The 55,266-nt window shown below is 72.5% G+C and carries 53 protein-coding genes, 1 tRNA gene and 1 pseudogene (2 of these 55 cut by a window edge); 30 read left to right on the forward strand and 25 right to left on the reverse strand.

The genetic code is table 11. The annotated features are described in order from the left end of the window. Positions 1-236: 236 nt before the first annotated feature. From KUM03_RS14105 to hmgA, 3 genes are read right to left on the reverse strand one after another with little or no spacing between them, the layout of a single operon-like run. Complete coding sequence (locus tag KUM03_RS14105; protein WP_217248095.1) at positions 237-1,436, reverse strand: type ISP restriction/modification enzyme; 1,200 nt, start codon at positions 1,434-1,436, stop codon at positions 237-239. Positions 1,437-1,458: 22 nt separating this feature from the next. Then, the gene (locus KUM03_RS14110; RefSeq protein ID WP_217248097.1) at positions 1,459-2,208 is read right to left on the reverse strand and encodes a GntR family transcriptional regulator; all 750 of its coding nucleotides are present in this window, start codon (positions 2,206-2,208) and stop codon (positions 1,459-1,461) included. A 26-nt stretch (positions 2,209-2,234) separates the two neighbouring features. Next, a complete protein-coding gene (hmgA, locus tag KUM03_RS14115) occupies positions 2,235-3,551 on the reverse strand; it encodes a homogentisate 1,2-dioxygenase (RefSeq protein ID WP_217248099.1) in 1,317 nt (438 codons plus the stop codon). Between the two features lie 202 nt (positions 3,552-3,753). Here hmgA and KUM03_RS14120 point away from each other — a divergent pair, with 202 nt between their 5' ends. The 10 genes from KUM03_RS14120 (at position 3,754) to KUM03_RS14165 (ending at position 16,218) form a co-directional block, all read left to right on the forward strand. Beyond that, positions 3,754-4,335: a hypothetical protein gene (locus KUM03_RS14120; RefSeq protein ID WP_217248100.1), complete on the forward strand. Its 582-nt coding sequence runs from the start codon at positions 3,754-3,756 to the stop codon at positions 4,333-4,335. 76 nt (positions 4,336-4,411) lie between these two features. After that, on the forward strand, positions 4,412-5,029 hold the full coding sequence (locus KUM03_RS14125; RefSeq protein WP_217248102.1) for a TetR/AcrR family transcriptional regulator: 618 nt from the start codon (positions 4,412-4,414) through the stop codon (positions 5,027-5,029). Positions 5,030-5,152: 123 nt separating this feature from the next. Further along, the gene (locus KUM03_RS14130; protein ID WP_217248110.1) at positions 5,153-7,396 is read left to right on the forward strand and encodes a molybdopterin oxidoreductase family protein; all 2,244 of its coding nucleotides are present in this window, start codon (positions 5,153-5,155) and stop codon (positions 7,394-7,396) included. Positions 7,397-7,519: 123 nt separating this feature from the next. Next, positions 7,520-8,962 carry a CitMHS family transporter gene (locus tag KUM03_RS14135; protein WP_217248113.1) on the forward strand — a complete coding sequence of 481 codons (1,443 nt, stop codon included), beginning with the start codon at positions 7,520-7,522 and terminating at the stop codon, positions 8,960-8,962. Between the two features lie 92 nt (positions 8,963-9,054). After that, positions 9,055-10,299 carry an MFS transporter gene (locus KUM03_RS14140; protein ID WP_217248115.1) on the forward strand — a complete coding sequence of 415 codons (1,245 nt, stop codon included), beginning with the start codon at positions 9,055-9,057 and terminating at the stop codon, positions 10,297-10,299. Further along, a complete protein-coding gene (locus KUM03_RS14145; RefSeq protein ID WP_217248117.1) occupies positions 10,296-10,487 on the forward strand; it encodes a hypothetical protein in 192 nt (63 codons plus the stop codon). Before KUM03_RS14140 ends, KUM03_RS14145 begins: the two co-directional genes overlap by 4 nt. Positions 10,488-10,691: 204 nt before the next feature. After that, the gene (locus tag KUM03_RS14150) at positions 10,692-12,038 is read left to right on the forward strand and encodes an ABC transporter ATP-binding protein (RefSeq protein WP_217248119.1); all 1,347 of its coding nucleotides are present in this window, start codon (positions 10,692-10,694) and stop codon (positions 12,036-12,038) included. A 124-nt stretch (positions 12,039-12,162) separates the two neighbouring features. Further along, entirely contained in the window at positions 12,163-13,551 is a 1,389-nt protein-coding gene (locus tag KUM03_RS14155) for an aldehyde dehydrogenase family protein (protein ID WP_217248122.1), read from the forward strand. A 20-nt stretch (positions 13,552-13,571) separates the two neighbouring features. After that, positions 13,572-14,669, forward strand: a complete 1,098-nt coding sequence (locus KUM03_RS14160; protein WP_217248125.1) for a Zn-dependent alcohol dehydrogenase — start codon at positions 13,572-13,574, stop codon at positions 14,667-14,669. A 223-nt stretch (positions 14,670-14,892) separates the two neighbouring features. Then, complete coding sequence (locus tag KUM03_RS14165) at positions 14,893-16,218, forward strand: MFS transporter (protein WP_217248133.1); 1,326 nt, start codon at positions 14,893-14,895, stop codon at positions 16,216-16,218. Here KUM03_RS14165 and KUM03_RS14170 read toward each other — a convergent pair. From KUM03_RS14170 to KUM03_RS14180, 3 genes and pseudogenes are all read right to left on the reverse strand, one after another. Beyond that, positions 16,210-17,189 (reverse strand): annotated as a pseudogene (locus KUM03_RS14170) (DMT family transporter). The gene KUM03_RS14165 and the pseudogene KUM03_RS14170 sit on opposite strands and share 9 nt — an antisense overlap. A gap of 68 nt (positions 17,190-17,257) precedes the next feature. Next, positions 17,258-17,965 (reverse strand): helix-turn-helix transcriptional regulator, encoded by a 708-nt coding sequence (locus KUM03_RS14175; RefSeq protein ID WP_217248142.1) that lies wholly within the window; start codon positions 17,963-17,965, stop codon positions 17,258-17,260. 47 nt (positions 17,966-18,012) lie between these two features. After that, a complete protein-coding gene (locus KUM03_RS14180; protein ID WP_217248144.1) occupies positions 18,013-18,654 on the reverse strand; it encodes a TetR/AcrR family transcriptional regulator in 642 nt (213 codons plus the stop codon). Positions 18,655-18,766: 112 nt separating this feature from the next. Between KUM03_RS14180 and KUM03_RS14185 the strand changes: the two genes are divergently transcribed. From KUM03_RS14185 to KUM03_RS14195, 3 genes are all read left to right on the forward strand, one after another. Beyond that, complete coding sequence (locus tag KUM03_RS14185) at positions 18,767-19,918, forward strand: acyl-CoA dehydrogenase family protein (protein WP_217248146.1); 1,152 nt, start codon at positions 18,767-18,769, stop codon at positions 19,916-19,918. An 83-nt stretch (positions 19,919-20,001) separates the two neighbouring features. After that, positions 20,002-20,292 carry a YiaA/YiaB family inner membrane protein gene (locus KUM03_RS14190; RefSeq protein ID WP_073730989.1) on the forward strand — a complete coding sequence of 97 codons (291 nt, stop codon included), beginning with the start codon at positions 20,002-20,004 and terminating at the stop codon, positions 20,290-20,292. Between the two features lie 87 nt (positions 20,293-20,379). Further along, complete coding sequence (locus KUM03_RS14195; RefSeq protein WP_217248149.1) at positions 20,380-21,027, forward strand: TetR/AcrR family transcriptional regulator; 648 nt, start codon at positions 20,380-20,382, stop codon at positions 21,025-21,027. Between the two features lies 1 nt (position 21,028). Here KUM03_RS14195 and KUM03_RS14200 read toward each other — a convergent pair whose 3' ends face one another. Next, a complete protein-coding gene (locus tag KUM03_RS14200; protein ID WP_217248151.1) occupies positions 21,029-21,490 on the reverse strand; it encodes a MaoC family dehydratase in 462 nt (153 codons plus the stop codon). 143 nt (positions 21,491-21,633) lie between these two features. Between KUM03_RS14200 and soxR the strand changes: the two genes are divergently transcribed. After that, on the forward strand, positions 21,634-22,155 hold the full coding sequence (soxR, locus tag KUM03_RS14205; RefSeq protein ID WP_217248153.1) for a redox-sensitive transcriptional activator SoxR: 522 nt from the start codon (positions 21,634-21,636) through the stop codon (positions 22,153-22,155). Positions 22,156-22,241: 86 nt separating this feature from the next. Here the strand turns inward: soxR and KUM03_RS14210 are convergent, their stop codons facing one another. Next, positions 22,242-22,844, reverse strand: coding sequence for a hypothetical protein (locus KUM03_RS14210; RefSeq protein WP_073730985.1), 603 nt, complete (start codon positions 22,842-22,844; stop codon positions 22,242-22,244). Between the two features lie 221 nt (positions 22,845-23,065). Between KUM03_RS14210 and KUM03_RS14215 the strand changes: the two genes are divergently transcribed. Next, positions 23,066-25,873 (forward strand): penicillin acylase family protein, encoded by a 2,808-nt coding sequence (locus KUM03_RS14215; RefSeq protein ID WP_217248155.1) that lies wholly within the window; start codon positions 23,066-23,068, stop codon positions 25,871-25,873. Positions 25,874-25,889: 16 nt separating this feature from the next. Here KUM03_RS14215 and KUM03_RS14220 read toward each other — a convergent pair whose 3' ends face one another. Then, complete coding sequence (locus KUM03_RS14220; RefSeq protein WP_217248157.1) at positions 25,890-27,155, reverse strand: exo-beta-N-acetylmuramidase NamZ domain-containing protein; 1,266 nt, start codon at positions 27,153-27,155, stop codon at positions 25,890-25,892. A 175-nt stretch (positions 27,156-27,330) separates the two neighbouring features. Between KUM03_RS14220 and KUM03_RS14225 the strand changes: the two genes are divergently transcribed. From KUM03_RS14225 to KUM03_RS14235, 3 genes are read left to right on the forward strand one after another with little or no spacing between them, the layout of a single operon-like run. Next, positions 27,331-28,101, forward strand: a complete 771-nt coding sequence (locus tag KUM03_RS14225; RefSeq protein WP_217248159.1) for an SDR family oxidoreductase — start codon at positions 27,331-27,333, stop codon at positions 28,099-28,101. After that, positions 28,098-29,789 carry a class I adenylate-forming enzyme family protein gene (locus KUM03_RS14230; RefSeq protein ID WP_217248161.1) on the forward strand — a complete coding sequence of 564 codons (1,692 nt, stop codon included), beginning with the start codon at positions 28,098-28,100 and terminating at the stop codon, positions 29,787-29,789. Before KUM03_RS14225 ends, KUM03_RS14230 begins: the two co-directional genes overlap by 4 nt. Positions 29,790-29,811: 22 nt before the next feature. Continuing rightward, on the forward strand, positions 29,812-30,405 hold the full coding sequence (locus KUM03_RS14235; RefSeq protein WP_217248162.1) for a TetR/AcrR family transcriptional regulator: 594 nt from the start codon (positions 29,812-29,814) through the stop codon (positions 30,403-30,405). 252 nt (positions 30,406-30,657) lie between these two features. Here KUM03_RS14235 and KUM03_RS14240 read toward each other — a convergent pair whose 3' ends face one another. The 7 genes from KUM03_RS14240 to KUM03_RS14270 form a co-directional block, all read right to left on the reverse strand. After that, positions 30,658-31,872: an acyl-CoA dehydrogenase gene (locus KUM03_RS14240; RefSeq protein WP_217248164.1), complete on the reverse strand. Its 1,215-nt coding sequence runs from the start codon at positions 31,870-31,872 to the stop codon at positions 30,658-30,660. Positions 31,873-31,879: 7 nt separating this feature from the next. Next, the gene (locus KUM03_RS14245; protein WP_217248166.1) at positions 31,880-32,905 is read right to left on the reverse strand and encodes a phosphotransferase family protein; all 1,026 of its coding nucleotides are present in this window, start codon (positions 32,903-32,905) and stop codon (positions 31,880-31,882) included. 123 nt (positions 32,906-33,028) lie between these two features. After that, positions 33,029-33,325, reverse strand: a complete 297-nt coding sequence (locus KUM03_RS14250; protein ID WP_217248168.1) for a hypothetical protein — start codon at positions 33,323-33,325, stop codon at positions 33,029-33,031. Positions 33,326-33,415: 90 nt separating this feature from the next. After that, on the reverse strand, positions 33,416-33,727 hold the full coding sequence (locus KUM03_RS14255; protein ID WP_217248169.1) for a DUF202 domain-containing protein: 312 nt from the start codon (positions 33,725-33,727) through the stop codon (positions 33,416-33,418). A 2-nt stretch (positions 33,728-33,729) separates the two neighbouring features. Next, positions 33,730-34,122: a DUF202 domain-containing protein gene (locus KUM03_RS14260; protein WP_217248172.1), complete on the reverse strand. Its 393-nt coding sequence runs from the start codon at positions 34,120-34,122 to the stop codon at positions 33,730-33,732. Positions 34,123-34,635: 513 nt separating this feature from the next. Further along, complete coding sequence (locus KUM03_RS14265; RefSeq protein ID WP_217248174.1) at positions 34,636-35,148, reverse strand: NUDIX hydrolase; 513 nt, start codon at positions 35,146-35,148, stop codon at positions 34,636-34,638. 26 nt (positions 35,149-35,174) lie between these two features. Continuing rightward, positions 35,175-36,068 (reverse strand): DMT family transporter, encoded by an 894-nt coding sequence (locus KUM03_RS14270; RefSeq protein WP_217248176.1) that lies wholly within the window; start codon positions 36,066-36,068, stop codon positions 35,175-35,177. Between the two features lie 255 nt (positions 36,069-36,323). Here KUM03_RS14270 and KUM03_RS14275 point away from each other — a divergent pair, with 255 nt between their 5' ends. Both KUM03_RS14275 and KUM03_RS14280 read left to right on the forward strand, forming a co-directional pair. Beyond that, the gene (locus KUM03_RS14275) at positions 36,324-37,274 is read left to right on the forward strand and encodes a hypothetical protein (RefSeq protein WP_217248178.1); all 951 of its coding nucleotides are present in this window, start codon (positions 36,324-36,326) and stop codon (positions 37,272-37,274) included. A gap of 35 nt (positions 37,275-37,309) precedes the next feature. Next, positions 37,310-38,857, forward strand: a complete 1,548-nt coding sequence (locus tag KUM03_RS14280) for an APC family permease (protein ID WP_217248180.1) — start codon at positions 37,310-37,312, stop codon at positions 38,855-38,857. Between the two features lie 193 nt (positions 38,858-39,050). On the opposite strand, the gene KUM03_RS14285 is transcribed toward KUM03_RS14280, so the two are convergent. The 3 genes from KUM03_RS14285 to KUM03_RS14295 all read right to left on the reverse strand — a co-directional run bounded on the left by KUM03_RS14285 (position 39,051) and on the right by KUM03_RS14295 (position 41,835). Further along, positions 39,051-39,812 carry an SDR family oxidoreductase gene (locus KUM03_RS14285; RefSeq protein WP_217248188.1) on the reverse strand — a complete coding sequence of 254 codons (762 nt, stop codon included), beginning with the start codon at positions 39,810-39,812 and terminating at the stop codon, positions 39,051-39,053. 10 nt (positions 39,813-39,822) lie between these two features. Further along, on the reverse strand, positions 39,823-41,220 hold the full coding sequence (locus KUM03_RS14290) for a GntP family permease (protein WP_217248195.1): 1,398 nt from the start codon (positions 41,218-41,220) through the stop codon (positions 39,823-39,825). Positions 41,221-41,307: 87 nt separating this feature from the next. Beyond that, positions 41,308-41,835 (reverse strand): gluconokinase, encoded by a 528-nt coding sequence (locus tag KUM03_RS14295; protein ID WP_217248209.1) that lies wholly within the window; start codon positions 41,833-41,835, stop codon positions 41,308-41,310. A gap of 137 nt (positions 41,836-41,972) precedes the next feature. Between KUM03_RS14295 and KUM03_RS14300 the strand changes: the two genes are divergently transcribed. After that, entirely contained in the window at positions 41,973-42,674 is a 702-nt protein-coding gene (locus KUM03_RS14300) for a FadR/GntR family transcriptional regulator (protein WP_217248218.1), read from the forward strand. 30 nt (positions 42,675-42,704) lie between these two features. Here KUM03_RS14300 and KUM03_RS14305 read toward each other — a convergent pair whose 3' ends face one another. After that, entirely contained in the window at positions 42,705-43,079 is a 375-nt protein-coding gene (locus KUM03_RS14305; RefSeq protein ID WP_217248220.1) for a YchJ family protein, read from the reverse strand. Between the two features lie 70 nt (positions 43,080-43,149). After that, positions 43,150-43,237, reverse strand: a tRNA-Leu gene (locus KUM03_RS14310). 173 nt (positions 43,238-43,410) lie between these two features. On the opposite strand from KUM03_RS14310, the gene KUM03_RS14315 reads away from it, so the two are divergent. From KUM03_RS14315 to KUM03_RS14325, 3 genes are all read left to right on the forward strand, one after another. Beyond that, positions 43,411-44,736, forward strand: coding sequence for a M20/M25/M40 family metallo-hydrolase (locus tag KUM03_RS14315; RefSeq protein WP_217248228.1), 1,326 nt, complete (start codon positions 43,411-43,413; stop codon positions 44,734-44,736). Between the two features lie 156 nt (positions 44,737-44,892). Continuing rightward, positions 44,893-45,126: a chaplin ChpH gene (chpH, locus tag KUM03_RS14320; protein WP_055416097.1), complete on the forward strand. Its 234-nt coding sequence runs from the start codon at positions 44,893-44,895 to the stop codon at positions 45,124-45,126. A 168-nt stretch (positions 45,127-45,294) separates the two neighbouring features. Then, on the forward strand, positions 45,295-46,077 hold the full coding sequence (locus tag KUM03_RS14325) for a chaplin (protein WP_217248231.1): 783 nt from the start codon (positions 45,295-45,297) through the stop codon (positions 46,075-46,077). Between the two features lie 114 nt (positions 46,078-46,191). On the opposite strand, the gene KUM03_RS14330 is transcribed toward KUM03_RS14325, so the two are convergent. Then, complete coding sequence (locus tag KUM03_RS14330) at positions 46,192-46,380, reverse strand: DUF5703 family protein (RefSeq protein ID WP_003989151.1); 189 nt, start codon at positions 46,378-46,380, stop codon at positions 46,192-46,194. Between the two features lie 47 nt (positions 46,381-46,427). On the opposite strand from KUM03_RS14330, the gene KUM03_RS14335 reads away from it, so the two are divergent. Then, positions 46,428-47,159 carry a hypothetical protein gene (locus KUM03_RS14335; RefSeq protein ID WP_217248233.1) on the forward strand — a complete coding sequence of 244 codons (732 nt, stop codon included), beginning with the start codon at positions 46,428-46,430 and terminating at the stop codon, positions 47,157-47,159. Between the two features lie 81 nt (positions 47,160-47,240). On the opposite strand, the gene KUM03_RS14340 is transcribed toward KUM03_RS14335, so the two are convergent. After that, positions 47,241-49,682, reverse strand: a complete 2,442-nt coding sequence (locus KUM03_RS14340) for a helix-hairpin-helix domain-containing protein (RefSeq protein ID WP_217248235.1) — start codon at positions 49,680-49,682, stop codon at positions 47,241-47,243. After that, complete coding sequence (locus KUM03_RS14345; RefSeq protein ID WP_217248237.1) at positions 49,679-50,665, reverse strand: aldo/keto reductase; 987 nt, start codon at positions 50,663-50,665, stop codon at positions 49,679-49,681. The genes KUM03_RS14340 and KUM03_RS14345 overlap by 4 nt, the downstream gene beginning before the upstream one ends. 112 nt (positions 50,666-50,777) lie before the next feature. Here KUM03_RS14345 and KUM03_RS14350 point away from each other — a divergent pair, with 112 nt between their 5' ends. Both KUM03_RS14350 and KUM03_RS14355 read left to right on the forward strand, forming a co-directional pair. Continuing rightward, positions 50,778-51,833 carry an LLM class F420-dependent oxidoreductase gene (locus tag KUM03_RS14350; RefSeq protein ID WP_217248245.1) on the forward strand — a complete coding sequence of 352 codons (1,056 nt, stop codon included), beginning with the start codon at positions 50,778-50,780 and terminating at the stop codon, positions 51,831-51,833. A 236-nt stretch (positions 51,834-52,069) separates the two neighbouring features. Further along, positions 52,070-52,858 (forward strand): ferritin-like domain-containing protein, encoded by a 789-nt coding sequence (locus KUM03_RS14355; protein WP_217248246.1) that lies wholly within the window; start codon positions 52,070-52,072, stop codon positions 52,856-52,858. A gap of 15 nt (positions 52,859-52,873) precedes the next feature. On the opposite strand, the gene corA is transcribed toward KUM03_RS14355, so the two are convergent. Then, positions 52,874-53,869: a magnesium/cobalt transporter CorA gene (corA, locus tag KUM03_RS14360; protein WP_217248279.1), complete on the reverse strand. Its 996-nt coding sequence runs from the start codon at positions 53,867-53,869 to the stop codon at positions 52,874-52,876. A 61-nt stretch (positions 53,870-53,930) separates the two neighbouring features. Between corA and KUM03_RS14365 the strand changes: the two genes are divergently transcribed. Then, a complete protein-coding gene (locus tag KUM03_RS14365) occupies positions 53,931-54,617 on the forward strand; it encodes a histidine phosphatase family protein (RefSeq protein ID WP_217248248.1) in 687 nt (228 codons plus the stop codon). An 84-nt stretch (positions 54,618-54,701) separates the two neighbouring features. Beyond that, positions 54,702-55,266, forward strand: partial view of a DUF3090 domain-containing protein gene (locus KUM03_RS14370; RefSeq protein ID WP_217248250.1) — the 5' portion only. It continues 26 nt past the right edge of the window; only the first 565 of its 591 coding nucleotides appear in the window; its start codon is at positions 54,702-54,704; its stop codon lies off the right edge, out of view. Beyond that, positions 55,256-55,266: the 5' end (the start) of an SCO1664 family protein gene (locus KUM03_RS14375; protein ID WP_217248253.1), read on the forward strand. The gene runs 820 nt beyond the window's last position; the window shows 11 of its 831 coding nt (coding positions 1-11); its start codon is at positions 55,256-55,258; its stop codon lies beyond the right edge, outside the window. Before KUM03_RS14370 ends, KUM03_RS14375 begins: the two co-directional genes overlap by 37 nt.

Consider the following 55,266-nt stretch of genomic DNA (forward strand, 5'->3'; position numbering starts at 1 on the left):
CGCCCGAGGGGCGGAGAGTGGGGGCCGCCCGCGTGCTGGTGGGCTCGGAGGTCAGGGGAGTGCCGGGGGCGGGGGCCTCCGAGCGCCGGGGCGGGGGACGCCCGAGGGGCGGAGAGTGGGGGCCGCCCGCGTGCTGGCGGGCCCGGGTGCCAGCCGGAGTGGCGGGGGCTGGGCGTGAGACCGCCGGAGGGCCGGGGTGCCCGAGCGTCAGGGGCGCCGCAGGGACGTCCGGTGGTCTACAGCAGCGCCAACTGGCCCTCCGGCCCCTCCTCCTGCCCGTCCAGCACGGACGCGGGCCTACGGGCAGCCGCGGGTACCGGCAGGACGCCCGCCTCGCGCAGCTCGGACGCGGTGATGCGGGCCGTCACCTCCAGCTCCCCGCACCGTGGGCGCACCTCGGCGAGCAGCGCGAGGACCGTGACCAGTTCCAGCAGCTCCGACGTCCAGGTCTGCGGCCAGGCCGCCGGGCGGACCGCCTCCAGCGTGCCCGGCTCGCCCTCCGCGGTGCGAGCCGCGAACCACTGCTCCAGCACCCGGACCCCGCCCGCCTCGAAGTCCCAGGCGCCGGGCGGCACGGGGGAGACGCGACCCTCGTCCAGGTACAGGGCCTCCTCGTCCCGGTCGTAGCGCAGCGTCAACGGGCGCGCGGGCAGCGGGGCGCGGACGTACGGGCGGCGGCCGCCGGGCAGCTTGGGGCGTTCGCCGTCGCGGCGCATCAGCCACAGGGCGCGCCGGCCCAGCTCCACGCCGCGCTCCCACAGCGCCGGGTCCGCGGTGAGCGGAACGCGGGAGTCTGCCCGTACCGTCGCCACCGCCCACGCCAGGACGTCCGGCGGCTCGGGGCGCCGGCCGAGGCGGGCGCCCAGGTGGTCGAGGAGGCCGGGCGCCAGGTTCGGCTCCGCACCGCCGGGGCGGCGGTACAGCGGGCGGACGCGGGCGGGGCCGAACAGCGGCAGCCGGGAGGTCGCGAGGAGCGGAGGGGGTCCTGGGGTCTCGGGGGTGCCGGAGGTGCCGGACGAGGTGCCTGGGGCGCCGGTGGCCGCCACGACGAACACCTGCCGTTCGTCCGCCACCCGCCACAGCTCCGGACGGGCCGCGTCGATCAGCCGCTGGTCCGGGATCAGCCACTGCTCGTCGAAGGGCGCGCGCAGCACCCGGACCGGTTCCGGACACGGCCCCGAGGCGCGCAGCAGCTTCTCCGTGCCGCCGGACGTGCCCGGCAGCCGCCCGACCGCCGTGTGCAGCGTGCGGGAGCGCGTCGGTTCGAACAGGGCCTCGCGGTCGGGGCCCTCGGCCTTCACCAGGGCCTCCCAGCGGGCCTTCAGGGATGCCGCGTCGGGGGCCGCCGGCCACCCCCGGCCGAGCCGCGGCGGTGCGACGGACCACGGCATGAGGTCCGCCAGCGGCGGGGCGTCGTCGTGCGTCACGCTGGGCATCGTACGACGGGGCACCACACGCTCACGTGGCGTCCAGGGTGACCGTGAAGGAGAAGCGGTCGCCCCGGTAGTGGATGACCGCCACGTCCAGCACCCGGCCCGCCGTGTCGTACGTGATGCCGGTGTAGTGCAGGATCGGGCTGAGCAGCGGCACTTCGAGCAGCCGAGCCGTCTCCGGGTCGGCGAGCCGGGCCTGAACAGTGTCCGTGATCCGGCTGATGTCCATGCCCAGCACGTCCCGCAGCACCTTGGTCATCGGCCGGCGGACCAGGTCGTCGGGGTCGATGCGGGCGGCCAGTTCGGGACGGACGTAGTTGCGGGCGTGGTTGGTGGGCTCGCCGGTCTGCTCGTCGCAGCGCAGCCGGTGGTACGTCCCCACCTGCGGCAACTCCGGGAAGTGCTCGGCGATTTCGGGCGGCACGGGCCCGGTGCCGTGGTCCAGCAGCTCGGCCTTCATGCCGGACTGCTGGGCCACGATCGCGTCCACCGAGCCCAGCAGCCGCACCGGTGCGCCCCGCCTGACGTCCGGCTCGATGAACGTGCCGCGCCGCCGGTGGCGGGTGATCAGCCCCTCGTCCTCCAGCTCCTTCAGCGCCTGCCGCATGGTCAGCACGCTCACCCCGTAGTGTCCGGCCAGCTGCTCCTCCGTGGGCAGCCGCAGCGGGTCCCGGGGCGAGCGGCCCAGTATCGACGCGCGCAGCGACTGCGACACCTGGTACCAGAGCGGCAGCTTGCGGTTCAGGACGATGGAGTCCGGGGCGAAGGAGGTCACGGGCCATCCGTACCGGTAGTGAATCCTCAGTGCAAGGGGCGGAAGTGACGCTCCAGGCCCTGCCAGACGTCGTCGTAGCCCTGCTGCAGGTGCTCGGCGCGGGCCGCCTGGGGCGTGAGCGTCACCGGCCAGCGCGTCTCGAACATGAACGCCAGTCCGTCGTCGATCCGCTGCGGCTTCAGCTCGGCGGCGCTCGCCCGGTCGAAGGTCTCCCGGTCCGGGCCGTGCGCCGACATCATGTTGTGCAGCGAGCCGCCGCCCGGCACGAAGCCCTCCGCCTTGGCGTCGTAGGCCCCTTCGATCAGGCCCATGTACTCGCTCATCACGTTCCGGTGGAAGTACGGCGGTCGGAAGGTGTCCTCGCCCACCAGCCAGCGCGGCGCGAACACCACGAAGTCGACGCCCGCGAGGCCCGGGGTGTCGGAGGGGGAGGTGAGCACCGTGAAGATCGACGGGTCCGGGTGGTCGTACGAGATGGTGCCGATGACGTTGAAACGGCGCAGGTCGTAGACGTACGGCACGTGGTTGCCGTGCCAGGCGACCACGTCGAGCGGGGAGTGGTCGTACGTGGCCGTCCAGAGGTTGCCGCAGAACTTGTTGACCACCTCCACCGGGCCCTCGACGTCCTCGTACGCGGCGACCGGCGCCATGAAGTCCCGGGCGTTGGCGAGCCCGTTGGCGCCGATCGGGCCGAGGTCGGGGAGCTGGAAGGGGGCGCCGTAGTTCTCGCAGACGTAGCCGCGGGCGTCGGCGTCGAGCAGCTCCACGCGGAAGCGGACCCCGCGCGGGACCAGCGCCACGTGACCGGGCTCGGCGTGCAGCAGCCCGAACTCGGTGCGCAGCAGCAGGCCGCCGCGCTCCGGCACGATCAGCAGCTCGCCGTCGGCGTCGCTGAAGACCCGCTCCATGGACGACGTGGCGTGGTAGAGGTGCACGGCCATGCCGGTGCGCTGCGTCGCGTCGCCGTTGCCGCCCAGCGTCCACAGGCCCGCGAGGAAGTCGGTGCCGGCCTCGGGCTCGGGCAGCGGGTTCCACCGCAGCCGGTTCGGGTCCGGCACCGCCTGGGTGAAGGGGGCGGTGCGGATCGGGCCGTTGCCCGTGCGGGTGAACGCCGGGTGGGCGGCCGACGGGCGGATCCGGTACAGCCACGAGCGGCGGTTGTGCGCCCTCGGCTCGGTGAACGCCGTGCCGCTCAGCTGCTCCGCGTACAGGCCCAGCGGGGCCCGCTGCGGCGAGTTCCGGCCTTCGGGCAGCGCGCCCGGAACCGCCTCCGAGCTGTGCTCGTTGCCGAAGCCGGACAGGTAGGCCAGCCCCTCCGCGGTCTTCCGCGCGTCCCCACTCATCGATCGCTCCCTCGCAACCCGTGTCCCACCCGATTCCTATGGGACACCGTAGGATTGCGGTTTCCCGGGCGCAAGAGGTCGTACGGGCTTCCCGGCGCACACTCGTCCCCATGCCTGTCATACCTGTCCCTCCGCAGGATGATGACCGGAACCAGACCTCCGGGCGATCCGCACGGTCGGACCGGTGTTCTAGTCTCTCGTTATGTCGTGGACGCGGAGAGTGCTCGCCGTGCTCGCGGTCTGTGTCCTGCTGCTGACCGGATCCGTGGGCTGCGGCTCCAGTGACGCCGGCGAACCGGAGGCCGGTGATTCGGCCACACCGGTGGGCAGGCTGCTCGACGCCACCGACGAGGAGGGCCGGAGCTACCGCGAGGTGGACGCCGAGCACGCGCCGGAGGTCGGCATCGAGGTGCAACCGGCCGGCGACGACAGCTGGGACGTACGGCTGACCGTGCGCGACTTCAGATTCTCGCCGGCGGGCACGGAGAGCAGAGCGGTGCCCGGCCGCGGCCTCGCCCACCTCTTCCTCGACGGTGATCTCATCGCGCGCCTGCGCGGCCCGGACCACCGCCTCGACGCGGACCTCGTGCCACGCGGCACGCACCAGCTCACGGTCCGTCTCTACGCCGACGACGGCACCGTCTGGGCCGTCGACGGCAAACCCGTCGAGAGCACGGCGGACGTCACGGCGTCGGACGCGGAGCCGACCGAGGCGACGCGGCCGGAGGAGATACCGGAGGGCGCGGGGAGCCGGACGCCGTCCGACCCCGCGGCGGCCCGATGAGTACGGACACCGCTCCCTTCCGTACCGGAGGTCGTACCGGAGGTCGCAGTTCACCCGAGCGCGGCGGGAGGGCATCATGAGCACCGTGTACCGAGCGACCCCGCTCCGCCGTGCCCCCGTGCAGCGGCGCAGCGCCGAACGGCTGACCAGGATCCTCGACGCCTGCGCCGACCTCCTCGACGAGGTCGGCTACGACGCGCTGAGCACCCGGGCCGTGGCGCTGCGCGCGGACGTCCCCATCGGCTCGGTGTACCGCTTCTTCGGCAACAAGCGGCAGATGGCCGACGCGCTGGCCCAGCGCAACCTGGAGCGCTACGCGGAGCGCGTCACCGAACGGCTGACGGAGTCGGCCGACGGCGGCTGGCGCGGGGCGCTGGACGCGGTGCTCGACGAGTACCTGGCGATGAAGCGGACCGCGCCCGGCTTCTCCCTGATCGACTTCGGCAACCAGATCCCGGTGGGCGACCGCCACGCCGTCCCCAACCACCGCGTCGCCGACCGGCTCACCGAGCTGCTCTCCGGCTACGTCGGCCGCCGCCCCGACGACGATCTGCGACGCGCCTTCCTGGTCGCCGTGGAGACCGCCGACACCCTCGTGCAGCTCGCCTTCCGGGTCGCGCCGGACGGGGACGAGAAGATCATCGCGGAGGCCAGGGAGCTGCTCCGGGCGTATCTGGGGCGGGTTCTGGACTGACGGTCCGCCGTCCACGACCGTTCAGCTGTTCACGCGGTGGTCGGCCCAAGGTCTCCCCAGCATGCCTACCGGTCGGTATGCTCGCGCCGAGAGGTCAACGCCGCCGCCCTCCCGGGAGGACCCGTGTCCCGCACCGCCCTGCGTATCTGCCCCCTGTGCGAGGCCACCTGCGGCCTGGCCCTCACCATCGACGGCACCACCGTCACCGCCGCCCGCGGCGACCGCGACGACGTCTTCAGCCGAGGGTTCATCTGCCCCAAGGGCGCATCCTTCGGGGCCGTCGACTCCGACCCCGACCGGCTGCGCACGCCCCTGGTGCGCAGGGACGGCGAACTGCGCGAGGCCACCTGGGAGGAGGCGTTCGACGCGGTCGCCGCCGGTGTCCGGCCCGTCGTCGAGCGGTACGGACCGCACTCCGTCGGCGTGGTCCTCGGCAACCCCAACGTGCACACCATGGCCGGAGCCCTCTACCCGAACCTCCTGCTCGGCGCCCTCGGCACCCGCAGCCTGTTCACCGCGTCCACGCTGGACCAGATGCCGAAGCACGTCTCCAGCGGGCTGCTCTTCGGCGACGCGAACGCCATCCCGGTCCCCGACCTCGACCGCACCGACCACCTGCTCCTCATCGGCGCCAACCCGCTGGAGTCCAACGGCAGCCTGTGCACCGCACCGGACTTCCCCGGCCGGCTCAAGGCGCTCAGGGCCCGCGGCGGCACCCTCACCGTCATCGACCCGCGCCGCACGCGCACCGCGAAGCTCGCCGACCGGCACGTGGCGATCCGCCCCGGCACCGACGCGCTGCTGCTGGCCGCGATGGTCCACGTCCTGTACGAGGAGGGCCTGGTCGACCTCGGCGCGCTGGCCCCGCACGTCGAGGGAGCCGGCGAAGTCGAGGACGCCCTGCGCGACTTCACCCCCGAGTCCGTCGCCGCCGCCTGCGACGTGGACGCCGGCGTGACCCGCGCCCTCGCCCGCGAACTCGCCGCCGCCCCCACCGCCGCCGTCTACGGCCGCATCGGCAGCTGCACCGTCCCGCACGGCACCCTCGCCAGCTGGCTCGTGGACGTCCTCAACGTCCTCACCGGGAACCTCGACCGCCCCGGCGGCGCCCTCTTCCCGCAGGCGGCCACCGACCGGACACCCCGCCCCGCCGGACCCGGCCGCGGCTTCGCGCTCGGCCGCTGGCACTCCCGGGTGAGCGCTCACCCCGAGGCCAAGGGCGAGCTTCCGCTGTCCGCCCTCGCCGAGGAGATCGACACCGCCACCGACGAGGGCGAGCCGGTCCGCGCGCTGCTCACCGTGGCCGCCAACCCCGTCCTGTCCGCACCCGACGGCGACCGCCTCGACAAGGCGCTGGCCTCGCTCGACTTCATGGTGAGCGTCGACCCGTACCTGAACGAGACCTCGCGCCACGCCCACGTCGTCCTACCGCCACCCCCGCCGGCGCAGAGCCCGCACCACGACTTCGCCTTCAACACCCTGGCCGTGCGCAACCAGGTCCGCTACACCCGCCCCGCCGTCCCGCTGGAGCCGGGCCGGATGGCCGAGACCGAGATCCTGGCCCGCCTCACCCTGGCCGTCACCGGCGGGCACGGCACCGACCCGGCCACCGTCGACACCATGGTCGTCCGGCAGACCCTCGACAAGGCCGTACGGGACCCGCACTCACCCGTCCACGGCCGCGACCCCGGCGAGCTGGCGGGCCGCCTCACCGGCGCGAACGGCCCCGAGCGGCGCCTCGACCTGATGCTGCGCCTCGGCCCGTACGGAGACGGCTTCGGCGCCCGCCAGGACGGGCTGACCCTGGACCGGCTGCTCGCCCACCCCCACGGCGTCGACCTCGGCCCGCTGCGCCCGCGCCTCCCGCAGCCGCTGAAGACTCGCAGCGGCAAGGTGGAGCTGCTGCCGGGACCGATCGCCGCCGACCTGCCGCGCCTCAGGCGGGCCCTGGCCGAGCGCCCCGCCGGGCTCGTCCTCGTCGGCCGCCGCCACCTGAGGTCCAACAACAGCTGGATGCACAACGTCCCCGCCCTCACCGGCGGCTCCAACCGCTGCACCCTGCACCTGCATCCCGACGACGCCGAACGCCTCGGCGTGGGCGACGGTCAGCCCGTGCGCGTCAAGGGCGCCGGGGGAGAGGTGACCGCCCTCGCCGAGGTCACCGACACCGTCCGGCCCGGCGTGGTGAGCCTGCCGCACGGCTGGGGCCACGACCGCCCCGGCACCCGCCTCACCCACGCCGCGACCGACCCCGGCGTCAACGTCAACCAGCTCCTCGACGGCAGCCGGCTCGACCCGCTCTCCGGCAACGCGGTCCTCAACGGCGTACCCGTAACGCTCACACCGCTGACCGACGCAAAGCTGTGACCTGGAGTTTTGCGCTTATTGCTCGCATGTCAACGTCTTGTTAACGCGGCTTCACGGCACCTAACGTCGCTCGCACCGCCTGCCCCGGTGGAATGTTCAAGGGCGAACGTTAGGTACTCACACATGCTGACCATCCTCGGCTTCGCCATGATCGCGACCTTCCTGGTCCTGATCATGATGAAGAAGATGTCGCCGATCGCGGCGCTCGTGCTGATCCCCGCGCTGTTCTGCGTGTTCGTCGGCAAGGGCGCCCACCTCGGCGACTACGTCATCGACGGCGTGTCCAGCCTCGCCCCCACCGCGGCGATGCTCATGTTCGCGATCGTCTACTTCGGGGTGATGATCGACGTCGGGCTCTTCGACCCGATCGTCCGGGCCATCCTGAGGTTCTGCAAGGCCGACCCGATGCGCATCGTCGTCGGGACCGCCCTGCTCGCCGCCATCGTCTCGCTGGACGGCGACGGCTCCACCACCTTCATGATCACGGTCTCGGCGATGTACCCGCTGTACAAGCGGCTGAAGATGAGCCTGGTCGTGATGACCGGTGTCGCCGCGATGGCCAACGGCGTGATGAACACCCTGCCGTGGGGCGGCCCCACCGCCCGCGCCGCCACCGCGCTGAAGGTCGACGCGACCGACATCTTCGTCCCGATGATCCCGGCCCTCGCCGTCGGTCTGCTCGCGGTCGTCGTCCTGGCGTACGTGCTCGGTCTGCGCGAGCGCAGGCGGCTGGGCACGCTGACGTTGGACGAGGCGCTGGTGCGAGAGCCGGAGAGCGAGACGGTGCTGGTCGGGGCGGGCTCGGGCGCGAAGTCCGGGGCCAAGTCCGGGGCCGGTGCGGGTACGGGGGCGGGTGCCGCGGCCTCCGGCCACGACGGCTCCGGTGGGGACGCCGCCGCCCCGGACGCCGACTCGGACGACGACTTCCAGGGCCTCGACCCCAACCGCGCCACCCTGCGCCCCAAGCTGTACTGGTTCAACGCGCTGCTCACAGTGGCGCTGCTCACCGCCATGATCATGGAGCTGCTGCCGATCCCGGTGCTGTTCCTGATCGGCGCCGCGCTCGCGCTCACCGTCAACTTCCCGCACATCCCCGACCAGAAGGCCCGGATCGCGGCCCACGCCGACAACGTCCTCAACGTCTCCGGCATGGTCTTCGCCGCCGCCGTCTTCACCGGCGTCCTCACCGGCACCGGCATGGTCGACCACATGGCCAACTGGCTCGTGGACACCATCCCCGACGGCATGGGCCCGCACATGGGCCTGGTCACCGGCCTGCTCAGCCTGCCGCTGACGTACTTCATGTCGAACGACGGCTTCTACTTCGGCATCCTCCCGGTGCTCGCCGAGGCCGGTCAGGCGCACGGCGTGTCGACGATCGAGATCGCCCGCGCCTCGATCGTCGGCCAGCCGCTGCACATGTCCAGCCCGCTCGTCCCGGCCGTCTACGTCCTGGTCGGCATGGCCAAGGTCGAGTTCGGCGACCACACCAAGTTCGTCGTGAAGTGGGCGGTCCTGACGAGCCTGGTCATTCTCGCGGCGGGCATCCTGTTCGGCATCATCTGATCATTCGTCATCATCCGATGATCGGCCCGATTCCCCGGACGGCTCCGTGACGGAGCCGTCCGGGGAACCGGCGGTTCGGAAAGGAAACAATCATGGCGCCCGGTGGGAACCGCGGCTGGCTGCTCCGCCTCGTCATCGCCTTCGGCTTCGCGCAGGGGGCGGTGTCGATGGCCCGGCCCGCCGTCTCCTACCGGGCCCTCGCGCTGGGCGCCGACGAGCGCGCGGTCGGCGTCATCGCCGGTGTATACGCGCTGCTGCCCCTGTTCGCCGCCGTCCCGCTCGGCCGCCGCACCGACCACGGTCGCTGCGCGCCGCTGCTGCCCGTCGGCGTGGTCCTCATCGCGGGCGGCTGCGCGCTGAGCGGCGTCGCCGGCTCCCTGTGGGCGATGGCCCTGTGGAGCGGCGTGATGGGCCTCGGCCACCTGTGCTTCGTGATCGGCGCCCAGTCGCTGGTCGCCCGCCAGTCCGCGCCGCACGAACAGGACCGCAACTTCGGCCACTTCACCATCGGCGCCTCGCTCGGCCAGCTGGTCGGCCCCATCGCTGCGGGCGGGCTGATCGGCGGCCACGACATGGCGGGCAGCAGCGCGCTGGCCCTGGTGGTGGCGGGCGCGGGCGCGGCGGTCGCGTTCACGTCGCTGTGGCGCATAGAGCACCCGGGGGCCGCCAAGTCCCGTACGGAAGCGGGCGCGCGCGTGCCCGTGGGGAGCATCCTGCGCGCCCGGGGCGTACCCGCGGGCATCCTGATCAGCCTGTCCGTGCTGTCCGCCACCGACATCCTCACCGCCTACCTGCCGGTGGTCGGCGAGCACCGGGGCATCTCCCCGGCCGTGATCGGCGTCCTGCTCAGCCTCCGTGCGGCGGCCACCATCGCCTGCCGGCTGGTGCTGACGCCCCTGCTGCGGCTGCTGGGCCGCACGGCGCTGCTCACCGTCACCTGTCTGCTGGCCGCCCTGCTGTGCGCGGGCGTCGCGCTGCCGGTGCCGGTGTGGGCACTCGCGCTGATGCTGGTCGTCCTCGGCTTCTGCCTCGGCGTCGGCCAGCCGCTGTCCATGACGACTGTCGTCCAGGCGGCCCCCGACGACGCCCGCTCCACCGCCCTCGCCCTGCGCCTGACCGGAAACCGCCTCGGCCAGGTCGCCGCGCCCGCCGCGGCCGGCCTCATCGCGGGCGTCGCGGGCGTCGCCGCGCCGTTCGTGATGCTCGGCGCGCTGCTGCTCCTGTCCTCGGGCGTCGCCCTGCGCTCCCCGTCCGGCGAGCCGGCCGCCGACGGTGACGTCCGGCGGCGGACTGGCAAGATGACACGAACCGCGTCGGAAAGCAGGGAGCGAACATGATCCTGGTCCTCTTGTCCGCAGTACTCCTCCTGGCCGTGGGCGGCTGCGTCTGCGTGGTGTGGGCGGCCCGGGGCGGCCCCCGCTGGACGCGGGCGGTGGCCAAGGGGACGCTCCTGGCGGGCGAACTGGTGCGCGCGCCGGGCCGCGGCGGGAACGGCCGGAGCAACGGCCGCGACTCGGACGACTGAGGCGCCGCCGCACCCTGAAGCCGCGCCCTGAACACGATCGTCCGCTTTCTCACCAGATGGACACCCGCACCGAGATTGGGTCCGGCGTCTTCCCCCGGCCGCGCACATTCCGTTAACTTCCGTGACTCACACGCCCCGTACGACCCGCACGAGGGCGTCCGACCGCGGAGCACCAGCGCTCAGTGAGCCCCCGGGGGACCTCTCATGACACGCGCCATCTCCCTGCACGACGTGAGCAAGACCTACGCGCGAGGCGTCCGCGTGGTGGACCGGCTGTCGCTGGACATCGCGCCCGGCGAGTTCCTCGTCCTGCTCGGCCCGTCCGGCTGCGGCAAGTCCACCGTGCTGCGCATGATCGCCGGTCTGGAGGAGATCACCGAGGGCAGGCTGCTGCTGGACGGCGCCTACGCCAACGACCTGCTCCCCTCCGAGCGGAGCATGGCGATGGTCTTCCAGAACTTCGCCCTCTACCCCAACATGACGACCCGCGGGAACATCGGCTTCCCGTTGCGCGTCGAGGACCCGCAGGCCGACCACGGCCCGCGCGTGGACGCCACCGCCCGGATGCTGGGCATCGAGGACCTCCTCGACCGCTTCCCCGCCGAACTCTCCGGCGGGGAGCGCCAACGCGTCGCCATGGGCCGCGCCATCTCCCGCCGCCCCACCGCCTTCCTGATGGACGAGCCCCTGTCCAACCTCGACGCCAAGCTCCGCAACCACCTGCGCGCCGAGATCACCAAGCTGACCCGCGAGTTGGGCGTCACCACCGTCTACGTCACCCACGACCAGTCCGAGGCGATGTCCCTCGGCGACCGCGTCGCCGTCCTGCGCGGAGGCGTGCTGCAACAGGTGGACAGCCCCCGCGCGGTGTACGCGCTGCCGCGCAACGTCTTCGTCGCCGCCTTCATCGGCACCCCGCGCATCAACCTGCTGCGCGGCCTGGTTCGGGCCCCGCTGGACGGCGCGATGACCATCAGCCTCGGCAAGCAGTACCTGCGCCTGCCCGAGCCGCTCTCCCTGGACCACCAGTTGCTCCGGGTCCAGCAGGGCCGCGAGGTCATCGTCGGCCTGCGCTCGGAGGCCGTGCGGATCGCCAAGCCCTCCTCCGCCCGCCCCGGCGAGGTGCTGCTCACCGGCCTGGTGGAGCACGTCGAGTTCCAGGGCCACGAGGTCCTCGTCCACTTCGACACCGGTTCGCACCCGGCCGTCGTCCCCGACCTGGAGGCCCCCCGCCCCGCCGCCCGCCCGGCCCGGCGCCGCCGTAGCGACGGCACGGTCCTGGAGCGGCTGAAGGAACGGGCCGGTGCCCTGCGCGCCGGACCGGTCGTCGTCATGGACGAGCCCCTGTCGGACCCCGGCGCCGAACCCGCGGTCGCCGCCCCGGACGGCCGCCTCCCCGGCGACCTGATCGTCCGCACCACCCCCGACATCGACCTGCGCCACGGCATGCAGGTCCCCCTCCTGGTCGACCTCGCCCACCTGTTCGTCTTCGACCAGCACGGCGACCGGATCTGCCCCGCCCCGGCGCGGCTGCCCGACCTGGAGGAGTGACACCGCCGGGATTCCGGCCCTCCGGGAAGGTGACCCGCGCCACCATGACGGCCGCCCCTGGTGCCGTAAAACTATCGGCGCTAGTTTGGGGCTCGGACGACGAGGCCCGCCCGGAAGGAACCCGATGAAGGCACACGACGGCATGTACATCGACGGCGCCTGGCGAGACGCCGACGGACGGGACACGATCGACGTCGTGAACCCGGCCGACGGGCAGGTCATCGGCCAGGTCCCGGCCGGCACCGCCCTGGACGTCGACACCGCCGTACGGGCCGCGCGCGCCGCCCTGCCGGGCTGGGCCGCCACCCCGCCCGCCGAGCGCGCCGCACGTCTGTCCGCGCTGCGGGACGTGCTGGTGGCCCGCAAGGACGAGATCGCCGGGACCGTCACCGCCGAGCTGGGCTCGCCGCTGAAGTTCTCGCAGGCCGTGCACGCCGCCGCCCCCATCGCGGTGGCCGGTTCCTACGCCGAGCTGGCGGCGACGTACGCCTTCGAGGAGAAGGTCGGCAACTCCGTCGTCCACCACGAGCCGATCGGCGTCGTCGGCGCCATCACGCCCTGGAACTACCCCCTCCACCAGATCGTCGCCAAGGTCGCCCCGGCGCTCGCGGCCGGCTGCACGATCGTGCTGAAGCCCGCCGAGGACACCCCGCTCACCGCCCAGCTCTTCGCCGAGGCGGTGCACGAGGCCGGCGTCCCCGCCGGCGTCTTCAACCTGGTGACCGGCCTCGGCCCGGTCGCCGGGCAGGCCCTCGCCGAGCACCCGGGCATCGACCTGGTCTCCTTCACCGGCTCCACCGCCGTGGGCCGCCGGATCGGCGCCACCGCGGGCGCCGCGGTCAAGCGGGTCGCCCTGGAACTCGGCGGCAAGTCCGCCAACGTGATCCTCCCCAGCGCCGACCTCGCCAAGGCCGTGAACGTCGGCGTCGCCAACGTCATGTCCAACTCCGGCCAGACGTGCAGCGCCTGGACCCGGATGCTGGTCCACCGCGACCAGTACGACCAGGCCGTGGAGCTGGCCGCCGAGGCCGCCGCCAAGTACGCCGACCGGATCGGCCCCCTGGTCAACGCCAAGCAGCAGGAACGCGTGCGCGGCTACATCGAGAAGGGCGTCGCCGAGGGCGCGCGCCTGGTGGCCGGCGGCCCCGAAGCACCGCGCGAGGAGGGCTGCTTCGTCAGCCCGACGGTCTTCGCCGACGTGACCGAGGACATGACCATCGCCCAGGAGGAGATCTTCGGCCCCGTCCTGTCGATCCTCCGCTACGACGACGAGGACGACGCCCTGCGCATCGCCAACGGCACGGTCTACGGCCTCGCCGGCGCCGTCTGGGCCGGGGACGAGGCCGAGGCGGTCGCCTTCGCCCGCCGCATGGACACCGGTCAGGTCGACATCAACGGCGGCCGCTTCAACCCGCTGGCCCCCTTCGGCGGCTACAAGCAGTCCGGCGTGGGCCGCGAGCTGGGCCTGCACGGCCTGACCGAGTACCTCCAGACCAAGTCCCTCCAGTTCTAGCCACGGGAGCACTCCACGTCATGGCCGTCCGTACCGCTGTCCGTGCCGCCGTCGTCCCCGCCGTGGGCGCCCCCCTGGAGGTCACCGGGATAGAGCTGCCCGATCCCGGCCCGGGGCAGATCCGGGTGAAGCTCGCCGCCGCCGGCGTCTGCCACTCCGACCTGTCCCTCTCCAACGGCACCATGCGCGTCCCGCTGCCCGCCGTCCTCGGTCACGAGGGCGCCGGCACGGTCCTCTCCGTCGGCGAGGGCGTCACCCACGTCGCCCCCGGCGACGACGTCGTCCTCAACTGGGCCCCGTCCTGCGGTGCCTGCCACGCCTGCTCCCTCGGCGAGGTCTGGCTCTGCGCGAACGCCCTGACCGGCGCCGCGAACGCGCACGCCCGCCGCGCCGACGACGGCACCGACCTGCACCCCGGGCTCAACGTCGCCGCGTTCGCCGAGGAGACCGTGGTGGACGCCGGGTGCGTGCTGCCCTGCCCCGACGGCATCCCGCTCACCGACGCCGCGCTGCTCGGCTGCGCCGTCCTCACCGGCTACGGCGCCGTCCACCACTCGGCGAAGGTCCGCGAGGGCGAGACGGTCGCCGTGTTCGGCGTCGGGGGAGTGGGCCTCGCCACCCTCCAGTCGGCCCGGATCGCGGGCGCCTCGAAGATCGTCGCCGTCGACGTGTCCCCGGAGAAGGAGGAGCTGGCCCGCGCCGCCGGCGCCACCGACTACCTCGTCGCCTCCGACACCACCGCCCGCGAGATCCGCGCCCTCACCGGCAAGCAGGGCGTCGACGTCGCCGTCGAGTGCGTCGGCCGCGCGGTCACCATCCGCACCGCCTGGGAATCCACCCGGCGCGGCGGACGCACCACGGTCGTCGGTATCGGCGGCAAGGACCAGCAGGTCACCTTCAACGCCCTGGAGATCTTCCACTGGGGCCGCACCCTCTCCGGCTGCGTCTACGGCAACGCCGACCCCGCCCGCGACCTCCCGGTGCTGGCCGAGCACGTCCGCGCCGGCCGCCTGGACCTCGGCGCCCTGGTGACCGAACGCATCGCCCTGGACGGCATCCCGGCCGCCTTCGAGAACATGCTGGCGGGCAAGGGCGGGCGGGCGCTGGTGGTGTTCTGACACCGATGGTCTTCCAGCCGCCCGCGTCGGGAGCACGCGGGACACGGAGGGTGCCGGGACCGCCCCGGCACCCCCTGCCCCCGTGCCTGCGCACCGCCGCCCCCGACGGTCGCCCTTCGATAAACATCCCGCACGACCGTTGACCACATACCGTCCGGTCAGTACGTTCCCGGGAACGTCCCACACGTCCCCGACGTCCCCCGTACCACCGGAGCGTGCACGTATGGACACCCCTCCCTCCGCTCAGCCCCTCCCCACCACCGCCCCGCCCGCGGCCCCCAACCGCCGCCGAGTCGCCACCGCCGCCGCCCTCGCGTCGGCCGTCGAGTGGTACGACTACTTCGTCTTCGGCATCGCCGCCGCCCTCGTCCTCGGCGACCTGTACTTCCCGGCGGGCAGCCCCACCGCCGGGGTCCTGGCCGCCTTCGCCACCTTCGCCGTCGGCTTCCTCGCCCGGCCGATCGGCGGCGTCGTCGCCGGTCAGCTCGGCGACAAGAGGGGCCGCAAGCCGATGCTGGTCCTCGCGCTCACCCTCATGGGCGTGGCCACCACGGGCATCGGCCTGCTGCCCACCTACGAGACCATCGGCGTCGCCGCCCCGATCCTGCTGGTCCTGCTCCGCATCGTGCAGGGCGTCGCCGTCGGCGCCCAGTGGGGCGGCGCGATGCTGCTGGCCACCGAGTACGCCCCCGAGGGCAAGCGCGGCATCTACGGCAGCGTCGTCCAGCTCGGTGTCCCCATCGGCGTGGTCACCGCCAACACCGTCTTCCTGCTGGCCGGGGCGTTCACCTCCGAGTCGGCCTTCGAGGCCTGGGGCTGGCGGGTGCCGTTCGTGGTCGGCCTGCTCGTCCTCGGTCTCGCCTGGTACATCCACACCCGCGTCGAGGAGACCCCCGAATTCCGGGCGGCCGAACGGGCGCTGGCCGAGAAGGAGCGGGGCGAGCAGTCCTCGCCCCTGCGCACGATCATGCGCGAGCACCTGGGCACCGTGCTGCTGGCCGGCGGCTCCTTCGCCGTGAACACCGCGACGTTCTACATCCTCATCACCGGCGTCCTCGACTACACCACCCGCGAACTGGACATGGAGCACGGCGCGGTGCTCGCCGTCTCGCTCTGCGTCAGCCTCACCCAGCTGGTGCTGATCCCGGCCGCCGCCGCCCTGTCCGACAAGTTCGGCCGCATCCGGGTCTACACCGCCGGCGCGGTCGGCATCGCCGTGTGGGCGGTCCCGCTGTTTCTGCTCATCGACACCGGCTCGCTGGTGTGGCTGGCGGTCGGCACCTTCGTCGCCAGCTGCTTCCTCAGCATCATGTACGGCCCCCAGGCCGCCCTGTTCGCCGAGCTGTTCACGCCGGAGATGCGCTACACCGGCGCCTCGCTCGGCTACCAGATCGCGGCCGTCGGCGGGGGCGGGCTCGCACCCTTCGTCATGGTGCTGCTCCTGGAGGTGACGGGCACCTCGATGGCCGTCTCCGGCTACATCATCGCCCTCTCGGTGATCGCCCTGGTGTCCATCAAGGTGCTGGCCGGCCGGGCGCGTTCACGCTGACCGCGAGGCGTTCTCGGGCCGCGACTCCAGGGCTTCGGCCGAGGTCGCGGCCCGCGTCCGCTTCCGGGAGCGCGACACGGCCACGCCCGCCAGGCACAGCGCGCCGCCGGCCAGGGTGAGCGGCCCCGGCACCTCGTCGAGGGCCAGCCACGACATCAGGACCACGAGTGCGGGTACGGCGTACGTGGTCGCGCCCATGCGGCCGGCGGTCGTACGGGCCAGGGCGTACGCCCACGTCGTGAATGCCAGCGCGGTCGGGAACACGCCCAGGTAGACCATGTTCAGCGTCGCGGAGAGCGGCGCGTCGGCCGCCTCCGACACCAGCTGCCCGGTGAACGGCAGGCAGAGCACCGCGCCGACCAGGCATCCGTACGTCGTCACCTGGAGCGCGCTCGCGTGGCCCAGCGCGGGCTTCTGGGCCACCACCCCGCCCGCGTACGCCACGGCGGCCAGCAGGCACAGCACCACCCCGAACAGCGAGGAACCGCCCTCGCCGGACATCGACAGCCCCACGGTCACCGCACCGGCGAACGACACCGCCATCCCCGCCAGCAGCCTCGGCGGCAGCGCGTCCCCGAGCAGCCGGGCGCCGAGCAGGGCGATGAGGATCGGTCCGACGTTCACCACGAGGGCGGCCGTACCGGCGTCCACCTGCTGCTCGCCCCAGTTCAGGACCACCATGTAGAAGCCGAACCACAGCAGGCCCGATATCGCGATCCCGCGCCAGGCGGGGCGCGGCGGCAGCCCCTCCCTGCGCAGCAGACAGATCACGCCGAGCGTCGGGACACCCGACAGCAGCCGTCCGAGCGCCAGCGCGCCCGGCGAGTAGGCCTCGCCGGCGATGGGGGTCCCCCCATGCCCTTGAGGCTATGGGGGAGGATCGAGACGAAGGCGGAGGCCCACAGGACGACGGTGACCGCGGCCGCGCAGGCGGCGAGGAGGTCCGGACGGCGGGACGGGGTGCTGCTCATCATGCTCCCGAGGCTAGGAAGGAAGGGCGGAGGCGACCGGCGGATTCCGGACGCGGGACGCGCGCGGCTCAGCGCAGCGCCACCGGATCGATGCCCAGCAACCCGGACAGCGCCTCCTCGCCCGCCGGCGTCACCTTCACCGCCCGCTCGGAGCCGATGCGCACGCACCAGCCCGAGTCCAGGGCGTGCCGGCACAGGGCCGCGCCCGCGACGCCCGCGAGGTGGGGGCGGCGTTCGGTCCAGTCGAGGCAGGCCCGGGCCAGCGGACGTCGGCCGGTGCGCCGCAGGGCGATCCCGGCGGTCTCGAACCAGCCGAGCCCGGCGTCCGTGAGCGCGAAGCCGGTGTCCTGGCGCAGCAGCCCGAGCCCGGTCAGCGCGTCGGTGACCGCGATCCCGAGCCGCCCGGCGAGATGGTCGTAGCAGGTGCGGCCCCGGGCCATCGCCGACCCGGCGCTCGACGCCCGCAGGGTGCGCGGACGCCGCGCCTCGGGCGCCACCTGCGCGGCCAGGTCCTCCACCAGCTGCGCGACCCGCTCGTCGGCCAGCCGCACGTACCGGTGCCGCCCCTGCCGCTCCTCGGCCAGCAGCCCGCCCGCGACGAGCTTGCCCAGATGCTCGCTCAGCGTGGAGGCGGCCACCCCGGCGTGCCGGGCCAGCTCACCGGCGGTCCACGCCCGCCCGTCGAGCAGGGCCAGCAGGCACGCGGCCCTGGTCTCGTCGGCGATAAGCCCGGCCAGCCGCGCGAGTCCCGGTGCTCCGGCGTCCTTCTCGGTCATGCGTTCCAGAATGAGGGACGCACGGTTCGGCAGGCGCCGAAGTGTGCTCAGGCGCCCCGCGCGACCTGTGCGTACTGCTGCGCCAGCCCGTCCAGCAGCGCTGTCAGCCCGGTCTCGAAGGCCCGCTCGTCGATCTTCTCCTGCTGCTCGGCCAGGAGGTGGGCCTTTCCGAGGTGCGGATAGTCGGCCGGGTCGTAGGCGCTCGCGTCGTCCGGGAAGCCCCGGGCGAAGGAGCCGAGCGCGGACCCCATGACGAAGTACCGCATCAGCGCGCCGATGGAGGTGGCCTGGGCCGGCGGCCAGCCCGCCCGGACCATCGCGCCGTAGACGGCGTCCGCGAGGTGCAGCGCGGCCGGCCGGCGACCGGGGCCGTGGGCCAGGACCGGGACGATGTTCGGGTGGTCGCGCAGGGCCGCCCGGTAGGAGACGGCCCAGTCGTGCAGCGCGGTCCGCCAGTCCCGGCCGTCCTCGAACATCGACAGGTCGACCTGGGCGCTCACCGAGTCGGCGACGGCCTCCAGGATCTCGTCCTTGGTGCGGAAGTGGTTGTAGAGCGAGGGGCCGCTGACCCCCAGCTCCGCCGCGAGCCGGCGGGTGGAGACGGCCGCGAGGCCCTCCGCGTCCACCAGCGCGCGGGCCGTCTCGACGATCCGGTCGGTGCTGAGCAGGGGCTTGCGCGGTCGGGCCATGGCGCACATAGTAGGGCTGCGAGCAGAAACTAGCAGTGCTAATTTAAATGTACGGCTTTCAAGAACGACGCAAGCCACGACGCAAGCTTTCTTTCCTGTGGGGTGACTCGGCATGAACCTGGAGCTCAGCGAGGAGCAGACCGCCGTACGGCGGCTCGCCCGGGACTTCGTGGAGCGCGAGATCGCCCCCAACGTCGTCGCCTGGGACCGGGCCGAGGAGGTCGACCGGGCGATCGTGAAGAAGCTCGGCGAGGTCGGCTTCCTCGGGCTGACCGTCGACGAGGAGTACGGCGGCTCCGGCGGCGACCACCTCGCCTACTGCCTGGTCACGGAGGAGCTGGGCCGGGGCGACAGCTCCGTGCGCGGGATCGTCTCCGTCTCCCTCGGCCTGGTCGCCAAGACCATCGCCGCCTGGGGCGACGAGGAGCAGAAGCGGCGCTGGCTGCCGGGTCTCACCTCCGGCGAGTACGTCGGCTGCTTCGGCCTGACCGAGCCCGGCACGGGGTCGGACGCGGGGAACCTCTCCACCCGCGCGGTGCGCGACGGCGACGACTACGTCGTCAACGGCACCAAGATGTTCATCACCAACGGCACCTGGGCCGACGTGGTGCTGCTCTTCGCCCGCTCCACCGACGCCCCCGGTCACAAGGGCGTCTCCGCCTTCCTGGTGCCCACCGACACGCCCGGCCTGACCCGCCGCACCATCCACGGCAAGCTCGGGCTGCGCGGCCAGACCACCGCCGAACTCGTCCTGGAGGACGTCCGCGTCCCCGCCTCCGCGATGCTCGCCCCCGAGGGCAAGGGCTTCTCGGTGGCCATGTCGGCCCTCGCCAAGGGGCGGATGTCGGTCGCGGCGGGCTGCGTCGGCATAGCCCAGGCCGCCCTGGACGCGGCCGTGCGGTACGCGGGCGAGCGCGAGCAGTTCGGGAAGACCATCGCCCACCACCAGCTCGTCCAGGAGCTGATCAGCGACATCGCCCTCGACGTGGACGCGGCCCGGCTGCTGACCTGGCGGGTCGCCGACCTGATCGACCGCGGACAGCCCTTCACCGTCGAGTCCTCCAAGGCCAAGCTCTTCGCCTCGGAGGCCGCCGTCCGCGCCGCCAACAACGCCCTCCAGGTCTTCGGCGGGTACGGTTACATCGACGAGTACCCGGCCGGCAAGCTGCTGCGCGACGCACGCGTGATGACCCTGTACGAGGGCACCAGCCAGATCCAGAAGCTGGTCATCGGACGGGCGCTGACCGGGGTCTCGGCCTTCTGAGCGTCTGGTGGGAACTTCCTGAGTACGAGAACTGAGTACGTCGGCGGATGTGGCCCGGACCACATCCGCCGATCCTTTTCCCCATGAGTGACACACCGGTCAAGCAGCAGAACACGGCGGCCTTCTACGGCCAGGCCGTGGCCTCGTTCGCGGTCGCGATGATCGCCACCGCCGTCGGCATCTACAACCTCCAGGCCGACGCCTGGGTGCGCGCCTTCCTCGCCATAGCCGTTCTCTACCTGGTCACCTCGGCCTTCACGCTGGCCAAGATCATCCGTGACCGCCAGGAAGCCGTCCAGATCGTCAGCCGGGTCGACCAGGCGAGACTGGACAAGCTCCTCGCCGAGCACGACCCCTTCGAGAAGCTGAGCTGACCTCCCAGCCGTACGCTGCCGCACTAAGCGACCGCTCATACTCGGCGGTATGGTGGTGCTCCTGTCACCGAGAGGGGCGAACAAGCGATGAGTACGGCGGCCGAGACGACGGGCGGCGACATCGAGCCGTGGGAAGAGGTCACCCCGGACGCGGCCCGGCGGCTCCTGGTCGCCGCGGTGGAGGCCTTCGCCGAGCGCGGGTACCACGCGACCACGACCCGCGACATCGCCGGGCGGGCCGGCATGAGCCCGGCCGCGCTCTACATCCACTACAAGACCAAGGAAGAACTGCTCCACCGCATCAGCAGGATCGGTCACGACCGGGCGGTCGCCATCCTGCGGACCGCGGCCCAGGGCGAGGGCGGCGCCACCGAGCGGCTCGCCGACGCCGTGAGCTCCTTCGTGCGCTGGCACGCCGGGCGGCGCACGACCGCGCGGGTGGTGCAGTACGAACTGGACGCGCTCGGCCCCGAGGCCCGCGACGAGATCCTCGCCCTGCGCCGGCAGTGCGACGCCGCGGTGCGCGGCATCATCGAGGACGGCGTGGCGACGGGCGAGTTCGACGTGCCGGACGTCAAGGGCACCACGCTGGCCGTGCTGTCGCTCTGCATCGACGTCGCCCGCTGGTTCAACGTGAACGGTCCGCGCACGCCCGACGAGGTCGGCGCGCTCTACGCCGACCTCGTACTGCGCATGGTGGGCGCCGAACCGTCCGGCGCCGCTCAGGGGCGGTAGCTCAGAGGTAGTACCGGGAGACGGACTCGGCGACGCACACCGGCTTGTCGCCGCCCTCGCGCTCCACGGTGAAGGCGACGGCCACCTGGATGCCGCCCTTGACGTCCTCGACCCCGGTGATCGTCGCCGTGGCGCGCAGGCGCGAGCCGACGGGGACGGGGGAGGGGAAACGGACCTTGTTGGTGCCGTAGTTGACGCCCATCTTCACGCCCTCGACGCTGATCAGCTGCGGCCCGAAGAGCGGGAGCAGGGACAGCGTCAGGTAGCCGTGCGCGATGGTGGTGCCGAACGGCCCGGTGGCGGCCTTCTCCGGGTCCACGTGGATCCACTGGTGGTCGCCGGTCGCCTCGGCGAACAGGTCGATCCGCTTCTGGTCGACGTCCAGCCAGTCGGTGTACCCCAGCTGCTCGCCGACCGCCGCCTTCACCTCGTCGGCGGATGTGAAGATCCTCGGCTCTGCCATGTCCCGGCCTCTCTGCTCGCTCGACCTGTGTGCGCGACGCGTGTGCGCGACTCTAAGCGACTGCTTAGCATGGTCGTCCGCGCAGCGACTGTCAACGGACCGGAGTCGTCCAGGCGGGTGACCGGGTCGGTAGGGTCTGAGGAGTGCCTCAGATTCCCGAGAAGATCCACGAGCTCACGGTCGGCCAGCTCGCCGCGCGCAGCGGCGCCGCCGTCTCCGCCCTGCACTTCTACGAGTCCAAGGGCCTGATCACCAGTCGCCGCACCTCCGGCAACCAGCGCCGCTTCAGCCGTGACGCGCTGCGCCGGGTCGCCTTCGTGCGCGCGGCCCAGCGCGTGGGCATCCCGCTTGCCACGATCCGCGAGGCGCTCGCCGAACTGCCGGAGGAGCGCACGCCCACCGAGGAGGACTGGGCCCGGCTCTCCGCGTCCTGGCGCTCCGAACTGGACGAACGCATCAAGCAGCTGAACCGCCTGCGCGACCACCTCACCGACTGCATCGGCTGCGGCTGCCTGTCCCTCGACACCTGCGTCCTGTCCAACCCCGACGACGTCTTCGGTGAACGCCTCACCGGTTCCCGGCTGCTGGTGGAGCGCCGCGACACCGCCGCGGCCCCCAAGTCCGCGAGCCGCGCCCCGGAACGGGAGACGGAGTGCTGCGACTGACGGCGCGGTGACGGGGCCGTGACGTCCGTACGGCCACGGACGCGTCCCGTCGGGGGTGCGGCATCCCCAGCGCACCCCCGGGCCGGCTACGCCGACATCAGCAACCGTCCCCGCCGGGCGTCCGCCAGCGCGTCGGGGGTGAGGACGGGCCGCGGAACGAGGATTCCGCAGTCCGTGCAGACGGGGCCCGTGGAGGGCTCGTGGTCGAGGTCGTACTTCCAGACGAGGCGCTCCCCGTCGCAGACCGGGCACACCGAGCCCGGTTCACGCTCCAGCGCGGAGATCAGCCCGCGCAGCACCTCCGCCAGCGGTCCGTCGGGGTGGACCCGGGGGTCGTCGCACCAGGCGACCCCGAAACCGCCCCAGGTCAGCCGGTGCCAGTCGTCCACGCTGCCCGGCCTGCGCAGCCCGTCGTGCTTCTCCTTCCTGCGCCGCTCGGCGAACTCGACCTCGTAGGCCAGCCACACCGACCGCGCCTCCTCCAGCTCCTCCAGTGCGGCCACGAGCCGCGCTGGGTCCGGGGAGCGGTCCTCCGGGCCGAACCCGGCCCGCGAGCACAGATGGTCCCAGGTCGCCCTGTGCCCGTAAGGGGCGAACCGTTCAAGGCACTTGCGCAGCGAGTAGCGCCGTAGCGCCAGGTCGCACCGTGGATCTCGGACCTGTCTCGCGAGACTCCGGAAACCGGCCATCGCCCTGCACCTCCGTCACACCTGCACCTGTACTTCGGTCACTTCGGCGTCGTCCAGCGGACGTCGCCGAATAGACGTATCGACAGGCGATTCGGCTCCATCCGTTTTCCGATGCCCCTCATAAGCCGATCCACCCGCTCCAAAAAGTGACGCATGTTCATCTTCCAACTCGGGGATACCGGCGGTAACGTCCGGCCAACCCCCAGTCGGGAGGAGCTGCCATGCCACGGCGCACCCCACGCAACGCCCTCGACAGACTGAGAACTCCCCGCGGCTTCCACGGGTTCCTGAAGGGCGCGTCCGTATGCGCCCTCGTTGCCGGCCTTTTGTCACCGCTTTCCCCGGCGATGGCCGCCGACGCGGAAACCCCGGCCGCAGCCGCCGCACCCGCGGCGGCGAACGACCACTGCGGCGGCCAGTGTTCGGACATCCTGCCGCCCGGCCAGAACGGCAACGCCACCCTCGCCCAGATCCTCCTCAACCAGGCGTTCGGCACCCAGCCCGCGCACGCCGAGGACCAGCTCGGGCCCTACGCGAACCTCGCCACCGGCTACACCGGCCTGACCAACGACAAGATCAACACCTTCTTCAACGACGCCTCCTTCGGTGTCCCCGAGGGCCAGGTCGCCTCCACCGTCCGACCTGCCGGACGCGACGACGTGACCATCGTCCGCGACAAGAAGACCGGTGTGCCGCACATCACCGGCACCACCCGCTACGGCACCGAGTTCGGCGCCGGCTACGCCGCCGCCCAGGACCGGCTGTGGCTGATGGACCTCTTCCGGCACGTCGGACGCGGCCAGTTGACCCCCTTCGCCGGCGGCGCCCCCGCCAACCAGGGCCTGGAGCAGCAGTTCTGGCGCACCGCCCCGTACACCGAGGCCGACCTGGAGGCGCAGATCGAGAGCGCCGCCGCCAAGGCCGGGGAGCGCGGCAAGCTGGCCCTGGCCGACGTGGACGCCTACCTCGCCGGCATCAACGCCTACATCGACGCCTCCGACAAGGGCCGTTACTTCCCCGGCGAGTACGTGCTGACCGGCCACAAGAACCCCATCACCAACGCCGGCACCATCGAGCACTTCGAGCGCGCCGACCTGATCGCACTCGCGTCCGTCATCGGCTCCCTCTTCGGCGCCGGAGGCGGCGGCGAGGTCACCAACGCGCTCTCGCTGCTCGCCGCCCAGGAGAAGTACGGCGTCGAAGAGGGCACCGAGGTCTGGGAGTCCTTCCGCCAGCGCAACGACCCCGAGGCGGTCCTCACCCAGCAGGACGGCAGCTTCCTGTACCTGACGCCGCCCGAGAACCCGCGGGGCCGCGCCCTGCCCGACCCCGGCTCGGTCGAGGCGGAGCCCCTGGTGTACGACCGCACCGGCAGCGCCGCCGCGTCGAGCGCGACCGAAGCCTCCGCCGGCGCCGCGGACGCGGCCCTCTCCTCGGCCCGGCGCGGCATGTCCAACGCCCTCGTCGTCAGCGGCGAGCACACCGCAAGCGGCCACCCGGTCGCCGTCTTCGGCCCGCAGACCGGATACTTCGCGCCTCAGCTCCTCATGCTCCAGGAGATCCAGGGCCCCGGCATCAGCGCCCGCGGCGCCTCCTTCGCGGGCCTGAGCATGTACGTCGAACTCGGCCGCGGACAGGACTACGCGTGGAGCGCAACCACCTCCGGCCAGGACATCATCGACACCTACGCGGTCGAGCTGTGCCAGGACGACCACCACTACCTCTACCGCGGCGAATGCACGCCGATGGAGAAGGTCGAGCGCAAGAACGCCTGGAAGCCCACCGTCGCCGACGGCACCAAGGCCGGCTCCTACACGATGCGGGTCTGGCGCACCAAGTACGGCCCGGTCCAGTACCGGGCCACCGTCGACGGCAAGAAGGTCGCCTACACCTCCCTGCGCTCGTCGTACATGCACGAGGCCGACTCGATCATCGGCTTCCAGATGCTCAACGACCCGGAGTACCTGAACAGCCCCGAGCGCTTCCAGAGCGCGGTGCGGCACATCAACTACACCTTCAACTGGTTCTACGCCGACTCCGAGCACACCGCGTACTACAACAGCGGCGACAACCCGGTGCGGGCGGACGGCGTCGACGCCGACTTCCCGGTCTGGGCCGAGGCGGCGTACGAGTGGCGGGACTGGGACCCGGCCGCCAACACGGCCCGCTACACCCCGCCCTCCGCCCACCCGCAGTCCCTGGACCAGGACTACTACGTCTCCTGGAACAACAAGCAGGCCAGGGACTACACCACCGCCCCCTGGGGCAACGGCTCCGTCCACCGCGGCAACCTGCTCGACGACCGCGTCAAGAAGCTGGTCGCCGACGGCGGCGTCACCCGGGCCGCGCTGGTGAAGGCGATGGCCGAGGCGGGCCTCGCCGACCTGCGGGCCGAGGGCGTGGTCCCCGACCTGCTGAAGGTGATCGAGTCGGCGCCGGTCACCGACCCCGCGGCGAAGACGGCCGTGGACCGGCTCAAGGCGTGGCTGGCAGCGGGCGGCCTGCGCACGGAGACGTCGGCCGGCTCGGAGACGTACGCGCACGCCGACGCCATCCGCACCTTGGACGCCTGGTGGCCGCTGCTGGTGAAGGCCGAGTTCGAGCCGGGCCTCGGCACCGACCTGTACACCGCCTTCACCCGCAACCTGCCCGTCGACGAGTCACCGTCCGCCGCCCACGGCCCGACCGGCGCCCATGCCGGCAGTGCCTTCCAGTACGGCTGGTGGAGCTATGTCGACAAGGACATCCGGTCCGTGCTCGGCGAGCCCGTCGAGGGCCCGCTGGCGCGCGAGTACTGCGGCGGCGGCGACCTGGCCGCCTGCCGGGACACCCTGGTCACCACCCTGAAGGAGGCGGCGGGCCGGACGCCCGCCCAGGTCTATCCCGGCGACGACAACTGCTCGGCCGGCGACCAGTGGTGCGCCGACTCGATCATCCACCGCACCCTCGGCGGCATCAAGCACGGCGGCATCAGCTGGCAGAACCGGCCGACCTACCAGCAGGTCGTGGAGTTCACGTCCCACCGGTGACCGGCTGGTTCCACGGTCACCTGTAGAGGAGGTACTGGCGGCGCGTCCTGCGGAACGCCGCCAGTTCCCGCTCCCAGCCGTCCACCACCTCGTCGGCGTCCGCGCCCGCGTCGATCATCGTGCGCACCTGTGTGGAGCCGGTGAGCTTGTCGATCCAGTTGTCCGGCCGCCAGGCGAAGCCGTCCCAGCTCCGCCTGGCGGTCACCAGGAGCGCGATCCCGGTGCGCACCGGGTCGAAGGCGGCCCGGTCGTGCACGTGGAGCTGCACGCCACCGACGGTCTTCCCCTGGAACTTGGAGAAGGTGGGCGCGAAGTACGCCTCCCGGAAGCGCACACCGGGGAGCTCCAGCTCGTTGGCGGCGGCGGCCCAGCTCCCGTCGATGCCCTCCGCGCCGAGCAGCTCGAAGGGACGGGTGGTGCCGCGCCCCTCCGACAGGTTCGTGCCCTCGAACAGACACGTCCCCGAGTACACCAGCGCGCACTCCGGCGTCGGCATGTTCGGGCTCGGCGGCACCCACGGCAGCCCGGAGGCGTCGTAGAACTCCGAGCGCTTCCAGCCGGACATCGTCACGGTCTCCAGCGGCACCGGCGACCGCAGGAACTCGCCGTTGAAGAGCCGGGCCAGCTCGGCGACCGTCATGCCGTGCGCCTGCGCGATGGGCTTGCGGCCGACGAAGGTCGCGAACTCCTCGTGCAGGACGGGGCCGAGGGCCGCCCGTCCGGTCACCGGGTTCGGCCGGTCCAGGACCACGAACCGCTTCCCGGCGAGCCGGGCCGCCTCCATGCAGTCGAACAGCGTCCAGATGTACGTGTAGAAGCGCGCGCCCACGTCCTGGATGTCGAAGACGACGGTGTCCACGCCGGACGCCGTGAAGATGTCCGCGAGCGGCTGCCCGCTCTTCAGGTACGTGTCGTAGACCGGCAGCCCGGTCGCCGGGTCGTCGTACCGCCCTTCGGAGCCGCCCGCCTGCGCGGTGCCCCGGAAACCGTGCTCGGGGCCGAAGACGGCGATGAGGTCCACGCGGTCGTCGGCGTGCATGACGTCGACGATGTGGCGTACGTCCCTGGTGATGCCGGTCGGGTTGGTGACGACGCCGACCCGCTGTCCGTCGAGCGGGGCGTAGCCGTCGTCGGCGAGGCGCTCGAAGCCGGTGCGCAGCCGGCGGCCGCCGTGGCCCTCCGGCGCCGCCTGTGCCGTGCCGGTCGCGGCGGCCGTGGTGGCCGCCGTGGTGGCCGCGACCGCGGCCGTGGTGGCGAGCAGGGACCGTCTGGACAGCGTCATGCGGTGACCTCCGTGATCGCGGCGGGTGTCATGCGCACGCACGCTAACCCGCACTCCCGGCCGTACGGAATGGAGTAGACCGCGTTTCGCCCCTTCCGTCGTACATACCGACTGGTTAGTCTGGCGCTGCACCGGGCCCACGCAGGTGGCGCCGCAGCCGTGTCGAAGGAGACCGATGGTGGAAGCCGTGCAGGATGCCTCAGTCGTGGTCACCGGGGCGGGAGGCGGCATAGGCGCCGCCCTGGCCCGCCGCTTCGCCGCCGAGGGTGCCCGCGTCGTCGTCAACGACCTGGACGCCGGCCGGGCGAAGGCCGTCGCCGACGAGATCGGCGGCATCGCGGTCCCGGGCGACGCCTCCGCGATCATCAGTGAGGCCCGCGAGGCGCTGGGCGGCACGGTCGACGTGTACTGCGCCAACGCGGGCCTCGCCTCGGGAGGTTCGGAGGCGGCGGACGAATCGGTCTGGGCGCTCGCCTGGGACGTCAACGTCATGGCCCATGTCCGCGCGGCCCACGAACTGATCCCCGACTGGCTGGAGCGCGGCAGCGGCCGCTTCGTCTCCACCGTCTCCGCCGCCGGCCTGCTCACCATGATCGGCGCCGCCCCCTACAGCGTCACCAAGCACGGCGCCTACGCCTTCGCCGAGTGGCTGTCCCTGACGTACCGCCACCGCGGCGTCAAGGTGCACGCCATCTGCCCGCAGGGCGTGCGCACGGACATGCTCACCGCGAGCGGCAGCGCCGGCGAACTGGTCCTCCAGCCCACCGCCATCGAACCGCAGGACGTCGCGGACGCCCTCTTCAAGGGCATCGAGGAGGACCGCTTCCTGATCCTCCCGCACCCCGAGGTCGCCGAGTACTACCAGGCCCGCGCCGCCGAGCCCGACCGCTGGCTGCGCGGCATGAACCGGCTCCAGCGGCAGTGGGAGGAGGCGACGGCCCGATGACCGGCTCCCGTTACGCCGCCAAGCCCTGGCTGGGCCTGCTGACCGACGTCCAGAAGGCGCCGCTGGACCCGGACGCCTCCCTGGTGCACGCCCTGCGCCGGGCGGCCGCCGAGGCACCCGACCGCGCCTTCCTCGCCTACTTCGACGGCCGCCTCACCTACCGTGAGGTGGACGAGCTCAGCGACTCCGTCGCCGGGCACCTCGCCGCGCGGGGGTTGGAGCGCGGGGAGCGGGTCGCGGTCCTGCTGCAGAACTCGCCGCACTTCGTGCTCGCCGTGCTCGGGGCCTGGAAGGCGGGCGCGGTGGTCGTGCCGGTCAACCCGATGTACAAGGCGGGGGAGGTCGGCCACGTCCTGCGGGACGGCGAGGTGGCCGCGCTGATCTGCTCCGACCGGGCCTGGGAGTCGTACCTGCGCGAGACGGCGGCCGACTCGCCGGTGCGGATCGTGCTCACCGGGTGCGAGCTGGACTTTCAGAGCCGCCAGGACGCGCGCGTGCTCACTTTCGAGCGACTGCCGGCCGCCCCCGACGCCGACGACCTCACCGAGGCGGCCCGCGCCGGGCACAAGGCCCCGGCCGGACGCGACCCGGAGCCGGGCGACACCGCGCTCATCAGCTACACCTCCGGCACCAGCGGCACCCCCAAGGGCGCCACCAACACGCACCGCAACATCATGTACAACGCGGAACGCCAGCGCACCGGCCTCGGCCTGCCCGAGGCACCGGTCTACTTCGCGCTGGCGCCGCTGTTCCACATCACCGGCATGGTCTGCGAGCTCGGCGCCTGCCTGAACAGCACGGGCACGCTCGTCCTGGCGTACCGCTTCGAGGCGGGCGTCGTGCTGGACGCGTTCGCCGAGTACCGGCCGCACTACACGGTCGGCCCGTCCACCGCCTTCATGGCCCTGGCCGCCCACCCGTCCGTCACCCGCGAGCACTTCGCCTCCTTCGCGAACATCTCCTCCGGCGGCGCGCCGCTGCCGCCCGCCCTGGTGGAGAAGTTCCGCGCGGGTTTCGGGCCGTACATCCGCAACGGCTACGGGCTCACCGAGTGCACGGCGCCCTGCGCCTCGGTCCCGCCGCACCTGGAGGCACCCGTCGACCCGGTCTCCGGGGCCCTCGCCGTCGGCGTGCCCGGCCCCGAGAGCGTCGTCCGGATCGTCGACGACCAGGGCGCGGAAGTGCCCTTCGGGGAACAGGGCGAGATCGTCGTCAGCGGCCCGCAGGTCGTCCCCGGCTACTGGCGCCGCCCCGACGCGACCGCCGAGACGTTCCCCGGCGGTGAGCTGCGCACCGGCGACATCGGCTTCATGGACGCCCAGGGGTGGCTCTACGTCGTCGACCGCAAGAAGGACATGATCAACGCCTCCGGCTTCAAGGTCTGGCCCCGCGAGGTCGAGGACGTCCTCTACACCCACCCGGCGGTGCGCGAGGCCGCGGTCGTCGGGGTGCCCGACGGGTACCGCGGGGAGACCGTCAAGGCGTACATCAGCCTCCGTCCGGGCGCCGACACGGACCCGGAAGCCCTCGCCGCGTACTGCGAGGAGAGACTGGCCGCCTACAAATACCCGCGTCAGGTGGAGATCCTGCCCGAACTGCCGAAGACGGCGAGTGGGAAGATCCTCCGTCGGGAACTGCGTTCCCGTACGCGACAGGACGAACAGGAACGGCCACTGAACGGCCGCTGAACAGGAAAGGCAGGTGACGGCAGTGCCCAGGACCACGGACGGGGACGGCACTCCGGTGCCGCAGCGGCTCCTGGCCGCCGCCACCCGGCTCTTCGCGGAGCAGGGCTACGACCGCACCTCGGTCCAGGAGATCGTGGAGGCGGCCGGCGTCACCAAGGGCGCCCTCTACCATTACTTCGGCTCCAAGGACGACCTCCTGCACGAGGTCTACGCGCGCGTGCTGCGCCTCCAGCAGGAACGCCTGGACGCCTACGCGGACTCCGACGAGCCGGTCGAGAAGCGGGTGCGCGAGGCGGCGGCCGACGTCGTCGTCACCACCATCGACAACCTCGACGACGCGTCGATCTTCTTCCGCTCCATGCACCAGCTGAGCCCGGAGAAGAACAAGCAGGTGCGCGCCGAGCGCCGGCGCTACCACGAACGCTTCCGCGCGCTCATCGAGGAGGGCCAGCGGGCCGACGTCTTCACCAAGGAGACCCCGGCCGACCTGGTGGTGGACTACCACTTCGGCTCCGTGCACCACCTGTCCACCTGGTACCGCCCCGACGGCCCGCTCAGCCCCCAGGAGGTCGCCGACCACCTGGCGGACCTGCTGCTGCGGGCGCTGCGTCCCTGAGGCGTCCCCGGAGACGTCCCGGGAGGCGCCCTGTGAGGTGATCGGCGAGGGCCGCCGCCGCGGGGTTGCGCGGCCGCGGCCCACGCCCGGCCAGGACGACGGTCCGGCCCGGCTCCGGCTGCCGGATCTCCACGCACCGGTCCCCGCGCGGAAGTCCGGACCCCCCGGCCGGGGCGCCAGGCCGGCACACGGACGGGGAACACAGGCTTCAGTGTCCCCCCGGCACAGCGCCCCTGCTGAGGGGAGCGCAGCTCAGAGATACTTCTTGATCTCCCGCCGCGCCAGCGAGCGCTGGTGCACCTCGTCCGGACCGTCGGCGATCATCAGCGTCCGCGCGCCCGCGTACAGCTCGGCCAGCGGGAAGTCCTGGCTCACGCCGCCCGCGCCGTGCAGCTGGATCGCCCGGTCGATGATGTCGACCACCGCGCGGGGCGTGGCGATCTTGATGGCCTGGATCTCGGTGTGGGCACCCTTGTTGCCGACGGTGTCCATCAGCCAGGCGGTCTTGAGCACCAGCAGCCGCAGCTGCTCGACGGTGACCCGGGCGTCCGCGATCCAGTTGTGGACCACGCCCTGCTGGGCCAGCGCCTTGCCGAAGGCCTCGCGGGACACCGCGCGGCGGCACATCAGCTCGATCGCGCGCTCGGCCATGCCGATCAGCCGCATGCAGTGGTGGATGCGGCCCGGACCGAGACGCGCCTGGGCGATGGCGAAACCGCCGCCCTCCTCGCCGATCAGGTTCGACACCGGCACGCGCGCGTGGTCGAAGGTCACCTCGGCGTGGCCCCCGTGGTAGTGGTCCTCGTAGCCGAATACCTGCATCGCGCGGTTGACGGTCACGCCGGGCGTGTCGCGGGGCACCAGCACCATGGACTGCTGGCGGCGGATGTCGGCGCCGTCCGGGTCCGTCTTGCCCATCACGATGAAGATCTTGCAGTCCGGGTTCATCGCCCCGGAGATGTACCACTTGCGGCCCGTGACGACGTACTCGTCGCCGTCGCGCTCGATGTGCGTGGTGATGTTCGTGGCGTCGGAGGAGGCCACGTCCGGCTCGGTCATCGCGAACGCCGAGCGGATCTCACCGGCGAGCAGCGGCTCCAGCCACTGCTTCCGCTGTGCCTCGTCGGCGAACTGGGCCAGCACCTCCATGTTGCCGGTGTCCGGGGCCGCGCAGTTCGTCGCCGTCGGCGCCAGCTGCGGGCTGCGGCCGGTGATCTCGGCGAGCGGGGCGTACTGGAGGTTGGTGAGGCCGGCGCCGTGCTCGGCGTCGGGGAGGAAGAGGTTCCACAGGCCCTGGCGGCGGGCCTCGGCCTTCAGGTCCTCGACGACCTGCGGGGTGTCCCACGGGGAGGCCAGGCGGGCGCGCTGCTCGTGGGCCACCTGCTCGGCCGGGTAGACGTACTCGTCCATGAAGGCGAGCAGCTTGGCGCGGAGTTCCTCGGTGCGTGCGTCGTACGCGAAGTCCATGGCGGGGTCAGCCCTCCTGAAGGGTGGTCAGGCCGTGCTCGATGAAGACGGGGACGAGGTCGCCGATGCGGTCGAAGCCGCGGCCGACCGTCTGGCCCAGCGTGTAGCGGTAGTGGATGCCCTCCAGGATCACGGCGAGCTTGAACCAGGCGAACGCCGTGTACCAGGCGACGGCGGACACGTCGCGCCCCGAGCGCGCTGCGTACCGCTCGATCAGCTCGGCGGGAGCGGGGTGGCCGGGGGCCTGCGCCGTGGTGGAGACGGGGGAGTCGGGCATGCCGAGCGGGCTGCTGTACATCGCCAGCAGGCCGAGGTCGGTGAGCGGGTCGCCGAGGGTGGACATCTCCCAGTCGAGGATCGCCCGGATCTCGTCGTTGTCCCCGCCGATCAGGACGTTGTCGAGGCGGTAGTCGCCGTGGACGACGGTGGGGGCGGGGGAGCGGGGCAGTTCCCGGCCGAGGGTGGCGTGCAGTTCGTCGATGCCGGCCAGGTCGCGGTTGCGGGAGGCGTCCAGCTGCTTGGCCCAGCGGCGCAGCTGGCGGTCCAGGAAGCCCTCGGGGCGGCCGAAGTCCGCGAGGCCCGCCTCCGCGGGGTCCACCGCGTGCAGGCCGACGAGCGTGTCGACGAGGTTCAGCACGGCGGCCCGGGTGCGCTCGGGGCCGAGCGGGGCGAGCTGTTCCGCGGTGCGGTACGGGGTGCCCTCCACGAACTCCATGACGTAGAACGGCGCCCCGAGGACCTCCTCGTCCTCGCAGAGCAGGACCGGGCGCGGTACCGGTACGTCGGTGGGGTGCAGGGCGCTGATCACGCGGTGTTCGCGCTTCATGTCGTGGGCGGTGGCCAGGACATGGCCCAGCGGGGGTCGTCTCACGACCCAGCGCGCGGTACCGTCCGTAACCGCGTACGTGAGGTTCGACCGTCCGCCCTCGATCAGCCGGCCGGACAGCGGGCCGGTCACCAGTCCGGGACGCTCGCGGTCGAGCAGGCCGCGCAACCGGTCGAGATCGAGTCCGGGCGGGTGGTCGGGGCTCATTCGTCGCTCCTACTGGCAGGTGACAGTACCCGACTCATGATGCCGACCGGTCGGTATGGCGTCCAGAGGGGGAGCGGAACGTGATCGGGGCCACGGGGCCCCGATGCGTGAGCGCCGGTGCCTCTAGTGGTCGTCCCAGTGGCCTTCGTGGGCGGCGTGACGGTGGCCGTCGTGGAGGTAGTCGACGTGGTCGCCGTGGGGCACGCGCGCGTGCCCGCAGTTCTCGCCGTGCCGGTGCTCGTGGCTCCCGTGCGCGGTGTGCCCGGCGGGCTCGCACTCGTCCCAGTGGCTGCCGTGCGCGCGGTGCAGGTGTCCGTCGTGGGCGTAGTCGACGTGGTCGCCGTGCGGGACCTCGGTGTGCCCGCAGTCCGGGCCGTGGGCGTGGTCGTGGGCGGTGTGTTCCTGGTGGAGAGTGGTCATGGAGCTCACCTTAGGTGGTCATATCGGGACATTCTGCTCGTGTTGGTGTCCAGGTACCCCGGGCTGGAGGAACTAGAGGAACTAGAGGAACTACAGGACGAGAAGTGCGCCGCACAGCGCGAGTGCCACCGTGCACAGGGCCGCCGCCGTGGCATACGGCGGGGGCAGGGCGCGTGGCCTGGGCGTCGCGGAGAGGGTGCGGATGCGGTTGTGGGCGATGCGCAGGAAGCCCAGCCAGAGGACGGCGCACAGGGCGGTGGCGACGACCGAGGCGGAGGTCACGCCGCCGTGCAGCGCGGTCTTCGCGGCGAGTACGGCGACGACGGTGCCGGAGAGGGTGGTGCGGCGCCAGGCGAGGCGGGTGCGTTCGGGCTGGAGACCGGGGTCGCGGTCGACGCTCACGGTCAGCCTTCCCAGCCGACGAGGACCACGAGGACCATCGCGACCGCGACGACGGCGACGACCAGGCTGAGGAGGGCCGGGAAGCGGGAGACGGGGAGGTCCTCGCCGCGGCGCATGGCGCGTTCGCAGCGCACCCAGTGGTTCACGGCGCGCAGCGAGCACAGGACGCCGGCGGCGAGCAGGGCGAGGGCGAGACCCACCCGCCAGCCCCAGCGCAGGTCGGGCAGGAACTGGTCGACGGCGAAACCGCCGCCGATGAGGGCGAGGGCGGTGCGCAACCAGGCCAGGAAGGTGCGTTCGTTGGCGAGCGAGAACCGGTAGTCGGGGGTGCCGCCCTCCTGCCGAACCTCCTCGGGCGCGAACCAGAGCCGGATGTTCCGCACGAAATCGATCACGCGGGGACCCTATCGGGAGGGTTGCCTCCGGCGGTTGAGCGGGTGCGGATGCCTGCGGCGCCGCTGCGGGTTCGGTGGGGGTGCGGGTAGCGCGTTCGGTTGTGGGTGGGTCGGGGCCGCGCCGGGGGGTGTCCGTCCTCGGAACGGCGCGAAATAGGTCGGCTACGGGGCTGAACGGCGCGGACGCGCCAACCGCTGCGGGCGGACACCCCCCGACACGTCCCCTTCCCGCCGTACGCGGCTGACCGCCCACGCGGGGCGCGCGGGCGGGTGGTGCCACGCCATCCCGCCCAGTTACGGGCCGTCGCCCCGCCCCAGCTACGGGCCGCCGTCCCGCCCAGCTGCGGGCAGTCGTGCCTCCCCCAGTGCCTGAACGGCCTGGGAGGTACCCCCAGGGCGGCACGGGTGGGCGCAGGCGGCACCCCGTCAGCGCCGGGCCGCGCGACCCACCCCCGACGACCACACCCACGCCGGGTAAGGAGGAAACGCAACGCCGGGCCGAGTTCCCCCCGCTCACCCGGCCGACAGGCCCCGCAGCCGCGCGTACGCCGCCAACCCGTCCGGCACCCACTCCCACTCCCCGAGCCGCTCCTCCACCTCCGCCTCCGTGAGGAACCCGTGCCACGCCACCTCCTCCACCTGCGGAGCGACCGGACCTTCGCAGCGCACCTCGTACACCGCCGACCACCAGGTCCGCCCGGCGCCGTCGTCGTACAGGAAATTGAAGAGGAACGACGGGCGCGGCAGCCCGGTCACCCCCAGTTCCTCCTGCGCCTCCCGCAGTGCCGCGTCGTCGTAGGACTCGCCCGTGCCCACCACCCCGCCGACGAACATGTCGTACAGCGAGGGGAAGACCTGCTTCGTCGCCGTGCGACGGTGGACGAAGACGCGGCCCTGGGGGTCGCGGGCCAGCACGAAGGCGCAGCGGTGGCGCAGTCCCCGTGCGTAGGCGTCGCCCCGGCGGGCCTGTCCCACGACGTGGTCGTTCTCGTCGACGATGTCCAGGATCTCGTCAGCAGCGCTCATGCCGCCCATCCAAGCAGGACGGGCGGTCAGCGCCGTTCCAGGGCCCGTTCGCGGCCGCTCTCGCCCGTGCCCTGCGGCATCGCGGGGTGGAGGCCGAGCAGGACGATGCCCGTCACCACCGCCGTGAGGCCGCCCGCCTCCCAGGCCAGCGCCGCGGTGTCGGTGCGCAGCCGGTCGCCGAGGAAACCGACGCCGCAGACGATGCCGGCGAGCGGCTGGGCCGCCGTCAGGGCCGGCAACGACCTGCGCAGCGGTGCCGTCTCGAAGGCGCTCTGGACCAGGATCAGGCCGGTGATGCCGAGCACCACGACCGCGTACGGCTGCCAGCCGGTCAGCAGTTCCGCCAGGCCGCCCGAGGTGAAGCGCCGGCCGCTGATCCGGGTCAGCGCGTCCTGCACCCCGTAGACCAGGCCGGCGGCCAGCGCGAGCAGGGTCGGGCCCCAGGTCAGGCGGGCGCGTCCGGCGCATGCCGTCAGGAGTACCGCCAGGCCCAGCATGACGCCGATGAGCAGCCAGTGCCGCAGTGGCGAGGTCACCGCGCTGCCGCCCCGCGGCTCGCCCGCGACGATGAATGCCGTGACCCCGCCGGCCAGCAGGGTGAGGCCGGCCCAGCCCTGGCGGCCCAGCGGCCGGCGGGTCTGGGCGCGGGAGAGGGCGAGGGCGAAGAGCAGGTTCGTCGCCAGGAGGGGTTCCACGAGGGTCAGTTCGCCGCCGCCGAGTGCGACCGCGCCCAGCGCCATGCCGGCCACCATCAGGCCCATGCCGGCCAGCCAGCGGGGAACGCGTACCAGGTCCAGCAGGAGGCGGGGGGAGAGGAAGTCGCCCAGTGGGGCGCGCTGGGCCGCGTTCTGCTGGAGGACGAAACCGAAGCCCAGGCAGCAGGCGGCGCTCACGGCGAGGACGAGAACCAGAACCGACACGCTGCGTACCTCGATCGTCGTCGTCGGGTCACGGGTGCGTCGGGGCCGACTCTATTGCCGGGGACGGGGACGTGCCGGGTGGGTGACGCATACGGGGAGCGCGCTGATCAAGTTGCGTTTTCTACAAGTGAGTTGACGCGTGTAACGCGGGCTCCGGCCTTGACGTCAAGCCTTGGCTGCCGGTTTGCTGTCCGTGATCAGTTCATGGCAAACCGGCTACGACGACCCAGCGCGTCGCGTGAGGAAGAACCCGCGGTGTCCCCACCTCCGCCTCCCCTCGGCCGCGGCCGCAGACGCGCCGCCCAGGCCTTCGACGAGGCCCTCGACGACGCCGAACTCGTCGCCGCCCGCGCGGCCCTGGCGCAGGGCCGGTGGCAGTCCGCCCGGTCCCTCCTGGTCCACACGGGTGACGACTGGGACCGGCGGGGGCACCGGGTGACGGTCCTCGCCAAGGAGCCCTACTGCGCCGCCTGGGCCCGCGAGTGGCTGCTCGCCGAGCCCGACTCCGCCGACGCCTCGGTGCTGCTCGCCCTGGCCCTGGTCCACCGCGTCCTGCGCGGCAAGGAGAAGCCGGCCCGGGGGCGGGAGGCCTGCCAGGACGCCGCACGGCTGCTGCCGGACGACCCCACGCCCTGGCTCGGGCTCCTCATGCTGGAGCGGTCGCTGGGCGCCGACGACGACGTCGTCCGGGTGTTCGACGCGGTGCGCGGGCGGTACGCGGACCATCACCACGCCCACCACCTGGTCGTGGCCCGGCTCGCCGAGCGGGGTGGTGGCCGGGGGGCCGATCCGCTGCACGAGGTGTACGACTTCGCCGCCTGGGCGGCGGAACAGGCCCCCGCCGACTCCCCGCTCGCCATCCTCCCGGTGGTCGCGCACGCCGAGCGCTACCGCGTGCTGGCCGCGGCCGGGCACGAGTCCGCCGACCCCAACGCCTCCGGGCACTGGGTCGGCCGCCGGGCCCGACTGGTGATGAAGGCGGCCTTCGACTGGTGGCTGGAGTGGGAGCAGGACGGCCATCCGCGGCGGCTGATCGACCTCAACTTCCTCGCCCACGCCAAGTCCTGCGAGGGCCGCGGAGCCGAGGCCGCCGCCCTGTTCCACCGCATCGGCGAGCACGCCACGCCCGCCCCCTGGTCCTACCCGGACCGCGATCCGCACTCCGCCTTCCGTGCCGCCCGCGCGCACGCGCTCGGCACGGTCTGACATCCGCCACGAAGACGAGAGAAGGTCGGCCCCCGATGACCACGGGCAGTTCCAGGACCACGGGCAGTTCGAGCACGAGCGGCGGTGGCTCCATCAGCACCTTCAAGGGGCAGGAGCGGGCGCTGCGCGCCGACCGGCTGGGCACGGGCGGTCTGCTGCTCTCCGTGCTGGCCTCCACCGCGCCGCTGATGGTGGTCGCCGGGGTGATGCCGACGACGTTCGCCGTGATGGGCATCGTCGGGCAGCCGCTGCTCTTCGTGGTGCTGGGCGTGGTGCTCGTCCTCTTCAGCGTCGGCTACGCCGAGATGAGCCGGCACGTGCACAACGCCGGTGCCTTCTACGCGTACATCTCCCGCGGACTCGGCGGCACCGCGGGCGCGAGCGCCGCCCTGGTCGCGCTGGTCGCCTACAACGCCCTCCAGGTCGGCATCTACGGCATCTTCGGCTTCGAGGTCTCCACGCTCCTCGCCACCTACGCCGACCTGGACGTCGCCTGGTGGATACCGGCGCTGGCGGCCCTGCTCGCCGTGGGCGCCCTGGGCTGGCTGAAGATCGACGTCAACGCGCGCGTGCTGGGCGTACTGCTGCTCATCGAGGTCGTGCTCGTCGTCGTCTTCGACATCGCCGCCGTCGCCGATCCCGGCGCGCAGGGGCTGTCGCTGCACGCCTTCGACCCGGACACCCTGACGGGGGCGGGCGTGGGAACCGCGCTGTGCTTCTGCATCGCCGCCTTCCTCGGCTTCGAGCAGGCGCCCGTGTACGCCGAGGAGACCAGCCGGCCGCACGTGCTCGTTCCGCGTGTCATGTTCCTGGCGGTGGGCGGGGTCGCGGTCTTCTTCGCGCTCAGCAGCTGGGCCCTGACCGTCGCCACCGGGCCGGACAACATCGTCGGGACCGCCCAGGAGCAGAGCGCCGGGCTGCTGTTCTTCCTCACCGAGTCGCGGCTCGGCGGTGCCTTCACCGACGTACTGCACGTGCTGTTCGTGACCGGCATGTTCGCCGCGCTGCTCAGCTTCCACAACGTCGTCGCCCGGTACGCCTTCGCCATGGGGCGCGAGGGGCTGCTGCCCGCCGCCTTCGGGCGGACCAGCGGCTCCAGCGGCGCCCCGGGCACCGGGTCGCTGCTCCAGACCGCCGTGTCCGCCGTCGTCGTCATCGGCTTCGCCGTCGCCGACGACAAGCCGAACGGCGACCCGACCCAGCCCGTGCTGCACCTGTTCACCTGGGGCGGCAACATCGGGGCCCTCGGCGTGATCGTGCTCATGGCCGCCGCGTCGTTCTCCGTCGTCGCCTTCTTCGTCCGGCGCGGCGCCGCCGGCACCCAGGGCGTGCGGATCGCGACGTCCACCGTCGCGGGCGTCGCCCTGCTGGTCATCGCCGGCTACACGGTCAAGGACTTCGACGTCCTCGTCGGCGCCGGCCCCGGCTCCTCGCTGAGCTGGGTGCTGCCCGGCATCATCGCCCTCGCCGCGGCCGGCGGGCTCGTGCAGGGCCTGGTGCTGCGCGCGCGGGCACCCGAGCGGCACGCCCGTATCGGCCAGGGCAACGAGGCGTTCCAGCTGGACAAGGCGGCTTCCTCCTGAGCCTCACCTCGTCGCCGTGTCCGGTCTCCTGGGACGAGGAGCGTCCGCAAAGCTGCCACGGAGCCGAGAAGCGAAGTGATGCCGGCCCGGGCTGGTCTCAACCCGGCTGGTGCTGATGGCGCAAGACCTGGCGGGACGCTGTTCCGCCAGGCAGCCTGAGCCAGGAATCCCCCTCGTTCACGAGGGTGAGAATTCAAAGGACGCTCGTCATGCCGCCGTCGACGTACAGGATCTGCCCGCCGACGAAGTCCGCGGCCGGTGAGGCGAGGAACAGCAGCCCGCCCACCAGATCCTCGGTACGGCCCCAGCGGCCGGCCGGGGTCCGCCGGCGCACCCAGGCGCTGAACTCCCCGTCCTCGACCAGGGGCCGGGTCAGCTCCGTCTCGATGTAGCCCGGACCGAGGCCGTTGACCTGGACGCCGTGCGGGCCCCAGTCGGCGCACATGCCCTTGGTGAGCATCTTCAGCGCGCCCTTGGCGGCCGCGTAGGGCGCGATGCCCGGGCGGACCACCTCGCTCTGCAGCGAACAGATGTTGACGATCTTGCCGTGGCCGCGTTCCGTCATCCGGCGCGCCGCCTCCCGGCCCACCAGGAAGGCGCTGGTGAGATTGGTGTCCAGGATGCGGTGCCAGTCGGCGTCGGCGAACTCCAGCAGCGGCGCCCGCAGTTGCATGCCCGCGTTGTTCACCAGGATGTCGAGCGGGCCCACCCGCTCCTCGACGTCCGCGATCCCGGCCGCCACGGACGGACCGTCGGTCACGTCGAACACGGCCGTGCCGACGTCGCCGGGCAGGTCCGCGGCGGCCTTGGCGAGGCGGTCGGCGTCGCGTCCGTTGAGGACCACCCGGCAGCCGGCCTCCGCCAGGCCCCGGGCCAGCGCCAGCCCGATGCCCCGGCTGGAACCGGTCACCAGGGCGGTGCGCCCGCCGATGTCGAAGAGAGGGTGAGCCGTCATCGTCGTGCCCCTAAATGACCAGTGAGAGGAGCAGGACCAGGGCGCCGGCGACCACCGAGATGATCGTCTCCATGACGGACCAGGTCTTGATGGTCTGGCCGACGTTCAGGCCGAAGTACTCCTTCACCAGCCAGAAACCGGCGTCGTTGACGTGGCTGAAGAAGAGCGAACCGGCGCCGATCGCCAGGACCAGCAGTGCCGCGTGGGTCGTCGACATGTCGGCCGCCAGCGGCGCCACCAGACCGGCCGCCGAGACGGTCGCCACGGTCGCCGAACCGGTCGCCAGCCGGATCGCCACCGCGATCAGCCAGGCCAGCAGCAGGGCCGGGATCGACCAGTCCTCGGAGATCTCCAGGATCATCTGGCCGACGCCGGAGTCGATCAGCGTCTGCTTGAAGCCGCCGCCCGCGCCGACGATCAGCAGGATGCCCGCGATGGGCGCGAGGCCCTTCTCGACCAGGCCGGAGAGGCGGTCCTTGCCGAAGCCGGCCGGGCGCAGCAGCGTGAAGATGCCGACGATCACGGCGGCGAGCAGGGCGATCAGCGGGTTGCCGATGACGTCGAAGGCGCGCTGCACCACGTTGTCCGGGTCGTCGATGACGATGTCGACGAGCGCCTTGGCCAGCATCAGCACGACCGGCAGCAGGATCGTCGTCAGGGTGGCGCCGAAGCCGGGACGCTTCTCCAGCTCCTCGGAGGCGCGCTGCGGGATCATGCGGTCGGGGGCCGGGACGTCCACCCAGCGGGCCGCGTACTTCGAGAACACCGGACCGGCGATGATCACCGTCGGGATGGCGATCAGAACGCCCAGCGCGAGCGTCACACCGAGGTTGGCGCCGACCGCGTCGATCGCGACCAGCGGACCGGGGTGCGGCGGGACCAGACCGTGCATCACGGACAGACCCGCGAGGGCCGGGATGCCGATGCGCATCAGGGAGTAGTTGCCGCGCTTGGCGACCATCAGGACGACCGGGATCAGCAGCACGATGCCGACCTCGAAGAAGAGCGGCAGACCGATCACGGAGGCGATCAGCACCATCGTCCACGGCATCGACCGGGGGGTCGCCTTGGCGAGGATGGTGTCCACGATCTGGTCGGCGCCGCCGGAGTCGGCGAGCATCTTGCCGAGGATCGCACCGAGGGCGATCAGGACGCCGACGCCCGCGACGGTGGAGCCGAGCCCGGCGGTGAAGCTGGTGATGACCTTGTCCAGCGGCGCCCCGGCGAACGCGCCGAGCGCCAGTGACCCGATGGTCAGCGACAGGAAGGCATGCAGCTTGAACTTGGTGATGAGCAGAACGATGACGGCGATGCCCAGGAGCACGGCGATGCCCAGCTGGGCGTGGCCGGCCGAGGTGATGGGCTCGACGGTGTCCGCTGCCAGCATCTCGACGCTGAGTCTGGTCACGGTGTTTTCCTTGCGGTGATGGGGATTCGGGGGAAGGTGCCGGGGCCGTGTCCGCGGGTGGCGGCACGACCCCGGGGGGAGTGGGGGTTACTCGGCCGGGTGGGGGAGGTCCTCCAGGGCCCGCACGGCCCGTTCGGTGATCTCCTCCGGGGTGCCGGCGACGTCCACGGCGACTCCCGCCTCGTCCGTCTCCAGGGGCTGGAGCGTGGCGAACTGGGAGTCGAGCAGGGCCGTCGGCATGAAGTGGCCCTGCCGGTGCGACATCCGGTCCTCGATCAGCTCGCGGCTGCCCGAGAGGTGCACGAAGACGACACCGGGAGCTGCCGCACGCAGCCGGTCGCGGTACGACCGCTTCAGCGCCGAACTGCTCACCACCCCGCCGAGGCCCGCCCGCCCGTGCGCCCAGCCGCCGATGGCGTCCAGCCACGGCCACCGGTCCTCGTCGGTGAGCGGGGTGCCGGCCGTCATCTTGGCGATGTTGGCCGGCGGGTGGAAGTCGTCGCCCTCGGCGTAGGGAACGCCGAGCCGGGCCGCGAGCAGGGGACCGATGGTGGTCTTCCCGGTGCCCGCCACGCCCATGACCACGACTACGTGGGGGGTGTGCAGTTGCTGCATCGCACTCTCGCTGTCTGCTGTCTTCGTCGACACGTGATGTCGACGTAACTGAAACTCATTAGGTACGACGAATTCAAGAGGCTGTGACATATAAGTCTGACTTTTTGTTCCCGTGATCTGCCCCGTACTCTGAGTGCATGAGCACACCGGGCCGGGGGCTGCACGGCCGCGTACTGGACACCCTCGGCCCCGCGATCACAGCGGGCGAGTACCCTGCGGGCAGCGTTCTGCGCACGGATGAACTCGCACAGCGTTTCGAGGTGTCGCGCTCGGTGATGCGCGAGGCCGTGCGGGTGCTGGAGTCCATGCACCTGGTCGAGTCCCGCCGCCGCGTGGGCGTGACCGTCCTGCCCGAATGCGAGTGGAACGTCTACGACCCGCAGGTCATCCGCTGGCGCCTGGCCGGCTCCGAGCGCCCTCGGCAACTGCGCTCTCTGACCGTGCTGCGGTCAGCGGTCGAGCCGGTGGCCGCGGGCCTCGCCGCGCGGCTCGCCACGCCGGAGCAGTGCGCCGAGCTGACCGAATGCGCGCTGGGCATGGTCGCCAACTCACGAGGTCACCTGCTCGAGGGGTACCTCTTCCACGACGTGGCCTTCCACCGCGTCATCCTGACCGCCTCCGGCAACGAGATGTTCGCCCGCCTCGGCGGCGTCGTCGCCGAGGTGCTGGCCGGCCGCACGCACCACGACGTGATGTTCGAGGACCCCGACCCGGCCGCCGTCACCCTGCACGTCCAGGTCGCCGAGGCGGTCCGCGCCCGGGACGCCGAGCGCGCCGAGCGGCTGACCCGGGAGATCACGGTGGGGGCGCTGCACGAGCTGGACATCCTGGCGCCCTGACGGGACTGTGCGAGGAGCTGTGCGAAGGGACTACGCGAGGAACTCCCCGTCCACGTACACCCACGCCCCGTCGACGCGCTCGAAGCGGCTCCGCTCGTGCAGCGAGCCGCCGCGGTAGGAGGCGCGGAAGGTGACCGTCCCGGTGGCGTGGAAGGCGGAGCCGTCGGTCGTGTCCAGGATCTCCAGCCCCGTCCAGCGCATTCCCGGGTCCAGGTCCAGCCGGGCCGGCCGGGTCCTCGGGTGCCAGGTCCGCAGGAGGTATCCCGCGTCGCCCTTCACGAAGGCGCTGTAGCGGGAGCGCATCAGGGCCTCGGCGGTCGGCGCGGACGCCGTTCCCGCGTGGAAACGCCCGCAGCACTTCTCGTAGGGCTCGGACAGGCCGCACGGGCAGGAAGGTGTGGTCATGGCGGCCATTGTGCCCGCTGCGCGCATCGCCGGGAAAAGCAGAAGACCCCTGCTCGGCAGGGGTCTCAACTGGTGTCCGAGGGGGGACTTGAACCCCCACGCCCGATAAAGGGCACTAGCACCTCAAGCTAGCGCGTCTGCCATTCCGCCACCCGGACAAGGTGTCTGTCGTGCGGGGTGTTGCCCGCGGCGACGACGTAAACATTACCAGGCTTTCCGGGGTGGCCGATCACCCCCTCCTTGGGCGCGGACGGCGGGAGGGGGAGGATGAGGGGGACCGACCAGCACTGACACCAGCAGTGACTTCAGCAGCGACCGCGGGAGGAAGCACGTGAGCGACTCGGGCACGGCCAGGAGCGTCACCGGCGAGGACGAGGTCGTCGACCTCTGCCGCGAGCTGATCCGGATCGACACCAGCAACTACGGCGACCACTCGGGTCCCGGTGAGCGCAAGGCGGCCGAGTACGTCGCCGAGAAGCTCGCCGAGGTGGGGCTCGAACCGCAGATCTTCGAATCGCACCCCGGACGCGCCTCCACGGTGGCCCGCATCGAGGGCGAGGACCCGTCCCGGCCCGCGCTGCTCATCCACGGCCACACCGACGTCGTCCCGGCCAACGCGGACGACTGGACCCACCACCCCTTCTCCGGCGAGATCGCCGACGGGTGCGTGTGGGGGCGCGGGGCCGTCGACATGAAGGACATGGACGCGATGACCCTCGCGGTCGTCCGCGACCGGCTGCGCACCGGACGCAAGCCCCCGCGCGACATCGTGCTCGCCTTCCTCGCCGACGAGGAGGCCGGCGGGACCTACGGCGCCAAGCACCTGGTGCGCAAGCACCCGGAGCTGTTCGAGGGCGTCAGCGAGGCGATCGGCGAGGTCGGCGGCTTCTCGTTCACCGTCAACGAGAAGCTGCGGCTCTACCTCGTCGAGACCGCCGAGAAGGGCATGCACTGGATGCGGCTCACCGTCGACGGCACGGCCGGCCACGGCTCGATGACCAACGACGACAACGCGATCACCGAGCTGTGCGAGGCCGTGGCGCGGCTCGGCCGGCACAAGTGGCCGGTCAGGGTCACCAAGACCGTACGGGCCTTCCTCGACGAACTGTCCGACGCGCTCGGTACCGAACTCGACCCCGAGAACATGGAGGAGACCCTCGCCAAGCTCGGCGGCATCGCCCGGATGATCGGCACGACCCTGCGCAACTCGGCGGCGCCCACCCAGCTCGGCGCCGGCTACAAGGTCAACGTCATCCCCGGCCATGCCACCGCGCACGTCGACGGCCGCTTCCTGCCCGGCTACGAGGAGGAGTTCCTCGCCGACCTCGACCGCATCCTCGGCCCGCGCGTGCGGCGCGAGGACGTGCACGCCGACAAGGCGCTGGAGACCGACTTCGACGGCCGGCTCGTCGACGCCATGCAGACCGCCCTGCGCGCCGAGGACCCGATCGCGCGCGCGGTGCCCTACATGCTTTCCGGCGGCACCGACGCCAAGTCCTTCGACGACCTCGGCATCCGCTGCTTCGGCTTCGCGCCGCTCAAGCTGCCGCCGGAGCTGGACTTCGCGGGCATGTTCCACGGGGTGGACGAGCGGGTGCCGGTGGAGGGACTGCAGTTCGGCGTGCGGGTGCTCGACCGCTTCATCGACGCGTCCTGAGCGCTGTTCGCTTGTATTCGCGATCTATTCGGTCGCGCGTGCGGAACTGGACCGGGAAGGGTGAATACGCTCATAGGCTCGTAGCCTCATTACTCCCTCCTCGTTACAGGTGATGCGATCAGCAACCTGGATCGCTTTTGCCAACTAGGAGGAATAATGCTCAAGAAGGTCGTCGCCGCCGCTGCCGCCACCGGTGGTCTGGTTCTCGCTGGTGCCGGCATGGCCGTCGCCGACTCCGGTGCCCAGGGTGCCGCCGTGCACTCGCCCGGCGTCCTCTCCGGCAACGTCGTTCAGGTGCCCGTTCACGTCCCGGTGAACGTCTGCGGCAACACGGTCTCCGTGATCGGCCTGCTGAACCCCGCCTTCGGCAACGTCTGCATCAACAAGTGACGTCGTGCCTCACCCCATGAGGGTCTGAGTCCGTCGGCCCCGGAGCGCGCGCCATGCGCTCCGGGGCCGACGGTCTTTGAGAGATTCTCGGGGACGGGAAGCACGGCAACGGCGGAATTCTCGGCATTCTCGGTGTCACGGGACTAGGGCAAGGCAGGGATTCAGGAAATGCGACAGGTCACCCGCAAGGGCCTGATGACTATGGCGGCGGCCACCGGTGTGATCGCCGCCGCGGGCGGCACCGCCCACGCGGACTCGGGGGCGCACGGCTCCAGTTCGGGTTCGCCCGGCGTGCTGTCCGGCAACACCGTGCAGGCGCCGGTGCACGTGCCGGTGAACGTGTGCGGCAACACGGTCGACGTCGTCGGCATCCTCAACCCGGCGATGGGCAACTCGTGCGCCAACCAGGGCGGCGGGGCCTCCGGCGGGTACGGCGACTCCAAGGACCAGTCAGGCGCGCACGGGGGCTCGCACGCCGACGGGCACGCCACCGACTCGCCGGGCGTCGGCTCCGGCAACACCGTGCAGGTGCCGGTCCACGTGCCGGTGAACGTGTGCGGCAACAGCGTCGACGTCGTCGGCGCCCTCAACCCGACGACCGGCAACGACTGCGGCAACGGGGGTGGCGGAGATCACTCCACGCCGCCCGGCGGGGGCGATGAGACACCGCCCGGGGAGCCGGGCGACCCTGGGGACCCGGGTGACCCGGGTGATCCGGGTGACCCCGGTGATCCGGGTGACCCGGGCGATCCCAGTGACCCGGGCGAAGACACTCCCGGTGGGTCCTCGGACGGCAACCAGCCGGGCACCCAGACCGTCGCCCAGCCGCAGGGCGACGCGCAGCTCGCCGAGACCGGCAGTGATCTGCCGCTCGGCCTGGCCCTCCCGGTGGGCGCGGGTGCGCTGCTCGCGGGCACGGTGCTGTACCGCAAGGCGCGCGCCTCGGCGTGACGCGGACGCGGACCGTGACTGCGGGGCCGGGTGGCCCGCACGCACGGCGGGCCCCGCACGGCGGGGCCCGCTCCGTCTCCGTCACCCGCGCCCGGTCGAGCCCGGTCCCCCGGCTCACCAGGTGGCGCGTACCTGGCGGATGATCCGCCGCCGCAGCCGCACCTTGCGGCTGCCGTCACGCAGCAGGCTCAGGCGGTACAACTCCCAGTGTCCGTACTCGGCGTGGTCGGTCAGCAGACGCGCAGTCTCCTTGCGGGAAACCCCGCGCGGCACGTACACGTCGACAAATTCGTATTCCGGCATCGAATCTATTGTGCGGGCTGGGGCCCGGTACGGATAGCGTCTGCACTATGTCTGATGCTGCGCAGCCCACCGCTGCCGAGGTACGCGCCGCCGCCGAGGCGGTCAAGACCGCGCTCGACCGCCACTTGGCCGCGGTCGAACGCCGGTCGGGGGAGGACGACCCGGCCGTCTACGACGCGTTCAACCAACTGGCCGCGGCCGCGGAGGCGTACGACGAACTGCTCTACGACCGTTACGACGAGGTCACCCCCTTCGAGGTTCCCGCCGCCGACGACTCCCTGCCGCCGTACGACGGACCCGAGGAACCGAGCGCGCTCAGCGTCCTGATCCGCCGTGACTACGTCGTGGCCGAGCCGCAGCGGCTGATGGCCCAGGCGCGGCGGGTCGAGGCGGCGGACGACGAGGGAGAGGGCGTGGCGGCCTCCGGCACGGTGCACGGGGCGCTGGGCCTCCTGTTCGGCGAGTTCGAGCCGGAGGAGATCGCCTCCCGGCACAAGGAGTTCGGCCTGGAGGAAGGTGACTCCACGCTCTGGGTGACGGCCTCGGACGAGCCGGCGGAACCGGGGGAGTGGCTGGAAGCCCCGTTCGAACAGGTCGACCCGCAACGGGTGGTCTGCCGGTTCGACGTCAGCGCGGTCTTCGACGACGAGTTCGACGACGACCTCGAGGACGAGGAGGAAGAACTCGACACCGATCTGGACGGGGACGTCGACGGCGACCTCGACACGGACGAGGACGGCGAGACCGAGCGGCCGGAGGTGGATCGCCGAGGGCCGTGAGCCGCGAGTAGGCGGCCCGGGACGGCGGCGGCGGTCGACGGGCACCCCCGTCGACCGCCGCCGCCGTCCTGCTCGACCGGGTCAGCCGGCCACCGGAACCTGCGGCGCGAGCAGCACCGGCAGCCGGGTCGTGCGCGGCTTGGCCGGGACCTCGGCCACGGCGCGGGGCAGCGCCTGCTCCACGCCCTGCACCACCGACAGATGACGGGCGGCCCGGCCGAACGCCGTGTAGATCCAGGGGCGGCTGAGCGCCTGCACGGCGTCGCCCGGCAGGACCACGACCACCGCGGGCCACCGCCCGCCCACCGCCTGGTGCGCGGTCAGCGCCCAGCCGTGCCCTACGGACCGCTCCACCCGCTCCTGCGGTACGACCACGGACTCACCCGCGCACGACAGGTGCAGCCCGTCGGCGTCGGCCTTCACCACCCGGCCCGGCAGCGTACGTCCCGGCACGGGGGAGTAGACGACGCGGTCGCCGGGGTCGAAGCCGCCGAAGCGGCCGGGGCCGGGATTCAACCGCTGCTTCAGTGCCGCGTTGAGCGCCCGGGTGCCCGCCGCGCCGCCGTGGCCCGGCGTGATCACCTGCGTGTCCTCGACGGGCACGCCGATCGCACGCGGTACGGAGTCCGCGACGAGCTGGACGGTGCGGTGCACGGCCTCGCCGGCGTCCCGCACCGGCACGATCACGACCTCCTTGCCGGGGGCCTCCACCTGGCCGAGTTCACCGATGCCGATGCCGGAGACCAGTTCGCCGAGCGGGCCGGGGTCCGGGCGCCGGGAGGCGATCTGCGGGCAGGCCCGCGCCGCCAGCAGGTCCGCGAAGACCCGTCCCGGTCCGACGGACCACAGCACCGCCGGGTCGCCGGCCAGCACCAGCCGCGCCCCGTCCGGCAGGGACTCCACCAGCAGGGCGCCGGCCTCGACGTCCAGCTGCGGCGCGTCGAGCACGACGAGCAGATCGAGGGCCAGCGCGCCGTCGGCGTCCCGCCCCGGTCCCTCGGTGCCGGCCAGCAGTCCGGCCACCGTGACGGCGGGGGCGGGACCGGCGGGGTCGGAGCCCTCCGGGGCGGGCGCGGCCGGGTCCGGACCGTGGGGTGCGGAGGGGGCGCCGTCGCCCAGGTGGGCGGCGAAGCGGTCGCGGCCGAGCGGACCGGGCGCGGCGGCCCAGGCGCGCAGGCCGAGCGCGTGGGCGGCGCGCAGCAGGGCGGCCTGCTCGGCCAGGGACGCCTCGCCGCCGGTGTGCAGGACCAGTCCGTGCCCCGCGACGGCGCGGACGAGGTCGGCGGCGGCACCCTGCGCCGCGTCGGCGGCCCGCTCCCAGTCCGCGGCGGAACCGTCCTCCTTGGGCGCGGAGTTGACCAGCCGTGCCAGGCCGTCCGCGAGGCTCTCCTCGGCGAGCGCGAACCGCTCGAGACCGATCAGCACCCGGACCGGACGCTCCTCGTCCTCGTCCGGCGCGTCCGCCGCACCGGGGCCGTCGGTCCCGGACCCGCCCGGTGCGGTTCCCGGGCGGGCGCCGGGCTCGTCCAGCGGGTCCTGGAAGGCCAGCGCCTCGCCCTCGGCGAGCGTGCTCTGCACGGCGGCGTCCGGGTCCGGCACGCCGCGCTGGGCCAGCGTGGCCGTCAGCCGCGGCAGCTCCAGGGCCGTGTGCCCGGCCAGGGCCGCCTGCTCCAGCAGCCACACGGTGACCGCACGGCCGCGGCGCTCGTCGTCCGGGCCGCAGGCCGCGCCGAGCAGCGCCCGGGCGAACCCGTCGGCTTGCTCCGGCCGCACCCCGCCGACCCGCAGCAGCTGCCAGGGGTCCGCGCGCAGCGCGTCCTGCGCACCCTCGCCGAGCAGTGCCGCAGTCTGCGGTGCGAGCGCCTCGGGGGCGCCGCCCTCGGCCAGTACCCGCCGCACGGCCTGGACGGCCTCCGGCGCGGGAGCAGCGGGCCCGGTGACCTGCTCGGCCTGCACCGGCCGGGGCCGCGGCTGTGACTCGGGGGCGGGCCGGCGCGGTGCGGGAGCGGGCTCGCCGAAGACCGTGGCCGCGGGCTTCTCGCCGCTCTCCACGGCCCGAACGGCGGCGAGCAGGTCGGCCGCCGTGCCGCTGAGCTTGGTCCCGGCGTCGATCGGCGCCTGCTTCTCGGCCTTCCGCCGCGCGATCCGTTCCCGCTCGATCCGCTGGGCCGCCAGCTCGGCCTCGGCCTCGGAGGCCCGAGCGGCCTCCCCGTCGCCGTCGGTCGCTCCGTCCACGGCTCCGTTCGGCGCCCCGGAGGCGTCCGCGCCACCGGCGTCACCGGACTCCGACGGCTGCCCGGCCTCCCCGGTGTCCGCCGCCCCGGTGGCGGACTCTTCGCCGTCCGGCCGGGCCGCCTCGGCGGCCTGCACGCCGGTGACGGCCTCACTCCGGTCGCCCGAACCGGCGTCGTCCGAGCTCTCGCCGCCGGGCCGCCCGGTCGGGTCCGCCGTGCCCGGCGTCTCCGGCCCGGCGTCCACGGCGGCCGTGGGGTCCTCGGAGGTGGGCTCGGGCTCCGTGCTCACAGCGTGCTCCAGTCGTGATCGGGATAGCGGTGCACGGGCGCCGACACATCGTCGAGCGCCCGGCAGATCTCGTCAGGAAGACTAAGGGTCTCCACTGACAACGCCGCCGTGAGCTGCTGCGCGTTGCGCGCGCCGACGATCGGGGCGACCACCCCTGGCCGGTCCCGCACCCACGCCAGCGCCACCTGGAGCGGCGTCACCGCGAGCCCGTCCGCCGCCGTCGCCACCGCGTCCACGATGTGGCCGGCCGTGTCGTCGAGGTAGGGGGCGACGAAGGGGGCCAGGTGCTCCGAGGCGCCCCGCGAGTCCGACGGCGTCGCGTCCTTGCGGTACTTGCCGGTGAGGACCCCGCGGCCCAGCGGCGAGGAGGGGAGCAGTCCGATGCCCAGGTCCAGGGCGGCCGGCAGCACCTCGCGCTCGATGCCGCGCTGGAGCAGCGAGTACTCCATCTGCGTACTCGCGAGCCGGTTGCGCACGCCCGGCGCCGCCAGCTGCCAGGTCGCCGCCTTGGCCAGCTGCCAGCCGCAGAAGTTCGACACGCCCGCGTACCGGGCGCGGCCGCTGCTCACCGCCACGTCCAGCGCGTGCAGCGTCTCCTCCAGGGGCGTGTCCGGATCAAAGGCGTGCAGATGCCAGACATCGACGTGGTCCGTGCCCAGGCGGGCCAGCGAGGCGTCCAGCGCGGAGAGCAGGTGGGCGCGCGAGCCGTCGAAGCGGCGGTCGGGATCCGGCACGCTGCCCGCCTTGGTCGAGATCACCAGGTCCCGGCGCGGCACCAGGCCCTCCATGAGCCGACCGAGCAGGTACTCGGCCTCGCCGTCCCCGTACACGTCCGCCGTGTCGACGAGGGTCCCGCCCGCTTCCCAGAAGGTCTTCAAGAGGTCCGCGGCGTCATGCTCGTCCGTGTCCCGGCCCCAGGTCAGGGTGCCGAGACCGATGCGGGACACGCGCAGGCCGGTGCGGCCGAGATGCCTCTGCTCCATGAACGCCGACATTACTGGCCACGGCTTGCGCTGTGGGGGCCTGTGGACAACCGAATTCCCGCGCTAAGGTCGGGGCACAGAACACGTTACTGATCGGTAAGGGGAATCGGCCATGCAGCTCGGGATCAACCTCGGCTACTGGGGTGCCGGAATGGACGCGGACAACCTGGCCGTCGCCCAGGAGGCCGACCGGCTCGGCTACGCCGTCTGCTGGGCCGCCGAGGCCTACGGCTCCGACGCGGCCACCGTGCTCACCTGGGTCGCCGCCCAGACCGAGCGCATCGACGTGGGCTCGGCCATCTTCCAGATCCCGGCCCGCCAGCCCGCGATGACCGCGATGACGGCCGCCACCCTGGACTCCCTCTCCAAGGGCCGCTTCCGCCTCGGCCTCGGCGTCTCCGGCCCGCAGGTCTCCGAGGGCTGGTACGGCGTCAAGTTCGACAAGCCGCTCGCCCGCACCCGCGAGTACGTCGAGATCGTGCGCAAGGCGATGACCCGGGAACGGCTCTCCTACGAGGGACAGCACTGGACGCTGCCGCTGCCCGGCGGCCCCGGCAAGCCGATCAAGCTCACCGTCCACCCGCAGCGCGAGCACATCCCCCTGTACATCGCCGCGATCGGCCCGAAGAACCTGGAGCAGACCGGCGAGATCGCCGACGGCGCCCTGCTGATCTTCCCCTCCGCCGACCACCTCGAGGAGACCGCGGCCAAGCACCTGCGCGCCGGGCGCGAGAAGGCCGGCAAGACCCTCGACGGCTTCGACATCTGCCCGACGCTGCCGCTCGCCCTGGGCGACGACAAGGACGTCACCACGCTCGCCGACACCTTCCGCCCCTACACCGCGCTCTACGTCGGCGGCATGGGCAGCCGCAAGCAGAACTTCTACAACCAGCTCGCCCAGCGCATGGGCTACGAGGCGGAGGCCGCCGAGATCCAGGACAAGTACCTGTCCGGCGACAAGGAGGGCGCCGCCGCGGCCGTACCGCACGAGCTGATCGACCAGACCACCCTGCTCGGTTCCGTCGACCGCATCGCGGACCGGATGAAGGCCTACGCCGCCGCCGGTGTCACCACCCTGACGCTCGCCCCGGCGGGCTTCACCCTGGACGAGCGGATCGCCGCGCTCCGTGCCGGCACGGAGGCGCTGGAGCGGGCCGGACTGGCGTAGCGACTCAGGAAGTTCTGCGGCCGTGGTGGGGGCTCGGGGGTCTTCCCCGCCACGGCCGTCACGGAGAACAACGCGCCCACGCGTGCGTGGTTACGCCTCCTCGCGTTCCCGGCCGTCCTTCGTTTGGCTGAGTTGCCCGCCGCACCTGTTGCCGCCCCTCATCTCCCGCACTTGACTCGGTCTTTGCGGAGTCTGCGGAACCTGCGCAACCTTGCAGAGGCAGAGAGGTGCCACCGATGCTTTCGGCCAAGAGTCTGTTCCAGGAGATCCTCGACAACGACGAGTCGTTCCGTCTCTTCTGCTCCATCGCGGCCAGCGGTGAGTCGCAGGGCGGCTGGGAGAACGCGCGCATCGCGGCGCTGGTACCGGAGAGCGAGCGCGCCCTCGCACCCAAGATCACCCGGCACGGCGCGGACGAGGACAAGCACGGGCGGATCTTCAACGCCCTGCTGAAGAAGCGCGGCCTCGAGCCCGTCGAGGTGCCCCCCGAGACCGACTACACCATGCTCCTGGAACGGCACGGCATCGGCCTCGCCCACGAGAAGCTCAAGGCCGACCAGCCGCTGACGGTCCGCGACGTCATCACCTACCTGGCGCACAGCAGGGTCACCGAGCAGCGCGCCGCCGAGCAGATGGCGATGCTCCTCAAGCACTTCGGCGACCACCCGGACCTGGGCCGGGCCGTCCGGATGATCTCCGCCGACGAGGACAACCACCTCGCCTACTCCCACGAGGAACTGCTGCGCTACGCCGCCGCCGGACACGGCCGTCACATCCGGGCGACGCTGCGCGAGTGCGCACTCGCCGAGATCCGCGTCCACCGGGACGTCAGCCTCGGCGTGATGGCCCGCATGGGGCGCCTGCTCGGCTGGTCCCGGGCCAGGTCAGCGCTGCTCGCGGCGGGCATCCACGCGATGTACGGCTACGAGCGGCTGGCCGGCTGGCGCCGCATGGTGACCCTGCGCGCGCCCGAGCGGCGCGACGCGCTCGGCGGACCGGCCGCCGCCGCGCCGGAAGTCGCCTGACCCGACCCGTCCGGCTCAGAGCCAGCCCCGCCGCTTGAACAGCCGGAACAGCAGCACCTCCAGCCCGGCCATCAGCACGATCACCGCCGGATAACCCCACTCCCAGCGCAGCTCCGGCATGTGCTCGAAGTTCATGCCGTAGACCCCCGCGACCATCGTGGGCACCGCCGCCATGGCCGCCCACGCGGAGATCTTCCGCATGTCGTCGTTCTGCCGGACGCTCGTCTGCGCCAGGTGCGCCGACAGGATGTCGGAGACCAGCCGGTCCAGGCTCTCCACCGACTCGTTGACGCGTGAGAGGTGGTCGCTGACGTCCCGGAAGAAGGGCCGCGCCTTGTCGTTCACGTACGGCACCCCGGCGCCGAACGCCCCCGTCCCGGCCAGCCGGGCCAGCGGCGGCGCCAGCGGACCCGTCGCCCGGCGGAACTCCAGGATCTGCCGCTTGAAGGTGTAGATCCGCGACGCGGTGTGCCGCGAGCCGCCGCCGTCCGGCGAGAACACCTCCGCCTCCAGCTCCTCCAGGTCGTTCTGCAGCTCCACCGCCACGTCCAGGTAGTGGTCGACGGCGGCGTCCGCTATCGCGTACAGCACCGAGGTGGGGCCCTTGCCGAGCAGCTCGGGCTCGTGCTCCAGACGCTGCCGCACGTCCTTCAGCGGAGAGCCCTCGCCGTGCCGGACGACGACCACGAACGCGTCGCCCAGGAAGATCATGAGCTCGCCGGTGGACACGGCGTCGCTCTCCGGCTCGTACACCACCGGCTTCAGGACGGCGAAGAGCGAGTCCTCGTAGACCTCCAGCTTCGGCCGCTGGTGCGCCTTGAGGGCGTCCTCCACCGCCAGCGGGTGCAGCCCGAACTCCTCGGTGACCAGGTCGAACTCCTCCTCGGACGGCTCGTGCAGCCCGATCCAGACGAAGCCGCCCGCGGACCGCGCCTCACCGAGCGCGTCGGAGAAGTCCTCGGGCCCGTCCGTGCGGTGCCCGTCCCGGTAGATGGCGCAGTCGACGATCACCGAACGCATTCTCCCTCCGCCCCGGCGCCCGCGCACCGGGTCGTATGCCTACCCTGTCCGCATGCCCACGCTGATCCTGGTCAGGCACGGACGTTCCACCGCCAACACCGAGGGGCTGCTCGCCGGCTGGACGCCCGGCGTCGCCCTCGACGAACGCGGGGCCGCGCAGGCCGCCGCGCTGCCCGGCCGCCTCGCCGGCCTGCCCCTGTCCGAGATCGTCACCAGCCCCCTGCAGCGCTGCCAGGAGACGATCCGGCCGCTGCTGGAGGCCCGGCCCGGGCTGCGGGCGCACACCGACGAACGGATCGGGGAGTGCCACTACGGCGACTGGTCCGGCCGCAAGCTCGCCGAGCTCAAGGACGAGCCGCTGATGGAGGTGGTGCAGGCGCACCCCTCCGCCGCAGCGTTCCCCGGCGGCGAGTCGATGCGCGCCATGCAGACCCGCGCCGCCGAGGCGGTCCGCGAGTGGAACGCGCGCGTGGAGCGCGACCACGGCGCCGACGCCGTCTACCTCATGTGCTCCCACGGCGACATCATCAAGTCCCTCGTCGCGGAGGCGCTGGGCCTGCACCTCGACCTCTTCCAGCGGATCTCCGTCGAGCCCTGCTCCGTCACCGCGATCCGCTACACCCGGCTGCGCCCGTTCCTCGTCCGCCTCGGCGACACCGGCGACTTCGCCTCGCTGGCCCCGCGCGAGGAGCCGCCCGGCGGCGAGGCCACCGTCGGTGGCAGTGCGGGCGCACCGTGATCGTCGGCCGCAGTAGGGTGAAGCGACCGCAGCAGTGACCGACCCCGCCCTTCCCGCTCTTACGACTTCTCATGGAGACAGGACGTGTCCCGTCAGGTGTTCCTCTACGACCAACCGGAACGTTTCGTGGCCGGCACGGTCGGACTGCCCGGGCGCCGTACCTTCTTCCTCCAGGCCACCGCCGGCTCCCGGGTGACCAGCGTGGCCCTGGAGAAGACCCAGGTGGCCGCACTCGCCGAGCGCATGGACGAACTCCTCGACGAGGTCGTACGGCGCAGCGGCGGCAGCACCGAGGTCCCCGCCATGGCCCCCACCGGGCCCGCCGACACGGGGCCGCTGGACACTCCCGTCGAGGAGGAGTTCCGGGTCGGCACCATGGCGCTCGCCTGGGACGGCGAGGACCAGCGCATGATCGTCGAGGCGCAGGCCCTCGTGGAGCTGGACGCCGAGTCCGAGGAGGACCTGGCGGAGGCCGAGGAGCGGCTCCTCCAGGACGAGGAGAACGGCCCCCCGATGCTCCGGGTCCGCCTCACCGGCGCGCAGGCCAGGGCCTTCGCCAAGCGCGCCCTCGACGTCGTCAACGCCGGGCGGCCGCCGTGCCCGCTGTGCAGCCTCCCGCTCGACCCGGAAGGACACGTATGTCCGCGCC

This window comes from Streptomyces sp. AC602_WCS936 (genome assembly GCF_019049125.1).
In the GTDB taxonomy this organism is placed as follows: Bacteria; Actinomycetota; Actinomycetes; order Streptomycetales; family Streptomycetaceae; genus Streptomyces.

What these genes read in the sequence shown, in the direction of transcription:
- KUM03_RS14230 (WP_217248161.1), top strand. Translation starts at nt 28,098, where the DNA reads ATGACCGGCTCCCGTTACGCCGCCAAGCCCTGGCTGGGCCTGCTGACC.
- KUM03_RS14105 (WP_217248095.1), bottom strand. Translation starts at nt 1,436, where the DNA reads ATGCCCAGCGTGACGCACGACGACGCCCCGCCGCTGGCGGACCTCATG.
- KUM03_RS14305 (WP_217248220.1), bottom strand. Translation starts at nt 43,079, where the DNA reads ATGACCACACCTTCCTGCCCGTGCGGCCTGTCCGAGCCCTACGAGAAG.
- KUM03_RS14155 (WP_217248122.1), top strand. Translation starts at nt 12,163, where the DNA reads ATGAAGGCACACGACGGCATGTACATCGACGGCGCCTGGCGAGACGCC.
- KUM03_RS14295 (WP_217248209.1), bottom strand. Translation starts at nt 41,835, where the DNA reads ATGCAGCAACTGCACACCCCCCACGTAGTCGTGGTCATGGGCGTGGCG.
- KUM03_RS14250 (WP_217248168.1), bottom strand. Translation starts at nt 33,325, where the DNA reads ATGACCACTCTCCACCAGGAACACACCGCCCACGACCACGCCCACGGC.
- KUM03_RS14240 (WP_217248164.1), bottom strand. Translation starts at nt 31,872, where the DNA reads ATGGACTTCGCGTACGACGCACGCACCGAGGAACTCCGCGCCAAGCTG.
- KUM03_RS14200 (WP_217248151.1), bottom strand. Translation starts at nt 21,490, where the DNA reads ATGGCAGAGCCGAGGATCTTCACATCCGCCGACGAGGTGAAGGCGGCG.
- KUM03_RS14165 (WP_217248133.1), top strand. Translation starts at nt 14,893, where the DNA reads ATGGACACCCCTCCCTCCGCTCAGCCCCTCCCCACCACCGCCCCGCCC.
- KUM03_RS14215 (WP_217248155.1), top strand. Translation starts at nt 23,066, where the DNA reads ATGCCACGGCGCACCCCACGCAACGCCCTCGACAGACTGAGAACTCCC.
- KUM03_RS14145 (WP_217248117.1), top strand. Translation starts at nt 10,296, where the DNA reads ATGATCCTGGTCCTCTTGTCCGCAGTACTCCTCCTGGCCGTGGGCGGC.
- KUM03_RS14125 (WP_217248102.1), top strand. Translation starts at nt 4,412, where the DNA reads ATGAGCACCGTGTACCGAGCGACCCCGCTCCGCCGTGCCCCCGTGCAG.
- KUM03_RS14335 (WP_217248233.1), top strand. Translation starts at nt 46,428, where the DNA reads ATGTCTGATGCTGCGCAGCCCACCGCTGCCGAGGTACGCGCCGCCGCC.
- KUM03_RS14330 (WP_003989151.1), bottom strand. Translation starts at nt 46,380, where the DNA reads ATGCCGGAATACGAATTTGTCGACGTGTACGTGCCGCGCGGGGTTTCC.
- KUM03_RS14150 (WP_217248119.1), top strand. Translation starts at nt 10,692, where the DNA reads ATGACACGCGCCATCTCCCTGCACGACGTGAGCAAGACCTACGCGCGA.
- KUM03_RS14245 (WP_217248166.1), bottom strand. Translation starts at nt 32,905, where the DNA reads ATGAGCCCCGACCACCCGCCCGGACTCGATCTCGACCGGTTGCGCGGC.
- KUM03_RS14345 (WP_217248237.1), bottom strand. Translation starts at nt 50,665, where the DNA reads ATGGAGCAGAGGCATCTCGGCCGCACCGGCCTGCGCGTGTCCCGCATC.
- KUM03_RS14160 (WP_217248125.1), top strand. Translation starts at nt 13,572, where the DNA reads ATGGCCGTCCGTACCGCTGTCCGTGCCGCCGTCGTCCCCGCCGTGGGC.
- KUM03_RS14350 (WP_217248245.1), top strand. Translation starts at nt 50,778, where the DNA reads ATGCAGCTCGGGATCAACCTCGGCTACTGGGGTGCCGGAATGGACGCG.
- KUM03_RS14300 (WP_217248218.1), top strand. Translation starts at nt 41,973, where the DNA reads ATGAGCACACCGGGCCGGGGGCTGCACGGCCGCGTACTGGACACCCTC.
- KUM03_RS14195 (WP_217248149.1), top strand. Translation starts at nt 20,380, where the DNA reads ATGAGTACGGCGGCCGAGACGACGGGCGGCGACATCGAGCCGTGGGAA.
- KUM03_RS14225 (WP_217248159.1), top strand. Translation starts at nt 27,331, where the DNA reads ATGGTGGAAGCCGTGCAGGATGCCTCAGTCGTGGTCACCGGGGCGGGA.
- hmgA (WP_217248099.1), bottom strand. Translation starts at nt 3,551, where the DNA reads ATGAGTGGGGACGCGCGGAAGACCGCGGAGGGGCTGGCCTACCTGTCC.
- KUM03_RS14325 (WP_217248231.1), top strand. Translation starts at nt 45,295, where the DNA reads ATGCGACAGGTCACCCGCAAGGGCCTGATGACTATGGCGGCGGCCACC.
- KUM03_RS14180 (WP_217248144.1), bottom strand. Translation starts at nt 18,654, where the DNA reads ATGGCCCGACCGCGCAAGCCCCTGCTCAGCACCGACCGGATCGTCGAG.
- KUM03_RS14140 (WP_217248115.1), top strand. Translation starts at nt 9,055, where the DNA reads ATGGCGCCCGGTGGGAACCGCGGCTGGCTGCTCCGCCTCGTCATCGCC.
- KUM03_RS14280 (WP_217248180.1), top strand. Translation starts at nt 37,310, where the DNA reads ATGACCACGGGCAGTTCCAGGACCACGGGCAGTTCGAGCACGAGCGGC.
- KUM03_RS14210 (WP_073730985.1), bottom strand. Translation starts at nt 22,844, where the DNA reads ATGGCCGGTTTCCGGAGTCTCGCGAGACAGGTCCGAGATCCACGGTGC.
- chpH (WP_055416097.1), top strand. Translation starts at nt 44,893, where the DNA reads ATGCTCAAGAAGGTCGTCGCCGCCGCTGCCGCCACCGGTGGTCTGGTT.
- KUM03_RS14285 (WP_217248188.1), bottom strand. Translation starts at nt 39,812, where the DNA reads ATGACGGCTCACCCTCTCTTCGACATCGGCGGGCGCACCGCCCTGGTG.
- KUM03_RS14365 (WP_217248248.1), top strand. Translation starts at nt 53,931, where the DNA reads ATGCCCACGCTGATCCTGGTCAGGCACGGACGTTCCACCGCCAACACC.
- KUM03_RS14185 (WP_217248146.1), top strand. Translation starts at nt 18,767, where the DNA reads ATGAACCTGGAGCTCAGCGAGGAGCAGACCGCCGTACGGCGGCTCGCC.
- KUM03_RS14265 (WP_217248174.1), bottom strand. Translation starts at nt 35,148, where the DNA reads ATGAGCGCTGCTGACGAGATCCTGGACATCGTCGACGAGAACGACCAC.
- KUM03_RS14190 (WP_073730989.1), top strand. Translation starts at nt 20,002, where the DNA reads ATGAGTGACACACCGGTCAAGCAGCAGAACACGGCGGCCTTCTACGGC.
- KUM03_RS14220 (WP_217248157.1), bottom strand. Translation starts at nt 27,155, where the DNA reads ATGACGCTGTCCAGACGGTCCCTGCTCGCCACCACGGCCGCGGTCGCG.
- KUM03_RS14175 (WP_217248142.1), bottom strand. Translation starts at nt 17,965, where the DNA reads ATGACCGAGAAGGACGCCGGAGCACCGGGACTCGCGCGGCTGGCCGGG.
- KUM03_RS14120 (WP_217248100.1), top strand. Translation starts at nt 3,754, where the DNA reads ATGTCGTGGACGCGGAGAGTGCTCGCCGTGCTCGCGGTCTGTGTCCTG.
- KUM03_RS14135 (WP_217248113.1), top strand. Translation starts at nt 7,520, where the DNA reads ATGCTGACCATCCTCGGCTTCGCCATGATCGCGACCTTCCTGGTCCTG.
- KUM03_RS14355 (WP_217248246.1), top strand. Translation starts at nt 52,070, where the DNA reads ATGCTTTCGGCCAAGAGTCTGTTCCAGGAGATCCTCGACAACGACGAG.